The 57,671-nt window shown below is 46.1% G+C and carries 47 protein-coding genes (1 of these 47 running past the window's edge); 15 read left to right on the top strand and 32 right to left on the bottom strand.

All coding sequences use genetic code 11. From position 1 onward, the window contains the following. Positions 1–703, bottom strand: partial view of an EamA family transporter gene (locus Q1A08_RS15790; protein ID WP_299774644.1) — the 5' portion only. 218 nt of this gene lie to the left of the window's left edge; the window shows 703 of its 921 coding nt (coding positions 1–703); it begins with the start codon at positions 701–703; the stop codon falls past the left edge of the window. A gap of 239 nt (positions 704–942) precedes the next feature. Between Q1A08_RS15790 and Q1A08_RS15785 the strand changes: the two genes are divergently transcribed. After that, positions 943–2,346: a PLP-dependent aminotransferase family protein gene (locus Q1A08_RS15785; protein ID WP_299774642.1), complete on the top strand. Its 1,404-nt coding sequence runs from the start codon at positions 943–945 to the stop codon at positions 2,344–2,346. Positions 2,347–2,410: 64 nt separating this feature from the next. Here the strand turns inward: Q1A08_RS15785 and Q1A08_RS15780 are convergent, their stop codons facing one another. Next, complete coding sequence (locus Q1A08_RS15780) at positions 2,411–2,986, bottom strand: carboxymuconolactone decarboxylase family protein (RefSeq protein ID WP_299774640.1); 576 nt, start codon at positions 2,984–2,986, stop codon at positions 2,411–2,413. 178 nt (positions 2,987–3,164) lie between these two features. Here Q1A08_RS15780 and Q1A08_RS15775 point away from each other — a divergent pair, with 178 nt between their 5' ends. Beyond that, the gene (locus Q1A08_RS15775) at positions 3,165–4,064 is read left to right on the top strand and encodes a LysR family transcriptional regulator (protein WP_299774638.1); all 900 of its coding nucleotides are present in this window, start codon (positions 3,165–3,167) and stop codon (positions 4,062–4,064) included. A gap of 176 nt (positions 4,065–4,240) precedes the next feature. Here the strand turns inward: Q1A08_RS15775 and Q1A08_RS15770 are convergent, their stop codons facing one another. Next, positions 4,241–5,542 (bottom strand): amidohydrolase, encoded by a 1,302-nt coding sequence (locus Q1A08_RS15770; protein WP_299774636.1) that lies wholly within the window; start codon positions 5,540–5,542, stop codon positions 4,241–4,243. Between the two features lie 170 nt (positions 5,543–5,712). Here Q1A08_RS15770 and Q1A08_RS15765 point away from each other — a divergent pair, with 170 nt between their 5' ends. The 4 genes from Q1A08_RS15765 (at position 5,713) to Q1A08_RS15750 (ending at position 8,202) form a co-directional block, all read left to right on the top strand. After that, positions 5,713–6,165: an energy transducer TonB gene (locus Q1A08_RS15765; RefSeq protein ID WP_299774634.1), complete on the top strand. Its 453-nt coding sequence runs from the start codon at positions 5,713–5,715 to the stop codon at positions 6,163–6,165. 67 nt (positions 6,166–6,232) lie between these two features. Then, the gene (locus Q1A08_RS15760) at positions 6,233–6,631 is read left to right on the top strand and encodes a DUF4019 domain-containing protein (RefSeq protein ID WP_299774632.1); all 399 of its coding nucleotides are present in this window, start codon (positions 6,233–6,235) and stop codon (positions 6,629–6,631) included. Between the two features lie 336 nt (positions 6,632–6,967). Beyond that, a complete protein-coding gene (locus tag Q1A08_RS15755) occupies positions 6,968–7,177 on the top strand; it encodes a cold-shock protein (RefSeq protein ID WP_299774630.1) in 210 nt (69 codons plus the stop codon). 119 nt (positions 7,178–7,296) lie between these two features. Beyond that, the gene (locus Q1A08_RS15750) at positions 7,297–8,202 is read left to right on the top strand and encodes a DUF4350 domain-containing protein (protein ID WP_299774628.1); all 906 of its coding nucleotides are present in this window, start codon (positions 7,297–7,299) and stop codon (positions 8,200–8,202) included. 25 nt (positions 8,203–8,227) lie between these two features. Here the strand turns inward: Q1A08_RS15750 and Q1A08_RS15745 are convergent, their stop codons facing one another. The 4 genes from Q1A08_RS15745 to Q1A08_RS15730 all read right to left on the bottom strand — a co-directional run bounded on the left by Q1A08_RS15745 (position 8,228) and on the right by Q1A08_RS15730 (position 11,681). Then, complete coding sequence (locus Q1A08_RS15745) at positions 8,228–8,698, bottom strand: hypothetical protein (protein WP_299774626.1); 471 nt, start codon at positions 8,696–8,698, stop codon at positions 8,228–8,230. A 163-nt stretch (positions 8,699–8,861) separates the two neighbouring features. Then, positions 8,862–10,328 (bottom strand): NADH:flavin oxidoreductase, encoded by a 1,467-nt coding sequence (locus Q1A08_RS15740; RefSeq protein WP_299774624.1) that lies wholly within the window; start codon positions 10,326–10,328, stop codon positions 8,862–8,864. A gap of 169 nt (positions 10,329–10,497) precedes the next feature. Then, entirely contained in the window at positions 10,498–10,986 is a 489-nt protein-coding gene (locus tag Q1A08_RS15735; RefSeq protein WP_299774623.1) for an Lrp/AsnC family transcriptional regulator, read from the bottom strand. Positions 10,987–11,132: 146 nt separating this feature from the next. Then, the gene (locus tag Q1A08_RS15730) at positions 11,133–11,681 is read right to left on the bottom strand and encodes a flavodoxin (protein WP_299774621.1); all 549 of its coding nucleotides are present in this window, start codon (positions 11,679–11,681) and stop codon (positions 11,133–11,135) included. A 202-nt stretch (positions 11,682–11,883) separates the two neighbouring features. Here Q1A08_RS15730 and paaX point away from each other — a divergent pair, with 202 nt between their 5' ends. Together paaX and Q1A08_RS15720 are read left to right on the top strand one after the other, a co-directional pair. Further along, positions 11,884–12,849, top strand: a complete 966-nt coding sequence (paaX, locus tag Q1A08_RS15725; RefSeq protein WP_299774619.1) for a phenylacetic acid degradation operon negative regulatory protein PaaX — start codon at positions 11,884–11,886, stop codon at positions 12,847–12,849. 162 nt (positions 12,850–13,011) lie between these two features. Then, positions 13,012–13,809, top strand: coding sequence for a retropepsin-like aspartic protease (locus Q1A08_RS15720; protein WP_299774617.1), 798 nt, complete (start codon positions 13,012–13,014; stop codon positions 13,807–13,809). A 44-nt stretch (positions 13,810–13,853) separates the two neighbouring features. On the opposite strand, the gene Q1A08_RS15715 is transcribed toward Q1A08_RS15720, so the two are convergent. After that, entirely contained in the window at positions 13,854–14,090 is a 237-nt protein-coding gene (locus Q1A08_RS15715) for a hypothetical protein (RefSeq protein WP_299774615.1), read from the bottom strand. A 136-nt stretch (positions 14,091–14,226) separates the two neighbouring features. Between Q1A08_RS15715 and Q1A08_RS15710 the strand changes: the two genes are divergently transcribed. After that, positions 14,227–15,075, top strand: a complete 849-nt coding sequence (locus Q1A08_RS15710) for a fumarylacetoacetate hydrolase family protein (RefSeq protein ID WP_299774613.1) — start codon at positions 14,227–14,229, stop codon at positions 15,073–15,075. Positions 15,076–15,334: 259 nt separating this feature from the next. Then, positions 15,335–16,051, top strand: a complete 717-nt coding sequence (locus Q1A08_RS15705) for a hypothetical protein (protein WP_299774611.1) — start codon at positions 15,335–15,337, stop codon at positions 16,049–16,051. A gap of 101 nt (positions 16,052–16,152) precedes the next feature. Here Q1A08_RS15705 and hppD read toward each other — a convergent pair whose 3' ends face one another. Then, on the bottom strand, positions 16,153–17,229 hold the full coding sequence (hppD, locus tag Q1A08_RS15700) for a 4-hydroxyphenylpyruvate dioxygenase (RefSeq protein ID WP_299774609.1): 1,077 nt from the start codon (positions 17,227–17,229) through the stop codon (positions 16,153–16,155). A 152-nt stretch (positions 17,230–17,381) separates the two neighbouring features. On the opposite strand from hppD, the gene Q1A08_RS15695 reads away from it, so the two are divergent. Then, the gene (locus Q1A08_RS15695; protein WP_299774607.1) at positions 17,382–17,858 is read left to right on the top strand and encodes an Lrp/AsnC family transcriptional regulator; all 477 of its coding nucleotides are present in this window, start codon (positions 17,382–17,384) and stop codon (positions 17,856–17,858) included. A gap of 36 nt (positions 17,859–17,894) precedes the next feature. Next, positions 17,895–18,284 carry a thioesterase family protein gene (locus Q1A08_RS15690; protein WP_299774605.1) on the top strand — a complete coding sequence of 130 codons (390 nt, stop codon included), beginning with the start codon at positions 17,895–17,897 and terminating at the stop codon, positions 18,282–18,284. A 5-nt stretch (positions 18,285–18,289) separates the two neighbouring features. On the opposite strand, the gene Q1A08_RS15685 is transcribed toward Q1A08_RS15690, so the two are convergent. The 12 genes from Q1A08_RS15685 to Q1A08_RS15630 all read right to left on the bottom strand — a co-directional run bounded on the left by Q1A08_RS15685 (position 18,290) and on the right by Q1A08_RS15630 (position 32,645). Next, complete coding sequence (locus Q1A08_RS15685) at positions 18,290–19,306, bottom strand: alpha/beta hydrolase (RefSeq protein ID WP_299774604.1); 1,017 nt, start codon at positions 19,304–19,306, stop codon at positions 18,290–18,292. 63 nt (positions 19,307–19,369) lie between these two features. After that, a complete protein-coding gene (locus Q1A08_RS15680; protein WP_299774602.1) occupies positions 19,370–19,810 on the bottom strand; it encodes an RbsD/FucU domain-containing protein in 441 nt (146 codons plus the stop codon). A 43-nt stretch (positions 19,811–19,853) separates the two neighbouring features. Beyond that, complete coding sequence (locus Q1A08_RS15675; protein WP_299774600.1) at positions 19,854–21,050, bottom strand: fumarylacetoacetate hydrolase family protein; 1,197 nt, start codon at positions 21,048–21,050, stop codon at positions 19,854–19,856. Continuing rightward, positions 21,047–22,588, bottom strand: coding sequence for an altronate dehydratase family protein (locus tag Q1A08_RS15670; protein ID WP_299774598.1), 1,542 nt, complete (start codon positions 22,586–22,588; stop codon positions 21,047–21,049). The genes Q1A08_RS15675 and Q1A08_RS15670 overlap by 4 nt, the downstream gene beginning before the upstream one ends. Further along, the gene (locus Q1A08_RS15665) at positions 22,585–23,490 is read right to left on the bottom strand and encodes an amidohydrolase family protein (RefSeq protein ID WP_299774596.1); all 906 of its coding nucleotides are present in this window, start codon (positions 23,488–23,490) and stop codon (positions 22,585–22,587) included. The genes Q1A08_RS15670 and Q1A08_RS15665 overlap by 4 nt, the downstream gene beginning before the upstream one ends. Then, the gene (locus Q1A08_RS15660) at positions 23,487–24,515 is read right to left on the bottom strand and encodes an aldo/keto reductase (protein WP_299774594.1); all 1,029 of its coding nucleotides are present in this window, start codon (positions 24,513–24,515) and stop codon (positions 23,487–23,489) included. The genes Q1A08_RS15665 and Q1A08_RS15660 overlap by 4 nt, the downstream gene beginning before the upstream one ends. Positions 24,516–24,533: 18 nt before the next feature. Beyond that, positions 24,534–25,472 (bottom strand): substrate-binding domain-containing protein, encoded by a 939-nt coding sequence (locus Q1A08_RS15655; RefSeq protein ID WP_299774592.1) that lies wholly within the window; start codon positions 25,470–25,472, stop codon positions 24,534–24,536. A gap of 32 nt (positions 25,473–25,504) precedes the next feature. Then, positions 25,505–26,698 (bottom strand): ABC transporter permease, encoded by a 1,194-nt coding sequence (locus Q1A08_RS15650; RefSeq protein WP_299774590.1) that lies wholly within the window; start codon positions 26,696–26,698, stop codon positions 25,505–25,507. Then, on the bottom strand, positions 26,695–28,242 hold the full coding sequence (locus Q1A08_RS15645) for a sugar ABC transporter ATP-binding protein (RefSeq protein ID WP_299774588.1): 1,548 nt from the start codon (positions 28,240–28,242) through the stop codon (positions 26,695–26,697). Before Q1A08_RS15645 ends, Q1A08_RS15650 begins: the two co-directional genes overlap by 4 nt. A gap of 36 nt (positions 28,243–28,278) precedes the next feature. Beyond that, positions 28,279–29,475: a glycoside hydrolase family 172 protein gene (locus Q1A08_RS15640; protein ID WP_299774586.1), complete on the bottom strand. Its 1,197-nt coding sequence runs from the start codon at positions 29,473–29,475 to the stop codon at positions 28,279–28,281. A 10-nt stretch (positions 29,476–29,485) separates the two neighbouring features. Next, positions 29,486–30,265, bottom strand: coding sequence for an IclR family transcriptional regulator (locus tag Q1A08_RS15635; RefSeq protein WP_299774584.1), 780 nt, complete (start codon positions 30,263–30,265; stop codon positions 29,486–29,488). 145 nt (positions 30,266–30,410) lie between these two features. Further along, a complete protein-coding gene (locus Q1A08_RS15630; RefSeq protein ID WP_299774582.1) occupies positions 30,411–32,645 on the bottom strand; it encodes a TonB-dependent receptor in 2,235 nt (744 codons plus the stop codon). Positions 32,646–32,941: 296 nt separating this feature from the next. Here Q1A08_RS15630 and can point away from each other — a divergent pair, with 296 nt between their 5' ends. Then, entirely contained in the window at positions 32,942–33,559 is a 618-nt protein-coding gene (can, locus tag Q1A08_RS15625) for a carbonate dehydratase (RefSeq protein ID WP_299774580.1), read from the top strand. A gap of 24 nt (positions 33,560–33,583) precedes the next feature. On the opposite strand, the gene Q1A08_RS15620 is transcribed toward can, so the two are convergent. Together Q1A08_RS15620 and Q1A08_RS15615 are read right to left on the bottom strand one after the other, a co-directional pair. After that, on the bottom strand, positions 33,584–34,222 hold the full coding sequence (locus Q1A08_RS15620) for a response regulator transcription factor (protein WP_299774578.1): 639 nt from the start codon (positions 34,220–34,222) through the stop codon (positions 33,584–33,586). Positions 34,223–34,492: 270 nt separating this feature from the next. Then, positions 34,493–37,135: an ATP-binding protein gene (locus Q1A08_RS15615; RefSeq protein WP_299774576.1), complete on the bottom strand. Its 2,643-nt coding sequence runs from the start codon at positions 37,133–37,135 to the stop codon at positions 34,493–34,495. A gap of 213 nt (positions 37,136–37,348) precedes the next feature. Here Q1A08_RS15615 and Q1A08_RS15610 point away from each other — a divergent pair, with 213 nt between their 5' ends. Further along, positions 37,349–42,238, top strand: coding sequence for a pentapeptide repeat-containing protein (locus tag Q1A08_RS15610; RefSeq protein WP_299774574.1), 4,890 nt, complete (start codon positions 37,349–37,351; stop codon positions 42,236–42,238). A gap of 427 nt (positions 42,239–42,665) precedes the next feature. On the opposite strand, the gene actP is transcribed toward Q1A08_RS15610, so the two are convergent. The 9 genes from actP to paaK form a co-directional block, all read right to left on the bottom strand. Further along, the gene (actP, locus tag Q1A08_RS15605) at positions 42,666–44,306 is read right to left on the bottom strand and encodes a cation/acetate symporter ActP (RefSeq protein WP_299774572.1); all 1,641 of its coding nucleotides are present in this window, start codon (positions 44,304–44,306) and stop codon (positions 42,666–42,668) included. Then, positions 44,296–44,574, bottom strand: a complete 279-nt coding sequence (locus Q1A08_RS15600; protein WP_299774570.1) for a DUF485 domain-containing protein — start codon at positions 44,572–44,574, stop codon at positions 44,296–44,298. The genes actP and Q1A08_RS15600 overlap by 11 nt, the downstream gene beginning before the upstream one ends. A 211-nt stretch (positions 44,575–44,785) precedes the next feature. After that, entirely contained in the window at positions 44,786–45,892 is a 1,107-nt protein-coding gene (locus Q1A08_RS15595; RefSeq protein ID WP_299774568.1) for a hypothetical protein, read from the bottom strand. Further along, positions 45,893–47,239 carry a glycosyltransferase gene (locus tag Q1A08_RS15590; RefSeq protein ID WP_299774543.1) on the bottom strand — a complete coding sequence of 449 codons (1,347 nt, stop codon included), beginning with the start codon at positions 47,237–47,239 and terminating at the stop codon, positions 45,893–45,895. It lies immediately after the preceding gene. Further along, positions 47,229–48,629 carry a diguanylate cyclase gene (locus Q1A08_RS15585; protein ID WP_299774541.1) on the bottom strand — a complete coding sequence of 467 codons (1,401 nt, stop codon included), beginning with the start codon at positions 48,627–48,629 and terminating at the stop codon, positions 47,229–47,231. The genes Q1A08_RS15590 and Q1A08_RS15585 overlap by 11 nt, the downstream gene beginning before the upstream one ends. Positions 48,630–48,866: 237 nt before the next feature. Continuing rightward, on the bottom strand, positions 48,867–51,398 hold the full coding sequence (locus Q1A08_RS15580) for a TonB-dependent receptor (protein WP_299774539.1): 2,532 nt from the start codon (positions 51,396–51,398) through the stop codon (positions 48,867–48,869). Positions 51,399–51,506: 108 nt separating this feature from the next. Beyond that, positions 51,507–52,601: a FecR domain-containing protein gene (locus tag Q1A08_RS15575; protein ID WP_299774537.1), complete on the bottom strand. Its 1,095-nt coding sequence runs from the start codon at positions 52,599–52,601 to the stop codon at positions 51,507–51,509. Positions 52,602–52,725: 124 nt separating this feature from the next. Beyond that, positions 52,726–53,232: an RNA polymerase sigma factor gene (locus tag Q1A08_RS15570; RefSeq protein ID WP_299774535.1), complete on the bottom strand. Its 507-nt coding sequence runs from the start codon at positions 53,230–53,232 to the stop codon at positions 52,726–52,728. 160 nt (positions 53,233–53,392) lie between these two features. Beyond that, entirely contained in the window at positions 53,393–54,694 is a 1,302-nt protein-coding gene (gene paaK / locus Q1A08_RS15565) for a phenylacetate--CoA ligase PaaK (RefSeq protein ID WP_299774533.1), read from the bottom strand. Positions 54,695–55,189: 495 nt separating this feature from the next. Between paaK and paaZ the strand changes: the two genes are divergently transcribed. After that, complete coding sequence (paaZ, locus tag Q1A08_RS15560) at positions 55,190–57,244, top strand: phenylacetic acid degradation bifunctional protein PaaZ (RefSeq protein ID WP_299774531.1); 2,055 nt, start codon at positions 55,190–55,192, stop codon at positions 57,242–57,244. Positions 57,245–57,671 lie beyond the last annotated feature (427 nt).

Genomic DNA, 57,671 nt, shown 5'->3' with positions numbered 1-57,671 from the left:
TTAGATAGCAGCTAAAGGCAATAATTGAGCCGAATACAGAAAGATAGAGCAAGGAGGCTATATATTCCGGGCGGCTATCAAAATTGAATTCTAGGCCCATAACTGCAGCTATCACCATCATACTCAGCGCTCCGTAACTCATGCCAAAAGCATTGGCTTGCAGCACGGGTATTTTTCGCTCCTGATTGTGTGAAGACAAAATATTACCTAGCGAGGCACAGTAGGTGGCGGCAAAGCCTAATCCCAGCGCCAGCCATATATCGCCACCTGCACTTTCAACAGCAGCAAGCTCAGGCCAGAACACCATGGAAATACCAACAATACCAATCATGGCGGCCAGCAAAACATGGCTTTGTATTGGGCGGCCTAAAATGATTCGCCCATTGAGAATATTCAAAAATACAATGCCGGCGAAAATCACAGCCACTAGACCTGAGCTGATTCTTTCGGTGGTCAAATACATAAGCCAGTAATTTAGGCCAAATAAAAAATTGCCCTGCAAAAACATCAGCAAATGTTCACGCCATGCAAAGCGCAAGCGTTTGCCGAATAGGGCACAGAAGAGCATTAATAGAACACCTGCGAGGGCAAAGCGATAGGCGACAGAAACCAGCGATGCAACTTCACCAAGCTGAAAGGTGATTGCAAACCAGGTGGAGCCCCAAATCAGGACGGTGGTGAGGTAAAGACTCAAATTATTCACGGTAACTCTCGGTTTAGGGGCTCTTGGTTCTCGCTATATATTGCCGTTTTAAATGGCGCCTAAGCAGCAAATTCGAGCCCATTGCTATGACATAAGCTTTATGGAAAGATAAGCCATTACTAGCTGACAATACATGTACAGTTGGGTAAACGGTACATGCCACTGTCATGGTGCTTTTACCAATACACTTTTCTATATTGAATTCTACGCTGCCGTATAGCATTGGCGAGGAGAGCAGTTTGGCATTACTAGCGATTAACCGCCACGACGAACAACCTCTGGTTGAGCAAATTGTGCAAGGCTTTAGCCAAAGAATCGAGCAACGCTCTATGCGATCAGGCAGCAAAGTCCCTTCAATTCGTCGTTTTGCTGAGGAACATGGGGTAAGCCGTTTTACTGTGGTGCAGGCTTATGACCGTTTAGTTGCCTCCGGGCATTTGCAGTCTCGTAAAGGCTCTGGCTTTTATGTTGGCAAGCTGGCGGCAACAGACAATGTACAGACGGCTTGTAGGCTAGATAGAGCGGGCGATATCTTATGGTCACTGCGCCAAGCCTTAAAAGATGGTCAGCATCGCCTCCAGCCAGGCTGTGGTTGGCTGCCTGCTACATGGATGGAAAGCACCAATGTGCAACGCAGTTTACGCCAGCTTTCTCGCCAAAACGGCGGGCACTTAGTTGAGTACAGTCAAGCGGGTGGCTATGTACCATTGCGTCAGCAACTTTCAAGACGCATGGAAGAAGCTGGGATTCGCGCTGAAGTGCCACAAATTATTACTTGTCATGGTGCATCTCATGGGGTGGATTTGGTTTGTCGATTAATGCTTCGCCCTGGAGACAAAGTACTCATTGATGACCCAGCTTATTTTAATCTTTTCGGCATGCTTAAACTTTTTGGTGCCGAAGCATTACCGGTGCCGCGAAATGAAGACGGGCCCGATATTGCTGCCTTAAAAGCCCTGTTGAAAGAGCATAAACCTAAATTAATGATGACTACGGCTATTCTTCATAATCCTACCAGTAGTTGCATTAGCCCAGGCGTAGCCTTTGAGTTATTAAAGCTCGCTGAGCAGCATGATTTTTATCTGCTAGAAGATGATATCTATGGTGATTTACACCCCAACCCTGGGCCGCGCCTAGCATCTTTGGATCAATTAAATCGGGTAATCTATGTCAGTAGTTTTTCCAAAACCATATCGGCCGCTCTACGAGTAGGTTATATAACTTGCAGGCAAGACTTGGCCAATGAGCTGATGGATTTAAAGCTGCTAACGCAGTTAACTTGCAGCGAAATAACTGAACGTACCGTGTACGCCACCTTAGTAGATGGTTTTTATCGTAAGCATTTAAGTCGATTGCATAACCGCTTAGAAGAAGCTCGCGAGCAAGCCAGTAATGGCTTGGAACAGCTTGGTTTTAAAATTTTCGGGCAAGCAGAACACGGCGTCTTTTTATGGACCCAAGTGCCGAACGGCTCATTGAATTCTATCGAGCTGGCTCAAAAGGCAATGGAAAATGACATGGTTCTCGCTCCCGGTTACGTATTTAGGGCCGAGGGGCAGGGCGCCAACACCATGCGTTTTAATGTGGCGAATACTGGGCAGGAAGCATTGAGTTTATTAGCTAAAATACTTGATGCAAATTAGCCCCGCTTTCGCCAGGTGATGGTGTATAGGGTTGGCTTATAGGCCTTGTCTCGTAAAGGTTGGTTTAGCCAAGAGAATAGTCCATAAAAGCATCATCTAATTTGTTGGCAAATAAATGGTTGCTGTAATTACTAAGAGTCTTGGCAGAAATAGCGACGAGAATTGCTAAGACCACTTCTTCTTCATAGCCTTCAGCAAACGCTTTGGCGACTACCGCTTCACTAGGGCGGCCTCGACTTTGATTCAGTTCTATAGTGAGCTCTCGCAGGGCTGATAACTTGCTATCATCGATCGCTCCACCGCTGCGCAAGGCGCTTAGCAAGGTTGCGGGCATCTGAGCCACTTTATCGGCGATCATGCTGTGTGCAGCTAAGCAGTACTGGCAGCCGTTATCCTTACTGATCGTTAGAAAAACCACTTCTTGCTCAATTGGGCTGAGCTTGCTGTTTTCACGAAACTCGGAGTAGCTCTTTAAGTAACTGCGCAGCAGTGCCGGTGAGTTGGCCATGCTGCGATACATATTAGGGACCAGGCCTAAATTGGCCTTGGCGGTGCCGAAAAGCTCAGCTTGCTCTGGTCCAGCCACCTCATCACTGATGGCTTCAAGGTTTTGAAATACAAAGTGCTGTTGTACTGACATAGTGTTCTCCAATGCTTAAATTTGCTAAATGTCTGTTTGTTCAGACAGTGGAGTTAGTCTATTTTTGTATTTAAAATGGGACAATAACCTTGCAGTAAACACATTGTTTAATAAAATGAACAATGGATCGAGGGGAGATGTCCAAACAAAGCTAAAACATTTAACTAAGGCTAAATAGATGCAAAGAAGTAAGTTGCTACCAGCATTGATCAGCTTCGCAGAAGTCGCAAAGCAACAGTCTTTTACAGCGGCGGCGAAGCAATTAGGTTTAAGTAAGTCGGCCGTAAGCCAACAGATAAAGCGCCTTGAAGCGCAGCTTGGTCAGCAGCTGCTGTCCCGGCACACTCGTGGCATGAACTTGACGGCACAGGGGCAGCGCCTACTGGCACGCTGTGAGTTTCTGCAGCAGCAAGTGGATCATATAATCAACGAAGTAGAGCAGCAGAAAGAGCGTCCATCTGGGCGTTTTGCCGTTACGTTGCCGCATTCATGTGAGTTGGATATTGTGATTCCTGCTATTCAGCAATTGTGTGTGGAATTTCCTGAGATTGAGCCTCATGTCGACGTCAGTGATCAGCCTAAGGATTTAATTCAAGATAAATACGATGTGGCCATTTACGCTGGTGACCTGGCTGATAGCCAGTATCGCGCGCTGAACATTGGCAAAAGCCAAGAGCTGCTCTGCGCGGGTGCAGCTTATTTGCAAACGGCGAGTAAATTATCTTCCCCAGAGCAATTGTTGGAGCAAGCGATGGTTGCGGCACCATGGCAAGATAAAAGCATTGAATTGCACCATGAGCTGCATGGGGTGATGTCATTAGAGCCACAATTTATTTGTCGCTGTAATAGCCTCAGCAGCAGCTTGAGTTTTATTGAGAAAGGCTTGGGGATTGGGCTAATTCCCGAGTTTGCTCTTGCTCAGGCTTTACGTGCAGGGCGTGTGATAAAAATCCTTGAAGATTATCGCGGAAAAACTTGGCCATTTTATTTTCTGCACCGTTTTCATGGGGACAAGCCAGTTCATGTTGAGCGTTTATATCAATTAGTGAAATACTATTTTGAGCAAGCGAATCGTTAATTGCTCGATTCTGAACTTTTCTGCTTTTTGCTAAAAGGCCGTTTTTTAGCTGCGGTCTGCTCAAGTAGTCTAGGGCCTGTTAACACTAATTAATATATAAACCTGCAAAATAAAAAACGGGCAATAGCAGTCCAACCACTATTGCCCGTTAGCTCCTCGAACTCGCTTGGCTCAGATTACTTTTTTTGAGCCATATAATCCATAGTTAAATTCACCAATAGTTTAACACCTAGCTTCATGCCATCATCTTCAACACGAAACTCAGGAGTATGGTGCGCAGGCGCCTCGTTAAGTGGACGGTCTTTTGCTTTGCCGCCAACAAATAAGTACACACCAGGAACTTTTTCTTGGAAGAAAGAGAAATCTTCAGCACCGGTCACTGGGTTTACTTCTTGGACATTGGCTTCACCGGCGGTGCGAGACAGTGTTGGTAGCATCTGACGCATTAGCTCTGGAGTGTTGTAAGTTACCGGATAGCTATAGTTCAGCGGCAGTGTAACTTCAGCGCTAGCGTTCATACTCTTAGCGATATGCTCAGCCTTGCGACGTACGCCTTCGTGTACCTTCTCACGAACGCCTTCATCCAAGGTGCGAATCGTACCGATAATTTCAACTTCATTAGGAATAATGTTTGAGCGAATACCGCCTTGAATCTTGCCCACAGTCACTACAGCGGCTGATTGTGTAAGGTTGGCTTCACGGCTTACTACGGTTTGTAATCCCATGATGATTTGTGCCGCGGTAACGATTGGGTCGGTACTTAACCATGGGTAAGCGCCGTGGGCTTGTTTGCCTTTTACGACAATCTTGTATGGGTCAACGGCTGCCATAATGCCGCCGCTACGATATTTCACTACGCCAACATCGGTTTGAGAATTAATATGCAAGCCAAAAATAGCATCGACATCCGGGTTTTTCAGAACGCCTTCTTTAACCATCAGCTCAGCACCGCCTTCTTCACCATCAGGGGCACCTTCTTCGGCAGGCTGGAAAATAAACTTCACCTTGCCCTTAAGCTGATCTTTATGCTCGACAAGAATTTTAGCCGCACCCATCAGCATGGCCATATGGGTATCGTGTCCGCAGGCGTGCATAACGCCGGTTTCTTGACCGCGATAGGTCGACTTAGCTTTGGAAGCGTAGGGTAGGTCAACGGTTTCTGTTACCGGCAGGCCATCCATATCGGCACGCAGTGCCACGACTGGGCCTGGTTTACCGCTATCTAATACAGCCACAACACCGGTATGAGCAACACCCGTTTGTACTTTCAAGCCTAAACCCTTGAGGTATTTGGTGACATACTTTGCGGTTTCAAATTCGCGATTGGATAGCTCAGGATTCGCATGAAAATGGTGGCGCCATTCAATGACTTGAGGCTCGATTTTATCGGCCATTTTGCTGACGCTATCGCTGGCGAAAGCCGGACTTGCTACGGCAACAGCTAAGCTGGCCAAAGCAAAGGAGAGGGGCTTCATCATAGTACTTCCTTTAGTTTTTGTTTTGCTATTAAGAATATAACGATTGAGCGTGGGGAGACCAGAAAATTAGGAGCAACAGAACCAGTATTTGTTGTATTCTAGTGAGTTACATCCATCGGTAGGTTCGCCATCCTAGTTAAAGCTAGAGTACAAACACAAGGAGTAGTTAGGTGCCTAGAAATCCAATTTCTTTTATTGTTAGAGTCTTTGCCCTCATCATTATTTTGCAAGCTTGCAGTAGCCCTCAAATGGTATTTGAAGAGGAAGATATACTGGCTGTCCCTGCGGATTCTAATGAGTACTGGGAAACCGTTATTTCGCACAAACCACGCTACCCTTGGAGGGCCTTTAATATTGGTCTAGATGGCTGTGTAAACGTCTCTTATGTTATCAATAAAGAGGGTAAGCCTAGATCCTTTAAGATTTTGAAGTCTAGTGTAGAAAGGGTATTCGATAGTGCAGCATTGACAGCTGTTCAAAAGTTCCGATTCAAGCCTAGCGACGACAACCCCGAGCGGCGAATCGTCAGAACTAACATCGTGGTATATTTCTTAATAGGTGGCTCAAACAAATTTGAAGATTCCGACCCCGATGAAGTAAAAAGACGTTGCTCCCTAGATTAAATGAGACTTCCCAATAAGATAAGCGCTATTAACAACTCGGTTGTAAGCGTATAAAAAGGACCACACTATGAAGCTATTTATTAAGGCCGTAATAATCTTCGGCTTGTATTCTGGTTTATCGATTGCCCAAGGGCTCCAATCCAAAGAGGTCATATCTTGGCTTGAGATGGTTGATAGCGGTCAATACGCCCAAAGCTGGGATGCAGCCGCGCCATATTTTAAATCTCAGGTCGCAAAGGATGATTGGCAAAAAGGCTTAACGCAGGTGCGCAAGCCGCTGGGTAAGGTGCTAAATCGCCAGATCAGTAATAGCGATATTCGCTCGTCTTTGCCCGGGGCGCCTGTGGGGGAGTATATTGTGGTTACTTTAAGCGCCAGTTTTGAAAAAATGAGTAGGGCTACCGAGACGGTGACCCTTAAAAAAGAGGGCGATAATTGGCAAGTTGTAGGCTATTACATTAAGTAGATCTGATATAGCGGCAGCTGGGTGAAAAGTGACCGTTAGTTATCTCTGCTTTCAATGCAGGTTTACTGGCTGGCTGTATTTTGACCTTAAGTTATTGAATTTGAGCTAAATTTAGGGATTGAAGCACATTTGTCTGAATAGTTTATGTTAAAGACCTTGACTTTATATGGCTTGCCCTATAGCCTGCCTTCAGCTGAAAACGAGTAGCTTTTTACAGTTCCATTACGACGTAATTTATATTTCATCGTCCTGTAGTTGTTAAAGAATTTATCTGTTTCTTCATGCTAAACACGCCTCATGAAGGCACTATTATTTTTACCTACGGGATTTTATCTAATGTCTGACACTGTTACTGGTACCGTTAAGTGGTTCAACGAAACTAAAGGTTTTGGTTTTATCGAGCAAGAGAACGGTCCTGATGTATTCGCACACTTCAGTGCTATTTCTGGCAATGGCTTCAAAACTTTGAATGAAGGCCAAAAAGTTGAGTTCACTGTAACTCAAGGTCAGAAAGGCCCTCAGGCTGAGAATATCGTTGCGCTATAAGCAAAAACGGTAAATATCTCTTTCAAAAAGCAAGCTTCGGCTTGCTTTTTGCGTTTCTGGGGGGGTATTTTGATGATTTTCCGCAATACTGATAAGCAAACATAATTCAGCATACGATTATGCCCCTAATACTGACATTCATATTTTGCCTGCTCTCCTTTAGCCTCAATGCTCAGCAGTTAGTGGATAGCGGCTATCAAGTTAAAAATACACAAGACTATTTCCTAAGCACACATCGACCGCGTGTCCTTATCGATGCCGCTCATGCCAATTTCCACACCTTAGAGGGCAAGTATCAGCCCTTTGCCAAGGTCTTGAGGCGTGTAGGCTTTGCGGTGTCCAGTAATCAGAAAAGCATCGATGCAGAGCTGCTCAAGAGCACTGATATATTTGTGATTGCTAATGCCTTACACCCGAAGAATCGTAAAAACTGGGATTTGCCGAATTACCCTGCATTTAGCCGTAGTGAAATAGAAGCTCTTTTTAATTGGGTGAAAGAGGGCGGCTCATTAATGTTGATTGCCGATCATATGCCCTTCCCCAAAGCAGCAGAAGAGCTGGCCGAAATTTTTGGTTTTCACTTCTCAAACTCTTATGTCGAAATTCTCGGTAGCCGTGAGCAGTATTTTGAGATCAGTGATAACAGCCTCCAAAGCCATGCAATACTAACAGGGCTTCCGGACTCACAAGCGATTACTAAAGTTCGTGGCTTTATGGGGCAGGCCTTTCTAGCGCCTCCGCAAGCTAAGCCTATTATGAGCTTTAGCAAAGCGGCTGTAGCCTATATGCCGAAGAAATCTTGGGGTATAGATGACGACACAGCAACTATTTCAGTGCAGGGCTGGCAGCAAGGGGCGAGTTTGGAGTTGGGTGAAGGCAGGCTTTTGGTATTCGGCGAGGCGGGTATGTTTACTGCTCAAGTTTCCGGCAAAGAAAGATGGAAAATGGGTTTGGCTGCAAAAGGTGCTGAGCAGAATGAGCAGTTTTTGATTAACAGCTTATTGTGGTTGGCGAGAAAGATATAAATTCCCGCCCACCGGCTGCGAAGATCTACGGCTTGCTAAATAAAAGCGCCGCTTTGCTGGGGTCTATAAACTCAATGTCTTGAATCATGTTATTTTCCAAGCGAAAAATAAGCAGCTGATCTTCTGACTGACTAAATTTCTCGGCAAGCGCTTCGTCTTTAATCAGTAACAGTGTGTATGCGTAATCTCGCATTTTAGGCAGTGCGAACATCTTGGTAATAAGGCTGGGCATGCCGCTGATATCTGCGATATAGCGTGCATTGTGCTTGCTCAGAAAATCCTTTTCTTGCTTACTCAAAAATTCATGAACTTGCTCGGATACCTTTTTATCAAAGGATATTAAGAGCAATCTATCTTGATTGTTGATTTTGTGTTTTTTGTCGAATTGATCAGTGAATTCAATGTCGGGAAACTGATCACCAGCTTTAAGTTCGGCAAAAGTGGGTAGTGATAATAATAAGCAAAACGCTATCGCGAGGCTCTTGAATAGAGACATAGACGGAACTCCAATAAATGGCTAGTAAAGTGGCTGATCAGGGTTCGTAGCTTAGAACAAATAGTGGGCAGGAATGAATATAGCCCCTATGATTTTTATAGGGGCTATATTAACACAAGTCAGAGTCAGTCATTGAATCAAGGCGTAGAATAGATTTTCTTTTTTATTCGCTGTTTTCCCATTGCGGAGCAATTAATCGGCGTCGACCATCTTGGCTTAGGATGGCTGAGTCTTCGTCACGACCGACTTTATCCCAAAGGTTGCAGGTGACTTCCTGGTGATTTTGATCAAGCCGTTCGCAATAGTTACTGTACTCGCACAACCTAACTTCTGCACCGCAGCCACTTTTTACTTTGCGAAACCAATCTGGGTCTGCAATGGCTTGGCGGGCGATTCCAATAATATCGGCCTGCTCTTGCTGCAAGATATTTTCAGCCTGCTGATAGCTGTGAATACCACCAGCGACCACCACGGGTGTTTGAAAACCGGCGTCACGTATTGCCTGTCGGATACTGGCGGTGGGCTCGATGTTGCGGCCAAATGGACCTTGCTCATCGGACTGGAAGGAGGGCATACACTCATAACCGGACTGTCCAGTGTAAGGGTAGGCGGCTTGCCCAACCTTGGGGCGCTTAGCATCGTCAAATTTTCCACCACGTGATAGTGAAATAAAGTCCATACCGGCGCGTGCAAACTCGGTGGCGAAATACTGTGCGTCGGCTAAATGGCTACCGCCTTCAATAATTTCGTCACTTAAAAAACGGCAGCCCAATGGATAATCCATTCCTACGCGTTCGCGAACTTTGGCAAAAACCTCCAATGGTAGGCGAACTCTGTTTTCACGCGGGCCGCCATAGCCATCGCTGCGAATATTTCGGGCAGAGAGAAAAGAGGCCATGGTATAGGCGTGGGCGTAGTGCAGCTCAATACCATCAAAGCCTGCAGTCTTGGCGCGCTCTGCGGCATCTGCAAACAAATCAGGTAGAACTTGGGGCAACTCTTGTAGATGTGGCTCTGGGTCAAAAACTCGTTCGCGAAAGCCCTGATATAAAGACTCCAGCTGACGCTCGTCGAGCACTCGAGCTAGAGCCTCCTCATCCATATCCGCCAAAGCAGATCGAATTTCGCTTTCTGTTTTATCTGTCTCTGACGTTTGCTGTTCAAATCTTTTTCGTAAATCATCGTCGATATGTAAAAAGCGTTGAAAGAACTTTTCGGGCTCTGGACGACGTCGTATCGACAAGAAGTCGATCAACTGAATATAAATTTTAGTCTGGCCCTGACTCGCTTCATGAACGGTTTGGGTGAGCTTTTTTAGACCTTCTATATAGCGATCGTGGCCGATGCGTAGTAGGGGGCCACTGGGTACATCGCGGATGCCCGTGGCCTCAATAACGATTGCGCCCGGCTGGCCTTCAGCAAAGCGGCGATACCAGTCCAGTACATTGTCAGACACATAGCCGTCTTCAGTGGCACGCCAAGGAACCATGGCCGGAATCCAGCTACGTTGGCTGAGTTCTAGCGGACCATATTTAAAGCCTTGGAACAATAAAGCTCTAGCCGCTTCCTCTTGGCTCGGCCAAGGCTCATCCAATGGAGTGAATTTTATTCTCTGGGGCGGCTTCCACATAAGACTACAACCATTTATCGGTAAAAAATTTACATGTAATGTTAATTTTTATAGCTCAAATAAGCAAGCGCACCCCAAAATGAGCTTAGGGGCACTGTAATTTGTAGGGTTAGATGAGTCTACGAGGGGATTTGTACAGCAACAATATCCGGCGTATTAAAGCTGGCGCCTATAGGGCGCGCTCTAGGTCAATAACGGCTCGATCGAGCACCTGGTTTAGAATGATAGTCGACTCAATATGGGCAACCTTGTCGACATGGGCCAGATCATGCTTGATAAAGCGCTCGTAGGACTCTAGGTCCTTGGTGACAATCCGAAGGCTGTAATCATGCCGGCCGGCGAGCACGCAGCACTCCATTACCTGGGGAAGCTCGGCAACAGCCTGTTCAAACTCTTTGCCATTTTGAGCGGTGTTACGCTCGAGTTTTACAAACACAAAAGCCGATATCTGCAGGCCCAGTTGCTTACGATCGAGCTGGGTGCGGTATTGCTTGATCAGGCCCTGGGATTCAAGTTTGCGCAGGCGTCTCAAGCAGGGTGTTTGAGATAGGTTAACACTCTCGGCTAGGTCGGCATTACTAATACGGGCATTGGCCTGTAGGGCCTTTAATATTTTTATATCGATCTTATCCAACTTGATCGCTTCTTCTATATTCATTGGCAAAAATCACTCGAAATATTCACTTCTAGGGGATTTTATGCTCAAAAGGGTAAAAAACATAGCCCGCTGCGCCAAAGGATGCCGATTGGCAAGCTCCTTTGTTTTAGCGGGCCGAAAAAGAAATAATCGCTTAAATTGCGCGCTTAAGCAGCTGCCGCGGCATCATATTCTTGGGCAAGCTGCTCTACCCAAGCCTGAACTCGAGCGTCGGTTTGCTCAAACTGCTGGTCTTCATCAACCGCTAGGCCAAAGAAGTAGGACTTGTCTTCGCTGCAGCCTAATGAGGCTTCAAAGTCATAACCCTCTGTTGGCCAATAGCCAATCATTTTGGCACCGACTTTGAGCACACGTTCATGCAGCCAACCCATGGCGTCGAGGAAGTAATCACCGTAGCCTAGCTGGTCTCCGAGGCCATACAAGGCGATTTGCTTACCCTGCAAGTTGGCATCTAGGATAATGTCTTCACGCTCTTCCCAGTCTTCTTGGATGCCACCAAAATCCCAGGTAGGAATACCCATTAGGATTAAGTCGTAATTGGTAAAGTACTGGCTATCAATATCAACGATATTAACCATCTCGACTGCTACGCCTAAGCCGGCAAACTGTTCGCATATTTTTTCACCAACTTCTTCGGTATTGCCGGTATCAGTGCCAAATACCAAGGCTACTCGAGCATCGCTAATTGCGCTCATGGGGAAGGCCTCCAGATTTCAAATTTCGCTAATGATAATGACAATGATTATTATTAACAAGTTTCAATTGGAGTAAAATAAAACTTTATTGCACATAAGTAGGTTTGAACCCCATTGCGAGGCTTTGTACACTTAGGGCTATTCGTCGATTGGGCTTTAAGGCATTGGGGTCGGCAGCTAAGCATTTGATTTGGAAATAATTTTGACTGATAGTTCTGAACTAGAGAATACCGAGCCGGCTAGCGGCAATTTACCTGGTTTAAGCCAGCTACTTGAGGCCTTTCAGAAACAGCGCCCGCTAAGAGGGGGCTCCCTCATTATCACGGTTTTCGGTGATTCAATTTCCCAGCACGGAGGCTCAGTATGGTTGGGCAGCTTGATTGAGGCACTTGAACCCTTTGGTTTAAACCAGCGCCTAGTGCGGACATCGGTTTACCGCTTGATTCAAGAGGGCTGGTTGGATTCAACTCAGGTTGGGCGACGTAGCTATTATCGCTTTACCGAGTTTGGTTTACGCCAGTATCAAAAGGCCGCTCGCCGAATCTATGCGCAATCGCGCCAAGACTGGGATGGTAAATGGACTCTGGTGATGCCAGCCTATGTCGTCGATGACGCCCGTGAGCAAATGCGTAAAGAGCTTACCTGGGCCGGTTTTGGGCAGCTTACCGCTGGAGTGATGGCACGCCCCGGCGCTGAGCGACAAAGCCTAGACGAAACCCTACAAGAGCTAGAGATTCACGATAAAGTTGTGGTGATGACAGCTTCAACCGAAGATCTCTTATCCCAGTCAGCCCTTAAGCAGCTTTCGGCAAACTGTTGGGATTTAGATCAGCTGGAAGCGCGCTACCTTGAATTTTTGGATAAATTCCGTCCCTTGCAAGCGGCAATCCCCAAAACTGGCCCGCTTGACCCAAAAAGCTGTTTTCAATTGCGCAGTTTATTGGTGCATGAATATCGCCGAATCCTATTGAAAGATTCCGATCTTCCGCAAGAGCTACTACCTAACGATTGGGCAGGCAACGCAGCGCAACTACTGACAGCCAATATTTATAAGCGGGTACATCGCTATGCTAAACAGTATTTATGTCAGATGATGGAAACCGCTGATGGGCCATTGCCTGAAGCATCAGCCAGTTACTATAAGCGCTTTGGTGAGTTGAGCGAGTAACGCTTTAACAACTCAATAAGCGAATTAAAAGGATGTCTTGTAAAAAGGGAAGTTTAAGCTATGCCTCGCTATTTCTTACTAATTTCTTGTTTTGTACTTTTTTTAGCTTATTGCCAAGAAAGTTTTGCTGCGCGTAAATCTCAGCCATTTGATTCACAGACTGTGAAATTTGAATTTGAGGATAATTGGCTAGTCTTTCAAGCTCTGGTAAATGGTAAATCTCGGCGAGTGATACTTGATTCAGGTGCTAGCGTCTTTTGGATGAGAGAGGGTATATATAAAGATCAAAAACTCAGGGCTTGTCGCTCCCAGTTAATTAGCGACTTTGCGAAACACTCGAAGAAGTATAAAGTTTGCCCGGGCTTAATGATTGGCTTATTCGGGCGCCGCTACATTATGAACGCCACAGTTTTATCGAGTGACGATCATTGGCTTAAAGCTAAGTACAACTTTGATGGCTTGTTGGGCGTTGAAGTCTTTAATGATGCAGTTTTTGAAGTCGATAGCCGCCGTAAGATTGTAACCGTGCATGAAACCACGCAGTATTCGCCGAAACAGGCTGATAGCAGCGTAAGTATTAAATACCGGCGCCAAAGGCCATTTGTTGATATTGAAATTAATGGGCGAGAATATACGGCTTTGCTAGATACCGGCTTTGGTGGCAGTATTCACTTGCCGCGTAAGTTTTCCGATCTTTCCGATGGAGAATTTACCCCCAAATTAAGTAAGGGTGTGAATCGCGCTGGCATGGTTGAAGACAAAAAGGCTGCGATAAAAAGTATTTCGATCGCTGGCTTAGAACTAAAAGACGTTCCGGCTATTATTAGGAACAAGAGAACCGCCCCTAGCGCTGCTGATGCTGTGGTGGGGATGGGCTTGTTAAGGAACTTTATTGTTACCTTCGATTTTCCTCACAGGCGCCTACATTTAAGACCCTATCCTGAGGGAAGGGCAGAGTAATTTTTTGTCTTCTTTATTTAGGTCCTATGCAAGGCATTACTTAATTAGTTGGCGAGTAAAGCCTCTATATCCAAGAGCACACCCTCATATTCCCAATACATTACCCGCCCGTGGCTACCGCTCACCAATAGAAAGTTTTCACTAACGGAAAGAAGGCGATCTATTGCAAGCAGTTTGGTGGTGAAGTTCTCTTCTTTAACTTCCTCGCTGATTTCTTGATTGTGGCTGTCGTAACCGTGCACGATTATGGCAGTTTTAACACTAACTTTGATAAATGACATGACAGGCTCCGTGATTGGAGTTAGATTCTTTGCCCTACTGTATTATAAATTCCCACAAGGTGGATTTAGTTTTATCGATAAATGTAAAGCTTTTCACTGTAGTGCTTGAAGACAAAAATAATAAGGAAATCTCAAGATGCGCACGATCCCATTTCCGAGCTCTATCGGTGAAGTATTTGCTTTGGGCTTAACCTATAAGGCTCATATCGAAGAAGTTGGGGCGAAAGAAACTGAGCCCATGATATTTGCCAAACACTGCTCAGCAACTGTTGGTGATTGTGATTTAAGTTTGCCCAATGAAGACTCTTTGTGGCAAGCACTTGAATCCTTAAACCCGGATATTGCCCAAAAGGTGAAAGCCACTGTTCCTACAATGCCACTGATGCTTGATTATGAAGTTGAGTTGGGTATGTATTTGGATGAAGATGTCACTTCGGAGCAATTAAATCAGCCTGGCTGGATGCCTCGCTTAGGACTTTTCTTGGCCAATGATATCAGTGCCCGCAGTTTGCAGCTTTGTGGGGAGCTCGCGGCCAGCGAAAAAGAACGCATGGAGTATTGGACCTTATCCAAGAGCTTGCCAGGGTTCTTACCGGTGGCTGAAACCATTTTCTTTCCTGAAACACTATCTCCAGATACATTCCCTGATATTGAGCTGAGTTTATCGGTGAATGGCGAGCAGAGGCAAAAAGACAATTGTCGTAATATGATTTACCCACCCAAGCTCATGTTGGAATACGCCCTTAAAGCTGCCGGCGATAGGGGTTTAAAAGCAGGGGATTGTATTCTAACGGGAACCCCAGCGGGGGTGGCTCTGCGCCTAACCGCATTTAAAAAGTTTATGGCTAAGATATTGCCTGCGAAGCTAAGGGTTAAGTTAGCACTTAAAGGCGCTGCGAAGGAGCCAAACTATTTAAAGGTGGGTGATGTCGTACAGATTTCGGCCAACGATTTAGGGGCACATTGCTTGCGAATATGTGAGTAAATATCGAGCTATTTTGCTCTAAGACGACAGCTCATTTGTCCGTTTAACCACAAATAGCGATTGTCAGATTTGTCACACTAAAAGTGTGCGCTGGTTCACAAGGGGCGCTCCCCATTTTTGCTACTTTGCAACTGCGGTACTAGATTGTATCGAGTGACTTGGCCTTTTTGATGGTATTTAAAGCCTGATTGATCAGGAATTATTACTACCGTGAAAAACGTGGCCAAGCCGAAACAGTTTTGGAAAAGGATGCCTTTCCATGAGAGCTTTAGTAGCCAGTATCTGTTGCTTGTTCAGTTCTTCACTTTTGGCCCTGGAAGCCCCAGAAGCCATGGTCCCGAAGGGCGTAAAGCCAGGTGAAACCTTCTATATTGTCTTTGTCACAGCCGCCAATGATATTGGTACCTTTAGCAGTGTCGAAAAACTCAATGAGATCGCCAATTTTGAGGCTGATTCGAGTAATTTCAAAGGCACTGACGACCCCAATATTGAATGGAAGGCGATGTTTGGTCATGCCGATGGTACCGTGCAAACGACTAATCTGTTTGAACAGGCTGACGCTGCCATTTATAACCTAAACGGCGATAAAATCGCTGACGATGTCGCCGATATGTTTGATGGCAATTTAGATGCTCCCATTGCCTACGAGCAATCAGGTTTTCAAGTGAGCAGCTTGGTATTGACCAGTTTTAGTGCTGAAGGCGAAACGGTTGCCGGTGGTTTGGCGACAGCCGATGGTAGCTGTCCGGTTGGCCTGGCAGGGCATAAGGGCGCTGCTTGGGCAATGAGTGGCCCGAGTTACTGTGGTAGCGGCAAAGGGGACGAGCGCATGGGAGCCTTATATGTTGTCTCTCCCTTGCTTACCGCACCGGGTGAGCCTGAAGTGTCCCAGCAAATGGCGGTATTAAACTTCCTTAGCAATTTACTTCCTACGGCCGCTGGCGGTAAAAAGGAAGATCAAGAGCAGAAAGAATGAGCTTGCTCGCATAGCGTTGCACAAAATAGCGTTGAACAAACAAAAAAGGCCAAGCGAATTGCTTGGCCTTTTGCTTTTTAGCGGGATAAAAAATAGAGCATTTACTCTACGTCTAAAGCACCGCGGCGAATTTGGTCGCGTTCCATCGATTCAAATAGCGCTTTAAAGTTACCTTCACCAAAGCCATCGTCTTCTTTACGCTGAATAAATTCGAAGAAGATTGGGCCCACTTGGGTTTCTGAGAAGATCTGCAGTAATAGGCGTGGCTCGCCACCTTCGGTGGTACCATCTAGCAAAATACCGCGTTTTTGCAGCTCATCTACTGGCTCACCATGGCTAGGTAAACGCTCTTCCAGCATTTCGTAGTAGGTGTTTGGCGGCGCCGTCATAAAGGGGATGTTCTTTTCTTTTAGCTTATCCCAGCATTCAAGAAGGTTGTCGCAAGAAAAGGCAATGTGCTGGATGCCTTCGCCGTTGTATGCCATTAGATATTCTTCAATCTGGCCTTTACCACCGGCGGCCTCTTCATTCAGAGGAATTCGGATTAGCCCGTCGGGTGCGGTCATGGCGCGAGATTGCAAGCCTGTGTACTCACCTTTGATGTCGAAGTAACGAATCTCTTTAAAGTTAAATAGGCTCTCGTAATAATTCGCCCAATAATTCATACGACCGCGATAAACATTGTGAGTCAGGTGGTCAATAACCTTAAAGCCGCAGCCCTCTGGGTGCTTATCAACGCCTTCTAGATAAACGAAGTCGATATCGTAAATACTTGAATTGGGTTCAAAACGATCCACTAAGTACAGCGCGGCTCCACCAATACCTTTCACGGCAGGAAGGTTGAGTTCCATCGGGCCAGTCTGAACATCCATTGGCTGCGCGCCGCGCTTAACAACTTCATCATAGGCATGGCGAGAATCTTTTACGCGAAAAGCCAAGCCGCAAGCACAAGGGCCGTGTTCTTCAGCAAAGTAATAAGCCGGGCTGTTCTTCTCATAGTTAGTGATAAAGTTGATATCACCTTGGCGCCATAACTGGCAGTCTTTACTGCGATGGTTGGCGATATGGGTGAAGCCTAGTGATTCAAATACAGGTTCTAAAACACCTTTTTCAGCGGCAGCAAATTCTACAAATTCAAAGCCACAAAGGCCTATTGGGTTCTCAAATAAATCGGCCATTAATGGCTCCTTATCATCAATAAATATCATCGGCTTAGTAAGGATCAAAGGATAAGGGCAGCGGAGAGGAATTATCTGTCTATTTTCCCCTGTTTTAATGCAATTAAAGGTGGTATCTTCCTGTTTAATATAAATTTAGGGTGATTTTATTCATGTCTATAGAAAAGGCGAGCTTTTCCACCTCCGAAAAGGCCATTTTGGGGGCATTGCAGCGCGAAGGGCGAATGTCCAATGTTGAACTGGCCCAGCAGGTGGGTCTATCGGAATCGCCTTGTTTCCGCCGGGTGAAGCAATTAGAGGACGATAAAGTCATCACCGGTTACTGCGCTGTAGTCGATCAGCGCCGCTTGGGCTTGGAAGTGACAGCCTTTGTGCAAGTGGATTTGGAACAGGGCTCTGAGGCCGATACCGAGCTCTTTATGGATGCCGTTAGGGCCGAAGAGTACATTACCGAGTGCTATGCCATGAGTGGTGAATATGATTATCTGTTAAAGGTGGTGGCTAGGAGTATTGACCATTTTGGTGAGATTAGTATGAAGCGTATTCTCAAGTTCCCCGGCGTTAAAAATATTGTGTCGAGTTTTAACTTGCTAGAGGTTAAAAATACCCGCCAACTACCACTTTCTTGAAACGAGAAAGTTTTATTTTCTATTGAGGAGTAACAATTGTTGGAAAGCTCTATCCAAGTAAATCAAAGCGATATGAACTTAGCAGGCCATGTCGATAATGTGAATTTGTATCGCTGGTTTAATGACCAACGCTTAGAATTGTTTGACATTATTAGCAGTCGAGTAGGGCAGCCCTTTGTTCCACCTTATGTCAAAACCGAATTGCAGTTTATGCGGGAAGTGTTCGATCATGAGGCGGTCTTATTAAGGCTTAACATTTGCCATATTGGTGGGAAGTCTTTTCGTATCGAGCAGCAGCTTATGCAAGATCAAACCTTATGTGCGATCTGCGAAACCACCGCGGTAAATTTCTCAGTGGAATCGCAAAGCGCTTGTGTTATCGAAGGTAGCGTAAAAGCCGCCCTGGAATCGTTTAGCCGTAAATAATGTATTTACAGTGATTCAATAAAGCGCTTCATTTTTTGCCGAGCTTTTACGGCTTCCTCTATATGAAAAAAGAAGCCTTGGAACACATGGGGCATGCCTTCATAGATATCGAGTTTGAGCTTTCTATGACCGTCATCCAGTTTCTGATACAAGCGTATGCATTGACTCAATAGGGCTTCGCGGCTACCGCACTGGATGAGTGTCGCCGGGAATTTGGATAAATCCCCATAAATAGGCGATACCAAGGGGTTTTGCCACTCGGCTTTATTGGGCGCAAAGGCCAATGCTGCCGCTTTCATATCTGCGCGCTCCAAAATTGGATCGGCATCCATAAGAGTAATCATGCTGTCGTCTTTCGCTGCTATATCCATCCACGGTGACCAAAGTAATAGGGCGGCGGGTTGGGGCAGTTTTTCTTGAGCTATGCGTATACTTAGGGTGCTGACCAAGCCTCCACCAGCCGAATCACCAAAGAGGATGATGTCTTTCGCCTGATGGCCGCTTTCCAATAAAGATTGATATACGGCGAGAGCTTCGTCATTGATCTGTTGATAGTTAGCTTTAGGCGCTAAACTGTAATCAACAGCTAAGGTCTTTATGTTGAGATCATTTGCCACAGGAACAGAGGACGATAGCGTGCTCATCGGACTAAAGCGCGTGTAAGCGCCACCATGAAAATAGAGCATCCGCTTCTTATTCTCTTGCCAGTTCTTGGGAGTGATTTCTAAGACCGGAATGTCGGCAACTTTTCGGCTTTTAAGTGTGGGCTGGTAGGCGCCGAGAACCGCATCTTTAAATAGGGTTTGAAATTGCACTTCAAGCCGACTTTGTAGTTGCAGCCATTGGGCGTCGCTTTGTGGTGCAGGGCGTGGAGCTTTATCTTGATAGACGATGCTGATGGCCTGTTTGCTGGCCTCGCTAATTGAATTGGGTAGCTCAAGGTTTTTAACTAAGCCCTGTTCGGCCAGGGCTATTGAAGATAAACCCAGCAGGAGCAAAGAGTTTTTTATTGCTTTTAGCATTGCTTTATTCTCGTATTGTTGCTTTCGTTTTGCTGATTCCGTTCTCGATTAATTAGTGTCCGCTTAACTGTGGGTTGATCCCGGTGGTACAACCCCTTTACGTATTAAACAGTTTGCGTATAAGCGGCGCTCTGATGTGGCGACGATACAAAACGCATTTTTTGCTTGCTGGTAGAAATCTTGTCGGCTGAGCCCGTGGGGTAGTACCTCTCTATCTTCAGCAAAATGGCAAATTCTAGAAAAGTCTTGGGCAATTGTCGGGAGCTCACCATTGGCCATGGCCATCACTCGCAAGGAGTCGCTTGAAAAATCATCGATGGGCATCAGTTGCAAAATGGCGGAAAGCAGTTGATCACTGTTGCTAGCATCAGCACGAATGAGTTTTTGAGCGTGGCTCGTCGCTGGAAAGTTTGCATCGACAATCGCTATATCATCACCGTGCCCCATCTGGGCCAATGTATATAAAAGATCTGGACTGATAATGTCAGGGATTTTTTTGAGCATGAGAACTCCTGGTAGCTAGTTTGAAGCTCTGGATTTGAACATCTTATAAAAAGCCCCGAGCCGATAAATTATCGATCAAAGAGCCAATGCCAAATGTCCAAGGACGTACTTGATTGCTTTTACCCACCACGTTTGCCAGCAGCCCTAATTGCTCGTTATAGATCTCTACTATATCTCCATCGAGATGAGAGAAGCCTTGCCCATCCTCGAAGCGATCATCTACAGGGGCATACATGGTGCCAGTAAAGAGCATGATGCCATCAGGATACTGATGATTTTCACCGATAACTTGCTGCACAAGTTGCTCGACATCGCGACTGATCCGGCTCATATCGCTGCTGCCTTGTAAAAGATAACCATCCTGCCCGAGGATTCGTAAGTCGACTCTCGCTCGGCGAATATTGTCGAGACTAAAGCGTTCATCGAATAGGCGTATAAACGGGCCGATAACGCAAGAGCCGTTGTTATCTTTAGCGCGTCCAAGTAATAGTGCGCTACGTCCTTCAACATCACGTAGATTGACATCGTTTCCTAAACTGGCACCTACGATTTTCCCACGATTATTAACACACATTACCAGCTCAGGTTCTGGATTATTCCAAGTGGAATCTGGATGAAGACCGATCGCGTCACCCAATCCAATTGCCGACATGGGTTGAGACTTAGTAAAGACTTCAGCGTCCGGCCCTAGCCCGACTTCAAGATACTGCGACCACATACCTTTGCCCTGAAGAAGCTCCTTCAGTTTTAATGCTTCCGGGCTGGCGGGTTTAATATTGTGAATATCGGCACCGATGCTGCTTAGAATTGATTGGCGAATCGCTGCCGCTTCTTGACGGTCGCCCATGGCTTTTTCTTCAACTACACGCTCAAGTAGGCTATCGATAAAGGTTACTCCGCAGGCCTTAATACTCTGCAGGTCGCAGGGCGCTAATAAGTGGTTGCCGCTTTGTTGCTCGGTACCACTGAGTAGCTCTTGAATGCTGCATAAAGGATTAGCAAGCGTCAATTCCTGCAAGCATCTTAAGGGGTTTTCCGTGTTTATCAGAGCAGAGGAAGTAGGGAAGTGTTCGGTAATATCATATACCTGCTCATTCTGAATAAGGATCACACAGGGCCCACCTTGCTGTTGGCTCCACATACGACCGATTAGGGTAGCGTGCTTAGCATCACGAGGCAGGCAATTGTGGGTGGTAAAGGTTTTTGCGTTTTGCATGCTTAACTTATCCTTAGTATTCACAGCACGGCTCCTAGACTCCAAGGGTGAAAACCATCATCAAATAAAGCGATCTGCTCACCTTTGCTAGGTTCACCTGAAGCGGTACGAATAATTTTTTCTACAATCTCTTGGGCAAGGGAATCCAAATCGGCTTCGCCATCGATTAAACGACCACAGTTGATATCGAGATCATCTTTCATGTGATTAAAAATGCTCTGATTGCTGGCTAATTTAAGGCTGGGAACGCTTGGGCAATTGAAGTTCGAGCCACGCCCGGTGGTAAAGCAAATCATGTTAGCGCCACTTGCCACTTGGCCGGTAATCGACACCGGGTCGTAGCCCGGGCTATCCATAAATACCAAGCCTTGGCTTTGCATGGGCTCGCCATAATCATAGACATTATTGATGGTGCTCTTACCGGCTTTGGCAACTGCACCAAGAGATTTTTCGATAATGGTAGTGATGCCGCCGGCTTTATTGCCATGGCTTGGGTTGCTGTCTAGAGTCTCGCCTTGTTGCTTGGCATACTGTTGCCACCAATGCACTTTTTGCTCTAGTTTTAGTGCAGTTAATGTGTCTCTACAGCGCCGGTAGAGTTGCTGTTCGGCACCAAAGATTTCCGGTGTCTCCGCCAATATTGCTCTGGCGCCCTTGCTGCAAAGTATATCTACGGCACGCCCTAGGGCAGGGTTGGCACTGAGCCCAGAAAAGGCATCACTGCCGCCACACTGCAAGGCAACACTTAATTTTTCGAGACCCTGTTCGCTGCGCTTTGCTTGGTTGGCCTCTGCCACTAAGGACTTAATTTTATCTAAGCCTTCCCGGATGGCTTGATGGCTGCCACCGCAGGCTTGAATTCCCAAACTTTGAATACGATCTTGTGGCTGAGAGCAGGCTTCGCTGCCAAGCAATTGGTCAACTTGATTAGTTTCGCAGCCAAGTGATACCAGCAGTACAGCGGCAATATTCGGGTGGTAGATCCAGCCTCTAAGTGTTCTTTGTAGGAGCTCCAGTGACTGGCCATTTTGATTTACGGCACAACCGCCACTGTGACAAATCGGAATCAGTGCATCGACATTATTGTATTGTGGCATAAATTGCTGCGCGCTTTGGCAAATCCCGCGTACCACGCTATTCGCACAGCTAACCATGGCCACTACGGCCACTATATTTCTGGTGCCAATTTTTTTTGTGTATTCACGCTTGTAACCAAGAAATTGTGCCGCTATGGTTTTGCTTGCTGCGAGCCTTGCCTGGGCGATAGTACTGTCTGAGCTTTCGAATGTGTGCGGAGTTATACTACTTGGCCCTTCAGGCATGCTGCAATTATGGCTATGTATATGTTCACCCGCCTTGATGTCCAGTGTTGCGGTGGCGATACATTGACCGTACTTTATGATGCTTTGCCCTTTGGGAATATCATGTGATGCGAGCTTATGCCCAGTAGAAATATTTTCCTTACTAGTGATTTCAAAGCTTGCAATATAGCTATTAGCAGCAATGTCCTCCAATGCGACGACGCAGTTATCTGTTGCGGACAGTTGTATACATTGAGTCATGAGGTCATTCCCTCATGGGGCTCTGTTGAGTTCGATTTTGTTGAGTTCGATTCTGTTGAGTTTGATGGAGGCGCTGCTAGCGTGATGCCATAAAAATTGAGTGCATTTTCGAAGAGTATCTTTTGGTAATCTTTTGTACTTAGTGATTTGCATAAAGTCGCGGTAATAATTAACCAGTCCTTATAGCTCGCAGCTAACTTAAGTACCGGCCAGTCACTGCCCCACACTAGATGATCAACTCCAAATTGGTCGATCAAAAAGTCAGTACAAGGCTGTAGATCGCTAGCAGTTGCGGACGCTTTTGCCTCGGTAAGTAAGCCAGATAATTTACAGTAGATATTTGGCATGCCCGCTAAAATTGATATATACCTTCGCCATTCTTCCAGTTGTTGTTCACGCAAATTGGGCTTAGCAGCGTGATCAATAATAATCCTGAGCTCAGGAAGTTGTACGGCTGCTTCGCAGAAATAGGGGAGTTGCGCTGGGGTTATTAGTGCATCTAAGCTTAGATTGAGCTCAGCGCAGTAATGTAGATTGTCGATAACTTGCTCTTGCAAAATCCAGCGTGGGTTTGCAATGTCTTGCAGCATGGGGCGCACGCCAACAAATTTATTGTGCTTAGAGAGTGCTTTGAGCTCTTGTCTAGCTTTGTCTGTGTTCAAATCAACCCAGCCAACGACGGCCAAAATATCAGTGTGTTTGTCGGCGATATCTAAAAGAAACTCAGTTTCCGCCAGGGTGGGGGCGCACTGAACCAAAATGCCAGCCCTAACATCATTACCTCTCTCTTCTAGCCAATCGCTGTATTGATAATCCTGATACAAAGAAGTCAGCTCTGGAGTAATCCATCCATAATCTCCACGCTGTAGCTTCCAGAGGTGAAAGTGCGCATCGATAATCATGCGAGAGTCTCCCGGTATTGAGTGGGTGCGTCTCTATGGAGTAGCCCCTTGTCTTTCAGCGTATCCCAAAACTCTGGAGGTATATCAGCTTGTATAAGCGATAAATTACTCTCTACTTCTTTGGCGCTACGTGCTCCCGGTATAACTGAAGCAACGGCAGGGTGCAGTAAAGGAAAGCGAAGAGCAGCAGCGGCCAAGGAAACTGAAAAGTCATTGCATATGGCTTCCATGGCTCTGACTTTAGCGAGAATTTCTTCCGTTGCTGGACTGTAATTGTAGTAAGCGCCAGCAATGGCGCCGGTGGCGAGTATGCCAGTGTTATATGGCCCGCCAATGATAATATCAACGGCACGTTGTTCGCAGGCGGGTAAAAAGCTTTCGAGTGCCTCCTGCTCGAGTAAGGTGTATCGGCCAGCTAGGAGAAAGCAATCGGGATCACTGTCCGCTAAAAATTGCTCGCAAACTTGCCACTCGTTGACGCCTAACCCGAAGGCTTTTATTAGCCCTTGCTCGCGCATTTCCAGCAAGGCTTTATTGGTTCCGTTCAACGCCGCTGAATAAACTCTGGCCTGTTCCGTACCATGGGTCCAATAATCAATATCATGGATATAAACTATGTCTAGATAATTACACCCTAGGCGTTGTAGGCTTTGTTCTACGCTGCGCCAAGCACCGTCATAGCTATAGTCATAATTGGCGTTAAATGGTGGTGCTTGTTGATATAAACCCGCGTCCGCCGAATCCCCTATAGCACAGGGTTTTAACAAACGCCCTACTTTGCTTGAGATACACCAGCTTTCTCGTTCGGACTCGTTGAGGGCCAGGCCTATACGGCGCTCACTCAGACCATGGCCGTAAAGTGGTGCGGTATCGAAATAATTAATGCCGTTTGCAAGCGCTGTAGAAATGCAGTGCAAAGCATTAGTGTTATCAAGGCTCTGGTATAGATTCCCAATAGGCGCGCCACCAAAACCGATCTCGCTAAGAGCAATCTGACTGCGCTTTAATTTGTTTATCGCTAACACAATGATTCTACCTTGGCCTTAACGATTAGCATTTAAATAAGCATCAACTGTGCTTTTATCGATAGTCTGAGTAGGTAAATCGATGTGTTTTTCCAGTTTCTCACCTTTTAGTAGACGTAGTGCTTCCTGAAGAGCCTTAACGCCAGGGGCAGGGTAAACAAAAGTCGCCGTCAAAAATCCACGCTTAACCCAAAGTGCGCCTTCTTTTGGGATCGCATCAACACCTAGAAAGAAAATATCTTTTTCACGTTGCGCATCGCGCGCGGCTAAAAAGGCACCAAAGGCCATCGGGTCATTGTGGGCGTAAACCAAGTCGATCTTAGGGTGCGCCCGCAGAGCATTGCTCATAATGTTATAGGCTTTATCTTGTTTCCAGTCGCCATCTTGTCGGTCTACTAGCCAATTTAAATTTTTTTCCTTTTGTAGCGCATCTACAAAACCCTGGTGACGTTCATGGGCAGGAGTCGAGCCCATTCCACCCCAGATTTCTACGATATTTCCTTGCGCCATTCCTTCGCCGCCTAGCAAAGCAAGAGCCTTACGGCCAGCTTGACGACCTATCTCTAGGTTGTTTCCTCCGATAAACTGGGTAAAGTCATCACCGTTAATCTTTCGATCAAGTACGATTACGGGTATGCCAGCTTCCATAGCTTCTTTTACAACGGCCGTTAATCCCGCGCTCTCTTTCGGGGCTAATAGAATAATATCTACTTTTTGCTGAATAAAAGACTGAACATCGGCGACCTGTTTTTCGGTTCGATCTTGGCCATCGGCTATAAACAATTGAATATCAGGGTGCTTCATGGCTTCGGCCCGCAATTGCTTATTAAAAAGAACACGCCAAGGCTCGGTGGTGGTTACCTGAGAGAAACCAATCCGATAAGCCCAGCTGGATGAGGCACTTGTTAACAACAGTAGGGTAGTGAGTAGCGTAGCTAGAATTCTAACATTCAACATGGTGATTCTCTTTGGTCGCATATTGTTATTATTTAGCTCGACATAAATCGAGTTTTGAGCTTGTTCCAGTCAAACTGCTGCAGCAGTACGGCGAGCACTATGATGATGCCCTTGAGTAAGAGCTGAGTATTGCTGTCGACATTATTGAGCTGTAAAACATTGCTGAGGACGCCAAAAATCAGAACCCCCAACAGCGTTCCGGGGATAGTTCCACGGCCGCCCATTAGATTTGCTCCGCCAATGACCACAGCAGCAATAGCATCAAGTTCCATACCGGTTCCGGCATCAGGCTTGCCTTGTAAGTATTGAGCGCAGTACAAAACACCCGCTATTCCGGCGAGTGCACCGCTTAAGGTGTACACCCAAACTTTTACCCTGGCGACGGGTATACCCGATAGATAGGCTGCTCGCTCATTACCACCAATGGCATAAAGGTAACGGCCAAACCTAAAGTGGCGAAGCAATAAGGTAAAGCTCACTACAATGAGCAGAAAAACAAAGCCAGGAACAGGAATACCGAAAATTGATTTACGCAGCCATTCAAAGTTTTCATTGCTATTGATGCCGCTATAGATAGGGAAAACGGACATATCTTGCCCAGCCATTAGGCGCGCAATACCAAGTGCAGCCACCATCATGGCCAATGTGGCAATAAAGGGTTGAAGTTTGCCACGTGCGATCAGTTGTCCACTGATACTCCCGAGCAAAGCTGTCGCTGTAATACTTGCTAAAATAATGGCCAGTAGGGAGGCTTGGTTGTGCAAGTTGTTGAAATATTGCCAGCCTAAATAAGCAGCTACTATTAATCCTGATACTCTTAAGCACTGGCAATAAACCTCGGCCAAAACCCTTCTGAGAAAAGCCATAATAGGAATCGTGATTAAGTAGGCTGCAACAAATCCTAGGCTCATACCTCCTATCCAGCCTCCATTATGGGTTTCTTCTAAGGTGAGTAGCATGGCGCAGAGTGTTGCGGCGAAGGCCATTAAAGAGCCTACTGCCAGATCGATACCGCCGGTTAATATCACCAAAGTCATACCAACCGCCAAGATGCCGGTAATGCTCACTTGCCGAAGAATATTTAATAGGTTTCCTGGGGCTAAAAATATAATGTCGCCGGCACTGTCTTGGGGTGAGAAGAATATTCCGCCCGCAAAAAGTAAGGCAAGGCCAAGCAACAGTTTACTGCGCCAAAACCAATAGCTAATTGAGTGATTCTCTGTCACTTAAATGTTTCCTCTAAATGGTGGTTACCACTATGATGGTTTTGCCTGTCATAGTGGCCCTGTGCGGCGCTGAGAATTTTGTTTTGACTAAATGGGCGCTGCTTGAAGTGTTGAGCGATCGAGCCTTCATGCAAGACAAGTACGCGATCGCATAAACGACAGAGCTCGGGTAGGTCTGTACTTGCAACAATAAAGCTCATGCCCGATTGCTTTAGCGCTTCTAAAAGCCGGTAAATTTCAGCTTTGGCTGCAACATCTACCCCTCGTGTCGGCTCGTTCATTAAAACTAGTTTGGGTTTGAGCGCCAGCCATCTTGCTATGACTAATTTTTGTTGGTTTCCGCCCGATAGGCTTCCAGCACTTTGCTCGGTGCTTTGATACTTTACGGTCCACTGTTGCAGTAACTCACTTTGTTTTTCCGTATCGTCAGCGATCAGCAAGGAGTTTTGTTGTGCTAGCGTTGGTAAGCCAAGATTGAATAGCAAGTTTCGATTCAAAACCAAACTATCATGTTTTCGATCATCACTGATATAAGCTAGACCTTGTGCGATGGCATCACGTGGTGAGCTTGTGGTGATGGTTTGTCCGTCAAATACAAGACCTTCGCTATTAAAGTCACGAAGGCCAAAAAGGCACTCCAGTAGCTCGCCGCACCCGCTTCCCAGCAGTCCGGTTAGACCAAGGATTTCACCTTCTTTCACATCAAAATTAATGCCCTTTAGCGTGCGCTTTCCCCAATGACCGTTTAGATCTTTTATTTCTAATAGCTTTAAGCTGGGGTTGTCCGCGCACTTTTTAGAGCGCCGTGGTACATCAGCTAATTCCTCGCCAATCATCAGTTTGATTACTTCATTAGCCGAATAACCCTGCATTGGTCCTTTAGCGACCAAACTTCCATTGCGTAATACCGCTAATTGATCGGCTATCTGACTCAGTTCGTCCAGTCGATGTGAAATGTAGATGATACTGACGCCTTCTTTGGTCAGGCGACGTAAGATGGTAAAAAGGTGCTGGGTTTCTTGATCGCTTAAGGCTGCGCTGGGTTCATCCAAAACCAAGATTTTGGCATCACGCAGAAGTGCTCGAGCGATCTCCACGAGCTGTTGTTGGCCTATGTTGAGTTCTTTTACTGCCGTGCTAGCGGGTAGGTTTAAGCCCAACTGATCAAGGACAGATTGGGCCTTATTCGCCATGGAGGCATGCTGAATCAAACCCAGTTTATTCTTTTCTTCATTGCCCAGAAATATATTCTCGGCCACACTCAGCTCGGGTAGAAGATTTAGCTCTTGGTGAACCATGATCACCCCGGCTGTCTCGGCGGATTTTGGTGAGTCAAATGTATGCGGGCTGTCGTCGATATAGATTTGTCCTTGATACTCTTGGTACACACCGCAGCTAATATTCATTAAGGTGCTTTTTCCTGCGCCGTTTTCTCCCATAAGCGCCAATACTTGGCCTGCTTCTAGTTGAAGACTAACGCCCTCTAGCACCTTTTGTTTGGCAAAAGACTTCTCAATGTTTTCCAATCTCAAACGCGCAGACATAAGCAGCTCTTAGAACGTCTCATTGTAAGTCATGGTCTAATGTGCCGCTTCTTCAGCTGCTGGCAAGTCAGCGATGCGAGATTTCAGCGCGGGTAATTGAGGCAAAGTAGCGCTTGGAATGGCTTCATACCAAAAACTAGCGGCCGACCAGTCATCTTCACGCTCATAAAGATCAGACAAATATTCTTCCAGGGTAGTGGGGGTATCACCATTGTGACCAATTTGCTGAATAGTAATATGTGCTTCTTCTTGCCAATAAATTGGGTCACGCAAATGCCAGCGGTACATGGAAATACGTCCGGTATCGCCATCGTCACCTTTCTCGCGATAGCTAGCACCGTTATATAAAAAGGCAGAATCTTGTAAACCCCAAGATAGCCCTACATAATCTTCGGCGCCGCTACCGTTCAGGGTAGGAAATTTATCATCGCCATCTATATAGGCTTTCATTTCGCCTTCGCCCCACCAGTTAGTGTCGCTAGGGCGAACGCCTATCACCGTGCCAATAAAGCGGCCTTTGCCTGTTCGTTTTGGTAGTAGGCTAAAATCTTTGGTTTTGGTGGTCGGGTTTTGGCGCTGAAAGTTTACATGCAGCCTGCCTACCTTTTCGCTGTGACGATCACCCAAGGTGTAATCAATCTGATAGAAAAATGGCATGGGCTGTGGAAGCTCATTGGTGATGGTAAAGCGAGCAGCTTTATTAAAGGGCATGGGAAGCCAAATATTCATCCCAGCTTTTGGCCCCACTGAATGAACAGCACTTTGAAATGATGTTGCTTTGCCATGTGCAAAGCCAAAAAAATCACCCAGTGGCGCTTCGATGCTTGGATGTTCTTGGCCATCCCAATAGCCACGAATAACGGCTCCACGCAAAAAAGCAGGTACAGGGAATGTGGTGGCCCAAATGTGTCGAATTGTGCCACTGCCTTGAATATTGGCTAGTTCTACCGTTTCCCCGGGCGCTAATAAGCGAGCTGGGGAACCTTTACGGCCTTGGCCCAGTGGGCTAGAGGCTTTACCACCTTCACCTTTGGCTCCGGTAGGGTTTTCAAAACTAATGGTTCTAGATTGTAAGGGCGAATCTAAATGATAGGGTTCGCTAAGCAATTTATGGCTATCATCGGCAATGCTCATTGGGCTGAAAAAGCAGGCACTTAACAATGTTGACCGCCATAAAAACTTAGCGCCGAGAGTAACAAGGAATTTTGGAAACACGCTGTTGTTTTTAGTCATGTGCATTTCTCTAGAATATAGGTTTAGGGCGATAGCCCAGTTCGCGACTTAAAGCCAAGCAAGCTTGTGCTAATTCTTGGCCGTTACTTTGGGCATCTTCCATGCTGGCCTGGGAAGTGGTGCCTGAAATACTAATGCCGGCAAGTGGGCGTCCATTGTGGTCCAAAATAGCGGAGGCTACACAGCGAATCTCTACTTCGTTTTCACGGTCATCAATGGCATAGCCTTGCTTTTTAATTTCCTGCCACGCGGCTCGTAAATCTTCAGCGCTAGTAATGCTGTGTTCGGTTTTGGCTTCCATTGGCTCCTGTAAGGAGAGCCTTTGATTGTCTCGCTCGGCGAACGCCATCATGGCTTTGCCAAGTGCAGTGCAGTGCATCTTGCCGCGCCAGCCAATGCCCGACGCTAATACAATGGGATGGCGGCTTTCAATCTTGTCAATGTAGACAACTTCATTGCCATCAAGGATTGCGAGATGAATAGTTAAACCTGTTAGCTCTGAGAATTGCATCATAATAGGCTTGGCTAACCGGCGAATATCCATGGTGTTATAGGCTTGAGCGGCTAAAGACAATACCTTACCGCCGAGTTGGAAGCCTTGTTCATCTTGGGTGACCAAACCATGACTTTTTAAAGTGCTCATAAGACGATGCACCGTAGGGCGTTGAAAGCCCGAGCTATTAACAAGATCGACAATACGCACTCGCCCTTGTTGACTCAGTTGCGCAACTAAATCTAAGAGAATAAGGGCTTTATCAACCGCCGTGGGTTTATTATCAGCTTCACTCATAGTTGGCCTTGAGAATTTTTGAAATTATTGTTATTGATCTCATATACGTTCTATCTATTGTTACTGTGCAAAAGAAAGATCGCAAGCTAGCATCCTTGTAGCTTGCGACCAATTGTCGCCACTGTACCACTACTTTTTTTAGCTATTAAAACTGGTATTTGAAATTCATACCAATGGTTCGCGGGCGAATTGTAAACACTCGCTCATCAACAACATTTATTGCTGTCGTACGCGCTCTTTCATCGGTTAGATTTTTACCAAAAAGGCCTACTTCAATATTGTCGCCTAACAAAAGGTTAATGTTGGCACTGAGTACGGCATAGTCGCCGATACGATGCTGCGGGCCAGCTACAAACTCATACTCCATAAATGATTCATCGACGTATTGATATGCAAGCAAACCTCGTAATGCCATATCATCGGCGATATCTTTGTCAAAATTGATAGCAAAGTTATAACTGAACTCTGGAACACCTTGTAGGCGATCGCCATCGGCACCTTGTTGGGTTCCGGCGCTGATATAGTCTTCTTCCAGCTGAGCTTCTTTTATGTCGAAGCCAAAATCTACTGACCAGATATCATCGATTTGCCAGGCACCTTCAAGCTCAAAGCCGGTAATCGATGCAGAGCCAGCATTATCAATGTAACCAAAGCCATTACTGAGTAGAGATTTGGTTTGAATATCGCTCCAATCCAGATAGTAGATGGCGCCGTTTAAGCGCAGTTGATTGTCCATCCATTGGGTTTTGAATCCGAGTTCATAGTTCCACAAACTGTCCGATTTGTACTGTGCTGGGGCGCCACTGGCGACAGCGATATCTGAGTTGGCGCCACCAATACGATAGCCTTTAGAGGCGAGCGCGTAGATCATGCGATCATCATCAGGTCGAAAGCTCACTTCAAATTTTGGATTTACTGAGTCTTCACTTGACGATACTGAGCCGGTACTGATTCCTGGTGGTGTTCCCACTCGACCGGTTAAAAGATTCTGAATACCACGGCTACTACCCACATCACTGATTTCAGTTTCAAAAACACGAAGCCCTATGGTTGCAGACCATTGATCATTGAAGGCGTAGCTGGCTTCACCAAAAATGGCTTTCTGTTCTATCTGGAAATCGTTTTGATTGCGGTAGACCACCTCATCGCCAACATAGAATGGGCCACCAGGTGCTACTAAGGCACCACTAATGCCTGGCTGTAGTACCCCAAGAACATCAAGCAACCCGCCTAAGTTATCCACCACAACGACTTGCTCATGATCAACTTTATCTTTTTGATAAAACAAGCCCGCTGTCCATTGAAAAGCGCCGTCGTCAACGGATTGCAGGCGAATTTCCTGAGCAAAAATATCAAACTCTTCATTAAAATGATGTGGGCTAATGGCTTCGATACCAGAGAAATCATATATCGGCTTAAGAGCAAGGTAAGCGTTTTCAGAATATTCGAATACCCAATCGTTATCCCCATTAAAGTAGCTAGATGAGGCGTATAGCGCGATGTCACCGAAATCATAATCAATGGTGAAGTTGTAGATTTTAGTGGTATCTAATTGTTCATCTTTTACAGGAGCGTCAATACTCAGGTCGCTGCCTGGGTTAAACCACGCCTTACCGTTAACGTCTGATTCTTGATAAATATAACTGGCGTTTATTTTCAGCTGATCATTAGGCTCATAAGCCAAGGCTAGGCGGCCACCCTTGGTGCTGATGTCATTGGCATCTTCTTCATTTACTCGTGCGTGGGTGTAATCGATAAAACCGCCATCGTCTTTCTTATAAGCGACCGCACGCAAAGCTAAGCTATCGCTAAGCGGTATGTTCATCATCATATTGACAACGGTAGCTGGATCGCCAGACTTGGTCGCGCCGTAACTGCCATCAATCTTGCCCTGGAACTCGCCCTGTACAGGCTCATTGGTAATAATGCGCAGTGTTCCGCCTAGAGAGCCGGCACCATAGAGGGTGCCTTGTGGGCCCCTAAGTAGCTCAACACGAGCGATATCGGTCATGTGAAGGTCGGGCGCACTTACACCACTGGTGAGAGGAATATCATTAAAATAGATTGAAGTGGTAGCCTGCAGCTGTGCATCAAACTCAGTGCCGTCTGAAAGGCCGCGTACGGTTAGCTTTTTCTTGCCTGAACCTGCATCCACATAGGAAAGCCCGGGCAAAAGGCGAGCATAGCTTTCGAAGTCGGTAGCACCTTTGTTTTCCAGTGATTCCCCTGAAAGAGCCGATATAGCGATGGCCACATCCTGCATACCGAGTTCACGCTTGGTTGCGGTTACCACTATCTCTTCCAATGCCGCGCTGTGGGCAATACTGATTTGGCTGGCGATAATGCTCGCCAAGAGGGTTTTAGGGAACAGGTTTTTCATAGCAGGCCACTCCTTATAGTCTGTTATGTGGGCGTCGAGCTGATTGCCGCTGGGTCGCTTATTGATTGCTTATTAGTTGTTTATTCGTTATTTATTATTCTGGAGTCCATAATATGGACTGTTTGTTTTTAATTTGGACGAAAGGATGGTAATGAGGCGAATCTTTTAATGCAAGTGTCCATAATACGACCACTTTATATGTGTATTTTTTATTTGAGGCGGGTTTAGTAGAATGTTCGCCTAGGCAGCCGTGACTCAATTCATTGAGTGAACCTAGACATAAGAGAATTAATCCATTGAAAAAGCTCAGTTACTTATTCGAGGCCAACAAAAAATGGTCTGAATCCATCAAAGATAAAGACCCCGAGTTCTTTAGCCGACTCTCCAAGCAGCAAGCGCCAGATTACCTTTGGATAGGATGCTCAGATAGCCGAGTGCCGGCTAATACCTTGGTAGACCTGCCGCCTGGTGAAGTCTTCGTGCATAGAAATATCGCCAATGTTGTGGTTCACACCGACCTTAATATGCTGTCGGTATTGCATTACGCAGTAGCAGTATTGAAGGTAAAACATGTGATCATTTGTGGCCATTATGGCTGCGGCGGTGTGATGGCCGCGATGGAAGATAAGAGCCACGGCCTTATCGATAACTGGTTACGACACATTAAAGACGTAGCCCGCTTCCATAAAGATGAACTGGATAAACTGTCTGAGGCCGAGCGTATTGATCGTATGTGTGAACTCAACGTGATGGAGCAGGTGCGCAACGTGGCAAATACCAGTGTAGTCAAAAATGCCTGGAGTGAAGGGCAGGTGCTTTCAGTGCATGGTTGGATTTACAATATCAATAATGGTGTGCTGAACGACCTGGATATGTGCGTCTCTGATTCTTCAGAGCTGTCTCCCGAAAGTTAGTTTCAAAAGGCGCCGAGCTTGGTTTTACTCAATACCAAGCTCGATGGCTAAGCGTGTCGCTTCTGCTCGAGAAGAGATACCCAGCTTGCGATAGATCGATTTAATGTGGTCCGCAATGGTGTAGTGCGATAGTGCTAGTAATTCAGCAATATCTGTACGGTTCAGGCCTTTAGAGATCAGCGAGAGAATCTCAGACTCTCGAGGCGTTAAATCGTGACTTTTCTGCTTTTTATCAATTTGTCTGAAGTGCTGCAGTATCTTTTTGGATATATCGCCAGAAAGCGGAGGTGCGCCATTGACGATATCTTGCAGCTTATCGATTAACACACTGCCGGGCTCGTTTTTAAGCAGGTAGCCATCGGCTCCCATTTGTAAGCACTCAAAAACTGTTTCTTCGTCGTCGGCTATGGTGACGATGACACAAAGAATTTCTTCGTTGGCTTCTTTTAGTTTTGGGATTAGTTCGCAGCCTCGACCATCAGGTAAGCTAATGTCGATTATTGCCAGTTGAAGTGGGTGTTTTTGAAGCAATCGTGTTGCTTCGGCCATGTTATTGGCATAAAAAGCTTGTTTAGTGTTGGGGAGTGCCTGTTGAAGATAACTTTTCATCAAATCTTGAAAAAGCAGTTCGTCTTCTACAATCAAGCATTGTTCAATGTTCATCGATACATCCGTACATCAAAAAATACCCAGCACATAGATGGGCGTTCGTTAAATCTTCCGGTCCAGAGTACAAAGGCCGTAAAAGATAAACGACTACAAGAGATTACGAAGACATTATGATGGGATTAGAGTGGAAAAAAAAGCGCTTGTTACAAGCTTGTGTCACTAGCACTTTAGTTTTTGTATGGATTCCTATGGTTTCAATATAGCGCGCAGTACTTATTCTGTGCAGCAAAGGGAGGCTGCACAGCATTGAGGCATTTTCTTGCACTAATTCGCGTAGGCTTTTTGCTCAACTTGTTGGCTCAGCCAGCTAAGTCCGTTTTTCAGTCGATGTTGAAACTGTTTAATGGCAATATCAATTGCCCTCCACTGAACAGCCTCTCCATCAGCTTCCCCCTCACTTAGCTGCTGTAACTGTTTGGCCTTTTTGGCGCAATCTAAGATACCGAGCGCAGCGCATAGGCCGGCCAAACGGTGGCTGCAAGCGGCCAGCTCGATAGTGTTTTTAGCGATAGCAAGTTGTTCCAAGTCATTGGACAGCTCAAGACAGCTTTTTTGATAGCGCTTAAAGAAGTCATTGAGCTCGATGGCTGTTTTGTACTGCGCGATATCGTTAATGAATTGGATATCGTATCGTTGCTCGGAGATATCAGAGCTAAACCCTGTTTGGTGTTTTTGAATCAAACTGTAAAATATTGGCAAGGAAAAAGGTTTTTCCATTAATAATTCCATGCCTTTTTGTTGAAGCTGCACGCTAAGCTCTGGAGTGAGGCCTGCGCTAATTCCTACTATTGCGCAGTTTGCGCCAGCACCACGAAGTTTTGACATTAGATCTTGCCCAGAAATAAGGGGCATATGAATATCCAACAAAATTGCATCGAATTCATGCTTTTCTGCAGCCGCAAGCGCATCGTTGGGATCGGTAGTGCTATAAACGATATGTCCCGCGCCTTTTAGTAAGCTGGAAATAATTTCATTGTTTAGCTCGATATCATCGACTAACAGTACAGAAAGGCTTTTATCAATACCATTTCCATGCGCTGCGATTCGAACCTTTAAATGAAATTCGAAAGTACTGCCTTTTCCAGGAGTCGAGGTGAACTCAATGTGCCCGCCTAGGCGCTCACTGATGTTATTCACGATAGCAAGGCCCATGCCGGTACCCACAAGGTGATTATGATCGTTATTACTCGCCTTGGTGAAGCTATGAAAGATTCGATCTTGATCTTCATAAGGAATGCCGATTCCAGTATCACTTACCGCAAAAGATAGAGCCATATCGCCTTGTTCTAGGTACTTGCCACTGCAGACAACTTTAATTTCTCCGCTATCAGTATACTTGGCTGCATTGTTTAAAAGGTTATTGATTAGCTGCTGTAGAAGGTCAGGGTCTGTTTCAATAACTGTGGGGACATTGGGTTCAATCAGATATTCCACCAAGATATCCTTTTCATCACAAAGACCCTGAATAAGAGAAACTGAAGAGTCCAAGATATCTAACAAGGAGGTGGCCTGTGTTTTGGTTTGTTGTTGCCGACCCGATTCCAGTAGCAAAACACTGTTAAGTTGTTGTAAAAGCTGATGTCCGCTGCGATTAATTTGCTCGACGTATTTGTTTTGAAGGGGTTCCAGTGGTGTTTGTTTTAGCAGTTTGATTAGCCCTAGTATACCGTTAATGGGTGTTTTTACTTCGTGGCTAAAATAAGAGATGAATGCTGATCGAGATTTGTCGGTTTCTTTTGCCGCAATATTGTCTAACTGGATAGATCTAAATTTTTGAGAAATAGCCAGCGACAGCATGTACATTTCAAAGACGTGACAAGACAGGCCCACCATCAAAATGCTTTCAAAGCCGGGTGCCAGACCAATGGTGACTAGAGCCGGAAACGTCGATCCAGCGATGAGTGCAATCCACCCAATGCAAACATAAAGAGCGGGTTTTAAACCTCGAATATAAGCCCAGGCAGCAGAAACTATCATAAGTGTGCCGAAAATTGGGTGCGGGGCTGCTGAGGCGATGCTAAATGCATCGCGGCTCATAAATGGATAGGCCACTAGCAGTAAAACGTAGAATATGATGAGCGCTTTGAAAGCCCAGTCGAGTTCGCGCAAGCGCCTTGGGACTTGGAAAAAGACATAACAAAACCAGGTTCCAAATAATTGCACACCTACGCTGGCGGGTTTATAAAAATAGAGCTCATAATCATAAAAACCGAACACTGTCTTGAATAAACCGTAAGCGCTGATGATAAACAAAACCCCGAATAGGGAATGAATAGCATAGAGGATATGGCTGACATCTCGCACACTTGCACCAAAGAATAGATTATGAAGTGCTAGAGACAGAGATATCCCAATTAAGAAGAACAGAAAGCTGGTGCGGGCCGTTGAATAAATGAGGGCTTGATCGTAACTCTCTAAATGAACATTGAGAGACGATACAATGGGGGAGGCTATTCGAATAATAAGCTGGTAGGTTTGACCATGTTCAATAGGCAGTTCGCTGAGCCAGTCCACCGATAAAGTATGTAGTCCTTCGGTACTTGCTTGATAACCGCTCTGAACCTGGTGAATAAGTTGACCTTTACTGTATAGGAATGCTTCAATTTCTTTAAAATGGGCATTGGCCAAGCGAACAGCCCAACGTCGTTTTGTACTTGGCTTCAGTTCCAGTGCGAACCAGTATTGGTTTTCATGCTTGGGAAAACCGGTAGCTCCGCTGAGTTCGTTATCGTTTGCCTGCAGTAATCGCTTAAGGACCTGAGTGGCGTTCAGCTGTTTCTTCTCATCCAGAATCAATATCCCCTGTCCACTGACATTGTCTCCCTGTGCAAGGCTGAAACAAAAACTCAGGGCTAGCCCTATAAAAAATCGAGCTGTCGAAACTTTAATCGAATGTAGTAGGGGCATAGGGTTAACTTATCTCGGCGGCCAGATAATTTTCATTATTCCATTTTTAGATATCTCATACTAAGGTGGGTTTCCATACCTTAAGCACATCATAATCTTTGGCCGATTCCGATGCACCCCCCTATGTGAGGGAGTTACATTTGATTTTAAGTAACCATAATGCGATCCATTATCGATGTGCTATGCACACTGGGTTCTTAGAGGTATCGCTGTATGAAAAAGTGGCTGGGCTTAGCTTTAACATTATTGACTGTCGAAAACTCGATGGCAGCAACGTGTAATTGGGATTCTACAAGGAATAACTGGGATAATTGTGAGTTTTTCAGCGAATATATTTCGTTGAATCCGAGCCTTTCATACAGCTTTAACAATGTTACAGTGCTGGGAGGAACCCTAGAAGGCGATTTTTCAAAAGTTGATTTGAGCACAGTGAAGTTCCAACGTGCTGGCAATAACCTCGGGGATGAGGTTGATATAGGGCAGGCTGATTTTTCACCTTTTCAGTGGATTAAGGTGGAAAATAATGGCTTGAACATTTTCTATCTGCTTAGCGGTATCGTCGATGATCCCGGTGAGCGGCGACATGAAGCCAGCGGTAATTTGCTCTTTGCCGGTGAGCCCGATATTCTGCCAGCTGCGCAAGCAGGAGTAGGTGATCTTGGCGCTTATATTGTTGGTCAGTTTGAACTGAGAGATGAATACCCAATGGGCGCCGCTCCGGTAACGGAAAATCCTCTGTCGAGTTCTTCTGGTTCGGCTGAAGCGGCAATCTCAGGCAGCGGCTTTCGAAGCAGCGCAGGCGAAGGGCATTTTTGGCAATTGGACTTTAAAAACAGCTACGAGATTAGCCGATTAGAACTACTACCAAATTCTGGCCAAGAACAAGAGTTGGCTGGTGCAAGCATTTTATTGTCAGATTACCCTTTTAGCGTTGATCCATCTATTGCAAAAGATTTTGATTACATCGCTAGATTTACCTTGCCTACACTAGAAGCTGGGCAGAACAGTTATCATATCCCTGTCGAGCGTACGACGCGATTTATTCGGGTGATCAAGCAAGATGGAGAGCGTTTAGGGTTTAATAAAATCCGCGTGATTGGTGAGGTGGGTATTAAAACTCCTGACACGCCTTTGCCTGCAAACGCCGTTCGCCCTAGTTGTGGTGGTTTTAATATTGCTCTAGTCGATAAAGCGAAGCGTTGTGATGTTACGCGATTGCCCGATAGTGGGAGCAGTAATGTTAATATCGATTTCAGTTTCTGTAATTTTAGTGGGCGAGATTTAAGTGGCTTGAATTTCTCTGGGGTTCAGCTCAGCAATGCTGATTTCTCTCAGGCTGATTTAACTGGTGCTAGCTTTGATAGCTCGCAAGCGGAAAATACTAACTTTTCTGGGGCAAATCTGAGCGATGTTGATTTTTCCAGGGCGAATCTTCGTGAAGCTGATATGCGCGGAGCTATTTGGTCGGCCACCTTCTTTGATCAAACCGAGCCGGAAAATGCCTGTATTGATCGCTCTGTATGGGAATCACGCGCTGGTACTACAGGCGAGGATGGACGCCTAGTTGGTGATACCAGTGATATTAGTAGCGGTGTGGACAGCCCGCCGCAGTTGGTAGACGAACGATTCAATAATAGCTTTCAATATGCTCGCCAGCCCAGTGTGGATAATAATGGAGCGGCCGTAAATGCCATCGATGGCAATGCGACGACACAGTCTCAAACCCGAGCTGATCAAAGCAATCCTTGGTGGGTACTCGACCTTGGTGCCACATTCTTTATCAACGATGTTGAGTTAGATCTAGGCAGCCAGTGTACTGCGGCCGTTTGTTCTGATTTACAATTGTTGATCAGCGACTGGGATCCGATGAGCTACCCTGTAAGAGATTTGCCTGCAGAAAATCAAAATGATGAGCTGTTCACATGGCAAGCGGTAAATGGGGGTGATAAATATAGCTTTAATCGCACCGGTCGATATATCGTGGTGCAAACAGCCAGCGATATGACAGGCGCTCTTGCGATTGCTGGACTAAAAGTAAACTCCTCAAGTGAACCTGTTTTCCCAAGTACTCGACAGCCTATTAGCCCAACTATCTCAAACAACTTTGGCTCTGCGGTGCAACTGGGTACGGAATTAGAGAAGCTGAGCTCAAACTTAGAATACTTGGATAGTGATCTAGGTCAGTTGCGCGTACACGCTAGTCAAGCTTATGACGCAACTTTAAAAGTGAAGCGTTTGCACGACCGTCTAAAGCGTATTAAGCGTGACTTGGATCGTGCCGATACCATGTTAAAGGCGGCCAGCTTCTTGGGGCCTATCAAGGCGCAAAGCGCGCGTATTCGACAGATTATTTCCACCGTTAAACCTGGCGTTGATAGCGTAGAAAACTTCGTTGGCCGAGTTGAAAACGAAGGCGTTAAACCCCTGCGCGAAAAAATCGCCAAGTTACGAGACAAAGCTCAACAAGGGCAGCGCGCTAGTGACAACCTCTATCAGTATGTCGATAAGGGCTATGGTCTATACAGCGATGCATTTTTCTGTGCGGCGAATACCGAAGGCAATAAGGGAATGGATGCCCTAGAGATCATCGCTACGGGTAATGGTTCAGCTGGGACTACTGTCGATAGCTTTGTCTATACAGAAAATGGCATTGTTGGCGGTGTAACCCAGTATCAGGTGAGCAGTACGCCAGTAACTTTTAATATTGATGCCCCTCTGGGATTTAATCCAGTCTTGAACACGGCCAGCAAAATGGTTACTGGTCAAAATGATCGTTACGACCGCAGCTCAGTGGCTGCAGGTGTGGATTTGTCCAGTTTCCCTTCCGGCCGACAGGCTCTTGAAGATCGTATTAAGAACTTTGCTGCTGATCAAAACGTTGGCTTAGATACTATTGTTTACAGTACTGATCAATCAGTATTGTTAGTTCGCGATGCCTTCACGGCACCAACGGATCTTGCTGAATTGATGGCGGTATTGGATCAAATTGAAGAGCAGCTAAAGCGTTTAGAAGAGGCCTTTTATGCGTTTTTTGATCCCTTGTCTCAACTTATCGCCTTATTTGAGATACGTATTGATGCCGGTTTTACAAGTTTTTCCGTACTTTCTATTTTAGAAGGTCTTAGCAATATCCCAGGTTTAGATAAGCTAGAGGAATTGGCCAATAAAATTATTGAGGCCATCCTAAGCCAATTAAAATCATTGTTACCAGATGTAAGTTTACCTGGATTTAATATCAGCTTACCTTCAATTCCTGATTTCCCGGATCTATTTAATTTTGATTTCTTGGCTTTTCCAAGTTTGAATTTGGTTAAATTTGATTTGCTTGTAGCTGAGCCTTTCCCATTCTGTTTCGATCGACCTGAAATACCCAGCTACCCAGAGTTCTATGCTGATCTTGATGGCGATAAGCTAATAAATGGTCAAGAGGCAGAAGCCTGTACACCACCGTCGAGCACATTGCCTTATCGCAGTGGTGATCGCCAAGATCCAAACCCTGGCTGCGCTAGCCATCCATTCTTTGGCAGTAATGCTGATACTGTGGATAGCGATGGCGATGGTTTTGATGACTACTTTGAGGCGACCTATCATCAAGCCTTTACCGGTTTGGATTTAAATCCGATCGACTCCAATATGCCTAATGCCGCAGCCTTAGCGGGTGATAGTGATGGTGATGGTTTAACACTGGCCGAAGAGTATGCGGCAGGAACCAATCCCGCAGATTCCGATACTGATGGCGATGGTTTAAGTGATCAGTATGAGCTGCAGTATCTAAACCTTCCAGATCGCTTAAACGCTTTCGTACAGGCTAAGCTTCAGCTAGGAAATTTTAACGATTTTCTAAACCCTGTGTCCGGTGAAGCTATTAGCACAGCGGGATTACATTATGAGGCCGCGGCTGACTATGATAATGATGGACTCAATAACTTAGCCGAAGCACAAAATGGCGCAAACCCATACCACCACGATAGTGATGATGACGGCATGGACGATGCCTTTGAATTGGCCAGCGTCAGTCAGGCAAGCTGTGCCAGCTTGGCTTATCGATTACGCCTAGATGATGCTAGTGATGCGAACGCTGATCCGGATGGCGATAAGCTTAGCAATCAACTTGAGTCCGAGTTAGGCAGTGATATTTGTAACCCAGACAGCGATGGAGACGGTATCAATGATGGCTTCGAGCATAAATCAAATACCAGCTTGATTTCGGCGGCAGAAAAGCCGGTAGACAGCGATGGCAACGGTGTACCCGACGATATCGAAAACCTTGTTGATAGTGATGGCGATGGTTTTAGTGACGGCGACGAAAAGGCCAACGGTACTGATCCTGACGATGCTTCAAGCAAGCCGGCCAACGATGTTGATGGCGACAATATTTCGGATCTAAGCGATACCGATAACGATAACGACGGCTTCAGCGATCAAGATGAGCAAGATAACGGCACCAACCCAAGAGACGCTGGCGATACACCTGCTGATTTTGATGGCGACAAAATATCCGATCGCAACGACGACGACGATGATAACGATGGTTATAGTGATGCCGACGAAGCCGCCAATAAAACCAATAGCAAAGATGCTGCTGATAAACCCGCGGATTTAGACGGCGACTTTGTATCTGACTTGTTGGACGCTGATGCCGATGGCAATGGCAACAATGAGCCTCGTATTGAAAACCTACGAATTAGCGGCAGCCCCGAAGTTGGAGGCGAGCTGATAGCAAGCTTTGATTATGTAGATGATGAAGGCGATGCAGAGCAGGGCACAGAGGTACGTTGGTTTAGAGTCGTAAACGGCATGAAGGAGTTTATAACGGCTAGCCCGCTGAAAAAGTCTTCGGCACTTAAAGTGCATACAAAGCACGCGATGTCTGTACCCAAAGCCGCCAGCTATCGACCGACCCTGCAAGATCAAGGGCGCCCACTGGGTGTCCAGATTACGCCAAGAGACGGTACTGCAAATACCGTAGCCGGTAAGGTGGCCAGCTTCCAGTTGGCATTGAGCAGCGGTGCTAATGGCATTCCAACCATGCCGGTCGGATTGTTGTTTGTGATGGGTTTGCTGATCAGTGTTTTCGCCAGACGCAAACTTTCCGTTCAATGATCTTCATGTTTGGCATTTAATAATAGAGTACAAAAAAGCCGCCCAATTGGGCGGCGCAATCTAAAATCAAATTATGAGTCCAACGCTTTGCCAACATTACTATCGAAGAAATAGGACTTAATCAGTCCGTCAACGAAGTAAAAACCTCTTCACCCATGTTATGAAGTGTGTAATTTGATATCAAAACAAAAGCACAGGGTTAAGACTCTAGCTTGGGGTAGTGATTTGGAGCGACTAGGCTCCTGGACGGAACGGGTGGCTGCATGGACGCAGCGTCGGAGCGGAAAAGCACTGCCCCAAGCTAGATTCTGGTCGCAAATCACCTAATAAAAAAGCCCGATATTGAATCTCAATATCGGGCTTTTTTATTGTCAGCTGTGAGAGCCGCCACTTAGAGCGGCTCTTTTATACCAGCATGAATACTCAATTAAGCTATTCGCCCAGTCTCAGAACTTTGCACAAGACGATCAAAACACTCGCGATCTTGCTTGGCACGCTCAGAGTTATCCATAATAGATACAAGCCAAATAGCCAAGAAAGCCGCAGGCATAGTAAACAAAGCTGGATAATCATAAGGGAAGAGGGCAGTTTCAAAGCCCAAAATATCTACCCAAACCTTTGGCCCGATAATAATAAGACCAATCGCCGACACAAAACCCACAATGGCACCGGCTACAGCGCCGCGTGTTGTAAGCTTCGACCAATACAAAGACAGCAACAAAATAGGAAGGTTAACACTGGCCGCGACCACCATTGGAAGCGTCGCAATAACCGCAACGTTTTGCTCCTGGAAAACGATACCAAGCGCAACCGCCAAAAGCCCCAAGACCAAGGTAACGATACGAGTTAAGCGAATCTCTTTATCAGGGTCGGGTTTACCCTTGCATAAGACTTGCGCGTATAAATCGTGAGAGATTGCAGCTGAACCAGCCACCGTTAAACCGGCAACTACCGCCAAGATAGTGGCAAAAGCTACAGCAGACATAAAGCCCATTAATAGATCACCACCAACCGCATTTGCTAAGTGAATGGCCGCCATATTACCGCCACCTAACAACTTACCGGCGGAGTCGGTGTACTCAGGGTTGCCCATCACATAGACAATGGTGCCAAAGCCCGCAACGATTAGCAAAATAAAGAAATAACCAATGAAGACCGAAGCGTAGAACGCTGACTTACGTGACTCTTCCATATTCGGCACAGTAAACAGTCGCATCAGAATATGGGGCAAACCTAAGGTACCAAACATCATGGAAACCAAAAGCGTAAGAATCTGAATGGGGTCGCTGATCCAAACACCATTGGTTAAAATGTCACCACCGCGAGGGTGTTTATCAACCGCTTGCTGAAGCAGTTCATTAAAATCGTAATCCACACTGTGCAACACCAGTACACCGATAATGGTGATACCGCTTAACAGCAGCAATGCCTTAACAATTTGAACCCAGGTGGTTGCCAGCATGCCACCAAAGGCAACATAAGCCATAACCAAAGCGGCCACGATGATAACAGCCACTTCATAAGGCAAACCAAATAACAGCTCGATCAACTTACCAGCACCGACCATTTGAGCGATCAAGTACATAATTACAACAGATACCGAGCCCAAAACGGCAATCACACGAGTTTTGGTTTGCTCTAATCTAAGCGCCACCACATCGGTAAAAGTTACCTTACCGAGGTTGCGCACTCGTTCAGACAGCAAGATCAGCATCATTGGCCAGCCGGCAAAGGCCGCGAGTGCCAAGGTCATACCGTCTACGCCGGTTGCGTAAATCAGTGCGGTAATACCTAGGAAGGAGGCTGCCGACATAAAGTCGCCAGCAATGGCGGCGCCGTTTTGCAAACCGCTGATACCACCACCAGCGGTGTAGAACTCGGCACTGGTATTGGTACGTTTAGAAGCCCAATAGCTGATAAACAGAGTAATACAGACGAAGACCAAGAACATGGCAATCGCGGTGGGGTTAACGCTTTGGCGCTCTACTTCACCATCGATACTGCCCGCAGCCAAAGCTAGACTTGGTGCTAGCAGTAATAGGCCGGCCAATAGGCTCTTATTTCGCATAGTGGCTTACCTCATCTTCTTTCGGATCGAGCTGTTTGGCTATTTTCAGATAGATCATCTCAATGATCACAAAGCTAAAAATCAGCCCTACAAAGTAAACCAAGCCAAAGGGTATGAGGCTGCCCGCCATTTTCTCGGCAAAGAGTTCATTCAGTGGGCCATAACCAAGGGCGAAGCCAAAGTACAGGGCCATAATGAACAGCGCCATGATTAGGCGAAGGCGATTTTTTTTACGGATAAGCGTCTGCACATCCTGGGGAGTGGACATAGTCATCATCTCTTTTTATTGCTGTTATGTGAGCCTTATGCGACGGTTCGACGGGTTGATCAATCCTTGCACAATTCAAAGCTAAAGGCTAGACAGGGCTCAAGCCATATAACACCACAACTAGAGAGAACCTCCATACTTTGATGCAAATAGGTAGTCTGAAAAAGACGAGTAGCTGTGTCTATTACTTTAAAGGGGGTGGAGTCGAAGGCTAGTTGAACCAGTTCTTGAAGTAAGCCGCTTGATATTGTGGGTTATCAATCACCACATTACCGTGTTTTACTTCAACAGGTAAGCCTTCCACTCTCAGTCGTTCTGGTAGTGATTCACTGAACGACAGTGTTACCTTTAATACTGGACGATTGTTCTCAAAGGGATCCGCAAGGCGGCTCGGTAGTGTTCTAATTAAGGTAACGGGCTGGCTGATAAAAGCTTCGGTACTATAGCCATTGGGGAAAACAATACTGACTTTACTATCAAGCTGGGTAAAGTCTACGAACTTGGGTTCTAAATAAGCGATGACTTTGGCTTCGGAGCGTGCCGATAGATACATAAGCTCTTTTCCGCCGCCCACAATATCACCCTCGGCAGCGGTTATGTCATTTACTGTTGCCGTATCAGTTGAGCGAATAACAAACATCTCCCGGCGCGCTTTTAGGGTGACTAATTGCTGGCGTAATTGACGTACCTGGTTGGCTTGGCTGCCGCTGATATTATCACGTTGCTGGGCAGCAAGTTCTCGCAAGCGTTCGCTTTTGGCTTCCTTGTACCAAAGCTCAGCCTGAAAGTTTAGCTGTTCAATTTGATTGAGCTGTTCCTTCTGAATGATTTGAGCTTGGTAAAGCTGTTGGTATTCTTCAAGCTGCTCGGCCATTTTTATTTGGTTCTCTTTGGCCGCTGTAATCTTGTTTTCCAAAACTCGTTCGAGTTCCGGGTTATTAAGTTTTGTCGCTCCAAGCAGAATATCTAACTCTCGCTCAATCTCGGCAATTTCGGCATCTAACACCGGTGCTTTGATTCGAATGAGCGGTGAGCCACTGTGTACCGTCTCGCCAACGTCAACAAAAATTTCGTCAACAATTCCTTCTCCAGGGCTGACTAATTTTTGTGGGGTCATAGATACCACCCCATCTGAAGTAACAGTTACCCAGCTGAAGTACAACCATAAGGCAAATAGAAACACTGGGCTTAAGGCCAAGGCTAAAATGAGATACCAGCGGGCCTTATAGGCGGTGCGTTTTGCCGGGGCATATTGCAGCTGCACGCCATTTTCGCGAGTTGGCTCGGTTTGTTTTAAGGGGCTAAATCTAACGTCCATTTAAAACTTGTTCCCGCGCTTGAGTACCCACCAAGGTGCCATTGAGCTTTCTTCATGGCCCCGACGAAGTACCTCGTTCAGTAAACAAAATACACACCAAAAGCGCATCAACATGGTGTATAGCGGGAATAGGGGTAGATAGATTAAAAAGCGTATATCTTCTTTGGGGCGTTCTGAAATCAGTGCCATATGTACAATAAATAGCAGCCCGGCACTGAATACATAAAGTGTGTACAAGAAGGCCATTAAGGCGATAAAGAATACCATAGGGTAGGTAACTAGCAGCCAAATGGTGTATAACAATACCACTATCGGTAAGACGACATTCTGGCCAACACCGTATATCAAAGTATAGATAAAGGATTTGGTGCCCATTAAATCTGGGGATAGACTCTTATAGTGTTTTCGCAGATACAAAAATAACAAATCGCCATCCCAGCGTAATCTCTGCATTAGAAGATCTTTCAAGCTGGCTGGAACATCGGTGTGACCAACGGCTAATGGAGCGAAGCCTAAGCGGAGATTTTTGTGACGTTGAAAATAAGTTTTTATTCTTACGGTCAAATCCAAGTCTTCGGCCGTGTGGGTATCCCAGCCCCCGATATGTCGTAAGAAATCTCTGCGAAACGCCCCAAAAGCACCAGAAATATTATTAAGCAAGTTCCATTCGGATAAGCCGTTTTTAATGGTTTGCATGGACAATAAGTATTCAATGCCCTGCATTTTGCACAGTAGGTTGTCGCTGTGATTTCGGGCCCGTAGAGCGCCCCCGGCGGCAGGTACATTAGGGTCATCAAACAAGCGCACCATTTCTCTAACCATGGTGTTGTCGAAGGAAGTGTCGCCATCGACATTGATGACTATTTCACCACTGCTATTCGCCAGGCCGGCATTTAAGGTAGAGACTCGGCCACCACGTTGCCACTTAGGTAAAATCACAAACTCACGATTTTGATACTGGGAAAATTGATCGCGGCAGGATAGGGCGGCGGCATAGGTGTCTTTGTTTACACTGGCGCCATCAACTACCGCAATAATCTCAATGCTGCCGTCGTAAACTTGCTCGGCAAGAGTATCGATGGTTTTAATAATGGCATCGCCTTCGGCGTAACAGGTAATAATGCAGGACACTTTTGGGTTGCGCCTTGGTTGCACGCTGGCCGAGTTAAAAGCCTCGGCCTGATCATCTAGGTAGCGCCTTTGATACCATCGTAGGCAACCGACAATGCCCATGATCATAAGGGGTAATTCCAGCAATACCAACATAGGAATAAAGACCATATTGGGCAGCTGGTAAAAGAAATTCCAAAATGTATTCAGCGTCCAAAACTCAATGCTAGATAACATGATCGAGTTCCAGTTTGTTGGCATGGGCTAGAAGCCACTGCTGAGTGTTTTCTGGTAAGTCTTGGCTTGGCAGAGGAAAGTTTCGTACCTGGAGTTTTAATATCGAATCGTCATTGGCGGCTTCAATACTGGCTAACTTAGCAGCGATTTGATCTAGCCATTTTATCGAGGTGTGGCAAAGTAAAATAACAGCTTTATCGGAGTCTATCTGAGCAAATACATCAGTTTGCCGGATAACACTGTGCAAGCGCTCTTGTAGTTCTGCTATTTGAGCCATGGCGCGTTCTTCACCCCATTGGGTGATCGCTTCAGCAACACCTTCCCAGTTTAGAAACAGTAGCAAATGTTGGTGTTGGTGGCGCTGTGCACTGGCATTACTCCAACGCAGTAGCCAGCTAAAGTTCTCAATGGAGGTATCTTCACCCCACTGTAAGGCGCGATTATCAAAGATGCGTCCGACGCTGGCAATTTGCTCGGCGGCTGGCCCTAACACATATTGATAGAGCCGGCGCTCTTTCAGCTCGTCAGGTCGTTGCTTGTGGCCGTTGTGACAACTAGCTATTACTTGGCCTTCGATAAAACGATGGTCACAAGATGCACAGTGAAAGCGCTCTAGTGGACGATCATAGTCTACTCCGATATGACGAAGTTGGGTAAGGCAGGTTGGGCAGCGCAGGGCCGTATCTAATTGAAACTCGCCTTGCTCACCGACATGGCCACAGGTAAAGCAATGCAGTGAAACGCTGCTGTTGATATCAATGCTTTTACAGCGTGGGCAAATGTCCACATAATTCAAATGCTCACTGTCGCAGCGCGGACATTGGCGGACGCGATCGACAAGATCGCCAGCGCTGAGGATGTCTGTATGCTGCCATTGAGCGAGAATTTTCTGTTCTTCTAGAATTCCCAGGCAGGCCAGGAGAGGATATTGATAGCTGGAGTTTTCCTGTAGTTGCCACCTGGGTGTCAACTGAAAGTTCTCCCTAGGCCAAGCAAAGGCCAAAAAGCGATCAATAGCGCTGTTGCCTTTGTGTTTTAACAATTGAGACTGACGCTCATAAAAACGTTCAACTTGGCTGTATAAATTTCTGCCTGCATGGATTAAGCCATCTGCCAGATGACTAGATAGAGGGCTCTCGTTGAGGCAGAAAATCAGGATTTCGGCTGGAATGTCCAGTGCTGAGCTTCTTACCTGCCAGAGTATTTTATCTTGTTCAGCAAGCGATGAATCCGATAGATTCAGCAGTAGTAAGTCAAATGTGTTTGTGGTGTGAGCTAAGAATGCAGCGCTATCATAGTCGACGATAGTGAAACATTCTTTGTTGTCTATGCCTTCAATGGCGTCAAGCTGAGCAGTGGCATCGTCCTTCGCCACAATTGCTTGATACACATTCATCTACCACAAAAACCTAAGTCTAATTTAATCGACGCATCCTATCACAGGCTGAGAGCAAATAATGTTTACTCATGCTTTATAATCGACCGTTTGGGGCTATAGTTGGCCTTACCTTGAGTTAGTTTCAGGAAATCTAAGTAAGTTACATTTAATGTAATAATATTTAGGGATTAGTGCTGATAGTAAAGACTGGCTTTGAGTAGATGTTTACCGGCTTATAGGGACTTCAATTTACAGTGTGGCTTCTAAGCTCAATCCAAATGTCCTGGGGGTACCGTAAAGGGCATAATCATTGCCGCCCAAAACATAAAGGTGGGTGATATAGGCTCGATCGCTCAAGTTTTTACCCCAGATGCTCAGTTTCCAAGGCTTATCCATAGGTTGCCAGCTGAGTTTGCTATCCAATAAAGTAATGGCCGGTTGTATGGTAATTTGATTGTTTGGCTCACGATAACTTTCGCCTTGATATTGAACGCCTAAATGCCAATTCAGCTTTCCGCTAAATAGGCCGTCATCTATGTTACTTTGATAGTTAGCACTTAAATTGGCCGTATGTTCTGGAGATTGTCTGAGAATACTGCCTTTGTAATCACGCCCGTCCGCCGCCAAAAAACGATCATAGCGTGCGTGTAAATAAGCATAGCTTCCGTTAAATGACCAATGTGAGTTTGGTGAAAAAACGGCCTCTAGTTCAATACCTGATAGGCGGGCAGAGGTGGCATTAGTCGTCTCGAACACTCCAAAATTATCAATGGTACGAAACTGCACGACCTGCAAATCTTGATAACGGGTGACAAAGGTTGCTAAGTTTAAGCGCCAACGATTTTGCCATTGTGCTTTTAGCCCCATTTCATATTGCCAGGCTGACTCTGGCTGAATAATCCTTTGGGCAGCTTCAATATTTCCTGGCACTCCCTGAAAGCCGCCGCTCTTTATTCCCTCGGCAATTGAGCTATAGACCATTAACTCATCTTGTAGTTGGTGTCGCCAGGTTAGGCGAGGTGAAAAGTCCTGCCAGCTATTGCTTTGCCGATGCTCAAAGTCTTCCAATATGATGGCCGGAGCGTTTCCGTTAAGTGCGCTTTGATTTAGGGTCTTTTTGTCATAGTTGTATCGCGCCCCGATACTGATATGATTTCTGTCATCAATATCCCACTCTATCTCACCAAACAAGGCGAGATTTTGGGTGACGTTAAATTGCTGTGAAACCGCTTCGGCTCCGGTAAAGAAAAAGGTTTCTTTACGTCGCGTAAGCTCCCTTAAATAATAAATACCCGCGATCAAACGCCAATCTTCTCGAGCTTGCCACTGAAAGCGAAATTCTTGGGAGTATTCACGGTAGCTCTCGGTAACATTCAGGTCGACGGTTTGGGCGGTTGCGCTGGCCGGTAAGCCTGATGAATCTTCTAGCCAATCAAATTGGCTTTGACGGTAGGCGCTAATGCTGCTTAGCTGCCACTGCTCCCGCTGCCATCTAAGGCGTTGGGAGCCGCCCCATATTGTACGATCTGTATAGCCGGCTAAATCATTGGTCGCGTTTTCATAATTACCGCCTAACTCAGCAAATAACTGAGTGGGTAGTGCGCTGCCATTGTGATCTTGACGATTCAGGGGGACCCGTGCCGAAACCGGAATACGCCCTGTGGAGTTGAGATCGTCTCGGCTGAAATCCAAATTCCAATCAGCATCAATCTGTTCATCAAATTGGTGGCGTAATTGGCCTCGCAGGCGGGTCTTTATTTTTCCCATCTGCTTATCGCCGCTGCGAACAAGATTATTTTGCCAACCGTCACGGTATTGATGATCGGCCGTAAGTCTGGCTTGCCATTGTTCTAGCTCGTCGACTGCTCCACTTGCAGTGAACTGCAGTTGACGGGAATTGTAATTGCCAAAGCCCAATTTGAATCGAAGTTGCTTATCGGAGCTGGCTTGTTGAGTACGGATATTGATGGCACCGCCAATGGAGTTTTTGCCATATAGAGTACCTTGAGGTCCTCGCAGAACTTCTACCTGTTGTACATCCAATATGTCTAGGTCGATATTGGATATCCGGCCGATATAGACATCATCCACAAACAAAACCACAGAGGAATCCATGGCCGCTCCATCATCGTTAGAGCCAATGCCCCTGAGGTGAATTGAAGGTTGCCCAAGGCTGTATGAGCTGATCGATAGGCCGGGTGTGCGATAAGCAATTTCTTGTAAATCGTTAATTTCGGCGCTGGCAATTTGAATGTCATCAATCACACTCAGTGCGATAGGTACTTGTTGCAGGTTTTGGCGATAGCGTTGGGCGGTAACTATCACCTCTTCAATAGGGCGATAGTGATCTTCGCCGGGAGGTGGCAAGGCTGGTGTTGCCGTTATTTTTTCAGCAGCAATGTGATCTTTTTCGCTTAGTAACAATTGTTCGTTTTGCCAGCTGAGCTGCAGATTACTGTTCGACAGCAGTGCTTGCAAAGCAAGCTCGATGGTCATCTCGCCCTGTACTGCGGGGCTTTGTTGAGCTGAGATTAAGTGGCTTGGGATCGCAATATTAATTTTGCTGGCTCTTGCCAGCTCCAAAATAGCGGCAGCTAAGGGGCCAGCTGGGATATTAAACTGAAATGATTCTTCGCGTTGCGCTTGGCTAATGCTACTAATGAGTTGTTCTGAATTTTGAGCGGCGAGCGGGCAGGGCATTATCGCCGCTAACGCAGTGATCGTAGCGACAGCAATTCGCGGCTGCAATCGCCAATTGATTAGGGCCTTATGATCACGCAAGGCATTTCCTGAGTATTATCATTATTGTTGCGCAGATCCACTCTGCGTGGGTCTATTTGACCCTTTTATTTTGAGTTTCCTATGCCGGGGCGGCTAGGAATTATTATTTTACTTTCGTTGTGCTTTTAACAGAATTTCGTCGTTGGACAGTTTTACAATATCTAAAGACATACTGCTTGCCAAAGTATTCAACGCCGCTTCTTTGTCATCAAGGCGTAGGGCGGCGACTAGGGTTTGTTGGCCTAGTACGTCATCTTGTAAACGAATGCCACCTGGGTAATAGCGATTCAAATCATCTATTACTTCACTCAATTGGTTGCCATTGTAAATGGCTTCGCCACGCTGCCATGCCATTACATCGCTACTGTTAACGCTGCTAACTTCGCTGCGCTTACTGGCAGGGACTTTACCAATCAGCTCTTCCACCCAATTATTACTGCTGAGGTATTTTAGTTCGACTTGTTGATTTGCGATTAGTGCTTGTTTGCTGCGATAGCTGAGCTGACTCAGTTCGCTAAATGTTTTGTCGGTGCTGACATCGACACTGCCTTCAACAACGGTAACCTCACTGCGATGTTGATCAGTAAAGACATTAAAGCGAGTACCTAAAACTCTCACATAGGCACCATTGATTTTTACAATTAGGGGCCTATCCGGATCGTGGGCGACATCAAAATATACTTCACCATGTTCTAGTTCTAACAGGCGATAATCATCATGCATTTCGATGTTTAATGAAGACTGGGTATTCAGTTGCACGCGGCTGCCATCGGTCAGGCTAATCTGCAGCTGTTCACCGGTGCCGGTTTCTACCTGTTGACCGCTTAAAGGCCCCCAGCTTGGCAAAAGAGCAACAGCGGCTAAGGTGGCAGCTGTCGCTAAGCTCCCCCAAAGTGCCCAATTTTTGTTGTGAGCCTTAGGGTTATTGAGGCGCTTATCTAATTCTGGTGAATGCCCCAAGCTGTGCCAAAGGGCTTCCGCACGCAGATAGGCGGCTTGGTTTGCAGGGCTAGATTCCAGCCACTGGAAGAACTCATGCTCTTCAGATTGCGAGAAACTGGGGGATTGTATACGGATTAGCCAAGTTTCGGCCGCTTCATCCACAGCTGGATCGGCTGGCCAGGAAAGGTCCTCAGGGCTCGGCGCACGCCGGGGCTTTCCCAGCTCATCGTTTGCTGCATTAGCAAAATTGTTTTCGGCCATTCCTGCGTTATCTCGTGTATCTACTTACATCTATAGACACACAAGTATGCCATAGCCTCCGGCATTAGTTGCAGAAAATTTGGATTTCAGCGGCTGAGATAATCAGATCCTAGCGTTTGAGCTATTAAAGGGCTTGTCGCATCTCTTTTAAGGCACGAATCAGGTACTTTTCCACGGTGCTAACGGCGACATCCAGCTCTTCGCTGATTTGTCGGTAGCTGTAGTGGTGTACTCGGCTCAGAATAAAGGCTTGGCGGCACTTTTCCGGTAAGCTCTCAAGTACATGTTCGATGCGCTCAAGGTCTTGCTGGGCCAATACTGATTGCTCTGGCGCTGGGGCCTCTTGGGATTCTCTATCAGCTTCAGTCAGTTGCTGATAGTTGGTGTGGCGGCGCAGTTTTCTAATTCGATTTAGCGCTAGGTTGGCCGCTGTTTGGAATAGGTAGGCCCTAGGGTTTTCAAGGGTTTCGGTATTCTCACTGCGAATCAAATTATGATAAGCATCTTGAGCGATATCTTCAGCTTCGCTGCTATTACCAAGACGAAAACGTAAAAAGCGCAGCAAAGCAGATTGATTCTGCTGATAGAGCGCCTGCACCGCTTGGCGATTGGGGTCTGGCTTGACGGACATCTCGGCTACCTCGCATCGGTTTTACCGATTAGGGCTAGAGCTTATTATTTTTGTTTCAGCGCCGTTTTCAGGCAGCTGATTGCTATATAAACACTTAATTACATGTAAAGCAATACCGAATCGCCTCATATGAGACGATCCGTGTATCACATGCTTCGGGTTACAGTTTACGGTGATCAATTACGCGCTTGGCCTTGCCTTCAGAGCGAGGTACTGAGCCGGGTGGCACAATTTCAATGCGGGTAGATACGCCTACAATCGATTTAATATGGTGTTGCAGTTCTTTCGAGGTACGCTGCTTTTGAGCATCGTCCATATTGTCTTGGCTCTCTACTTGTACACTCATGGTGTCCAAGTTGCCATCACGATTTACTTCGATCATATAGTGAGGAGCTAACCCAGTAGTACCGATAATCTGCTCTTCAATCTGGGTAGGGAACACGTTAACACCACGAATAATAAGCATATCGTCGCTGCGACCAGTAATACGATCCATACGGCGCATGGTACGAGCTGTGCCCGGTAGTAAACGAGTAAGGTCGCGGGTGCGGTAACGAATAATCGGCAATGCTTCTTTGCTTAAACTGGTAAATACCAGTTCACCTTCTTCACCATCAGGTACCACTTCGCCAGTTTCTGGATTGATGATTTCTGGGTAGAAGTGATCTTCCCAAATCGTCGGGCCGTCTTTGGTTTCCGCGCATTCCATCGCCACACCTGGCCCCATAACTTCTGAAAGGCCATAAATATCAATAGCATCAATGCCTAAGCGCTGCTCTAGCTCTTCTCGCATTGAGCCGGTCCAAGGCTCGGCACCAAAAATGCCTAAGCGTAGGTTTAATTTGTGTGGATCAATACCCTGGCGCTCCATCTCATCGGCAATGTTTAGCATATAAGAAGGGGTAACCATGATGATGTTTGGATTAAAGTCTTGAATCAGCTGAACCTGCTTTTCCGTTTGTCCGCCAGACATTGGAATAACCGTACAACCTAAGCGCTCGGCACCATAGTGAGCACCTAGGCCACCAGTGAACAAGCCGTAACCGTAGGCTACATGCACAAGATCTTTACGACGGCCACCAGCGGCGCGAATGGAGCGCGCGACGACATTGGCCCATGTGTCGATATCATTTTGGGTGTAACCCACTACCGTAGGTTTGCCGGTTGTGCCACTTGAAGCATGCACTCGAACGATATCGTCCATGGGGGTGGCAAACATTCCAAAAGGGTAGTTCTCACGCAAATCTTGTTTGGTGGTAAATGGGAATTTGGCGAGATCGGAAAGCTCTTTCAGCTCGCTTGGGTGAACACCGTGGGCATCGAATGCCTTGCGATAATGGGGGGAATTCTCATAAGCGTGATGCAGGCTTTTCTGCATTCTCTCCAATTGCAAAGCCCGCAGTTCATCAATACTGGCTTTCTCGATGGATTCAAGTTCATCGCTTATCACTTCTCTGGTCACTGTCTGCCTCCAGGTGCTAGATCCGGAATAATTTTATGGGGAAACTCGTACATATCGCCTTGAGTTTCGATTTATCGTTGTGACGTCTGGGCGTTTATAATTTTATGTTTATCTTGTTAATCTTATAAGTTATTGATTTACATGCAATATTTTATACTTAACAACATAATCGCGGGGTGCTCGCCCTGATTTCAATCAAATATAACACGAAAAATCCGTTGTAAGCACTATTTTTGTATCATATACTTTTTTCAACTTTAGTCGATGTGCAAGAGTCGACGTGTAAAGGTCGATGTGTAGAGATTTATCCAAAGTCTTTGCAAAGCAACCTAAAGCACTGCCAAAATTTTTGGTGGTGCTTTTTAGTAACGGTGTTACAACAGTGTTACCAATATGTATCGTGATCGCAGCTAATGCTTGTGATTGCAAAATCGACCCCGCCCAATGTTAATCGCAAGTGGCTTGTGATGACTAAACAATAAAAGTGAGGCCTAGATGAGCAAAAAACTGCAGAGTTACGTCAACGGACAATGGCTGGAAGGTCAAGATGACGGAGTGATGGTGTACAACGCCATTAACGGTGATGCCATTGCCAGTGTGAGCAGTAAAGGCGTCGATTTTCAGGCGGCTATTGATTATGGCCGTACTGTGGGTGGCCGCGCACTTCGCGCTATGACATCCCATGAGCGCGCTAATCGTTTAAAGGCTTTGGCCCAGCACTTGATGTCCATTAAAGATAAATTTTACGCCGTATCGGCTTGGACTGGCGCAACTAAAGCCGACAGTTGGGTAGATATCGAAGGTGGTTTAGGCACTTTGTTTACCTATTCCTCATTAGTGCGTCGCGAGATGCCCAATGAAACCTTTTGGTTGGAAGAGGGCGTAGAGCGACTTTCTGCCAATGGTACTTTTTTAGGGCGTCACGTATTGGTGCCCAAAGAAGGTGTGGCTGTTCACATCAATGCCTTTAACTTTCCATGCTGGGGCTTTTTGGAAAAAATGGCGCCAAGTATTGCTGCCGGTATGCCAGTAATTATTAAACCGGCAACGGCATCTTCTTATTTAACCGAAGTTATGGTTAAAGAAATTGTTGATTCAGGTATTTTGCCAGACGGCGCCATTCAGTTAATTTGTGGTAGCGTTGGTGATACTTTAAATCGCCTAAACGAGCAAGATGTAGTGACCTTTACCGGTTCTGCTTCTACCGGTCAAATGCTGCGCTCGCATCCAAATATTGTGGCCAAATCGATTCCATTTACCATGGAAGCTGACTCATTAAACTGTTCAATTCTAGGTGCGGGTGTTGAGCCAGGCAGCCCAGAATTTGATTTGTTTATTAAAGAAGTGGCCAAAGAAATGACCACCAAAGCGGGTCAAAAATGTACCGCAATTCGCCGTACTATCGTGCCGCGTGATCGTGTTGAAGCCGTACAAGAAGCCTTAGCTAAGCGTTTGGATGGTATTAAGATTGGTGACCCGGCGGCGGAAGGCGTGCGCATGGGTGCATTGGTAGGTCGTGATCAAATGGCCGACGTTCGCTCTGCCGTTAATAGCTTATGTGAAGCTGCGGAAGTGGTTTACGGTGGCAATGACGATTTTGATGTTGTTGGTGCCGATAAAGATAAAGGCGCCTTTTACCCAAGTACGGTTCTGTACTGTGATAAGCCTTTAAGCACGGAAGTGCCTCATTCGATTGAGGCTTTCGGCCCTGTAACTACCATGATGCCTTATGATTCGACCGAAGATGCTATCGAGCTGGCGAAGATGGGTAAAGGTAGTTTGGCCGGTTCATTGGTAACGGCGGATGATCAAGAAGCTGCAAAAGTTATTCTAAGTACAGCGGCTTATCATGGTCGTATGTTGGTGTTAAACCAAGAGTGTGCCAAAGAATCAACTGGCCACGGTTCTCCAATGCCTACTTTGGTACATGGTGGCCCAGGTCGCGCTGGTGGTGGTGAGGAGCTCGGTGGTTTGCGCTCGGTAAAACACTATATGCAGCGTACCGCAATTCAGGCATCGCCAACTACTATGACGGCGATTACTAAAGAATTTAACCCAGGATCTGAGCAATTAATTGATAAGGTTCACCCATTCCGTAAGAACTTCAATGAAGTTCGTATTGGTGACACTTTGATTACCCATAAGCGTACAGTTACCGAAGCCGATATTGTTAACTTTGGCTGTATCTCTGGTGATCATTTCTATGCGCACTTTGATGAAACGGCCGTTGCCGATTCGCTATTTGGTAAACGAGTAGCACACGGTTACTTTATTATCAGTGCCGCCGCAGGCATGTTTGTTGATCCAGCGCCAGGCCCAGTATTGGCCAACTACGGTTTGGAAAATCTACGCTTCGTAGAGCCTGTTGGTATTGGTGACACCATTCAAACGCGTTTGACTTGTAAGAAGAAAATCAAGAAAGACAAACGCCCAGATGAAGATAAAGCCAATGGCGTGGTTGTATGGGATGTGGAAGTTCGCAACCAACATGACGAGCCTGTAGCGCTTTATAATATTATGACCTTGGTTGAGCGCGAGGAAGACGAGTAAGTCTTTCTTGCAGCTGACTGAAAGCTCATTGTGAATTGACTCAGTCGATCATACTGTTCCCGCAGTAACTTCAAGCCGCGCCTAGCGCGGCTTTTTTTGTGGTTTTTTTAAACCACCGGGGTCAGAACCAATAGGTTCTGACCCCGCTCGAAGCCAATAGAGTAAAATTAATAATTGAATATTCAAAAGCCACGAAACTCGGACTTTGATGAGTAATATGCAGTGATTTAGATAAACCGGCTTCGAGGAGGGTCAGAACCCAAGGGGTTCCGACCCTGGTCATGTAAGTTGTAACTAGCGCGGATTTTGCATGCAATTCCGGGGTCGGAACCAATTGGTTCTGACCCCAATCGAAGCCGTTAAAGGAAAATTAGTAAGCAAGTATTTAAATGCCCCGAAGCTCGGGCTTTGATAAATAATAAGTTGA

This window comes from uncultured Pseudoteredinibacter sp. (genome assembly GCF_947500695.1).
GTDB lineage: Bacteria > Pseudomonadota > Gammaproteobacteria > Pseudomonadales > Cellvibrionaceae > Pseudoteredinibacter.
Note: the sequence above shows the minus strand (reverse complement) of the source record. Positions and strands in the feature narration are given on the sequence as shown.

Bases quoted from the DNA above. Each gene is read 5' to 3' on its own strand.
- Q1A08_RS15780 (WP_299774640.1), bottom strand. From the start codon at position 2,986: ATGTCAGTACAACAGCACTTTGTATTTCAAAACCTTGAAGCCATCAGT.
- Q1A08_RS15775 (WP_299774638.1), top strand. From the start codon at position 3,165: ATGCAAAGAAGTAAGTTGCTACCAGCATTGATCAGCTTCGCAGAAGTC.
- Q1A08_RS15770 (WP_299774636.1), bottom strand. From the start codon at position 5,542: ATGATGAAGCCCCTCTCCTTTGCTTTGGCCAGCTTAGCTGTTGCCGTA.
- Q1A08_RS15760 (WP_299774632.1), top strand. From the start codon at position 6,233: ATGAAGCTATTTATTAAGGCCGTAATAATCTTCGGCTTGTATTCTGGT.
- Q1A08_RS15755 (WP_299774630.1), top strand. From the start codon at position 6,968: ATGTCTGACACTGTTACTGGTACCGTTAAGTGGTTCAACGAAACTAAA.
- Q1A08_RS15750 (WP_299774628.1), top strand. From the start codon at position 7,297: ATGCCCCTAATACTGACATTCATATTTTGCCTGCTCTCCTTTAGCCTC.
- Q1A08_RS15745 (WP_299774626.1), bottom strand. From the start codon at position 8,698: ATGTCTCTATTCAAGAGCCTCGCGATAGCGTTTTGCTTATTATTATCA.
- Q1A08_RS15740 (WP_299774624.1), bottom strand. From the start codon at position 10,328: ATGTGGAAGCCGCCCCAGAGAATAAAATTCACTCCATTGGATGAGCCT.
- Q1A08_RS15735 (WP_299774623.1), bottom strand. From the start codon at position 10,986: ATGAATATAGAAGAAGCGATCAAGTTGGATAAGATCGATATAAAAATA.
- Q1A08_RS15730 (WP_299774621.1), bottom strand. From the start codon at position 11,681: ATGAGCGCAATTAGCGATGCTCGAGTAGCCTTGGTATTTGGCACTGAT.
- Q1A08_RS15715 (WP_299774615.1), bottom strand. From the start codon at position 14,090: ATGTCATTTATCAAAGTTAGTGTTAAAACTGCCATAATCGTGCACGGT.
- Q1A08_RS15710 (WP_299774613.1), top strand. From the start codon at position 14,227: ATGCGCACGATCCCATTTCCGAGCTCTATCGGTGAAGTATTTGCTTTG.
- Q1A08_RS15705 (WP_299774611.1), top strand. From the start codon at position 15,335: ATGAGAGCTTTAGTAGCCAGTATCTGTTGCTTGTTCAGTTCTTCACTT.
- hppD (WP_299774609.1), bottom strand. From the start codon at position 17,229: ATGGCCGATTTATTTGAGAACCCAATAGGCCTTTGTGGCTTTGAATTT.
- Q1A08_RS15695 (WP_299774607.1), top strand. From the start codon at position 17,382: ATGTCTATAGAAAAGGCGAGCTTTTCCACCTCCGAAAAGGCCATTTTG.
- Q1A08_RS15685 (WP_299774604.1), bottom strand. From the start codon at position 19,306: ATGCTAAAAGCAATAAAAAACTCTTTGCTCCTGCTGGGTTTATCTTCA.
- Q1A08_RS15680 (WP_299774602.1), bottom strand. From the start codon at position 19,810: ATGCTCAAAAAAATCCCTGACATTATCAGTCCAGATCTTTTATATACA.
- Q1A08_RS15670 (WP_299774598.1), bottom strand. From the start codon at position 22,588: ATGACTCAATGTATACAACTGTCCGCAACAGATAACTGCGTCGTCGCA.
- Q1A08_RS15665 (WP_299774596.1), bottom strand. From the start codon at position 23,490: ATGATTATCGATGCGCACTTTCACCTCTGGAAGCTACAGCGTGGAGAT.
- Q1A08_RS15655 (WP_299774592.1), bottom strand. From the start codon at position 25,472: ATGTTGAATGTTAGAATTCTAGCTACGCTACTCACTACCCTACTGTTG.
- Q1A08_RS15645 (WP_299774588.1), bottom strand. From the start codon at position 28,242: ATGTCTGCGCGTTTGAGATTGGAAAACATTGAGAAGTCTTTTGCCAAA.
- Q1A08_RS15640 (WP_299774586.1), bottom strand. From the start codon at position 29,475: ATGACTAAAAACAACAGCGTGTTTCCAAAATTCCTTGTTACTCTCGGC.
- Q1A08_RS15635 (WP_299774584.1), bottom strand. From the start codon at position 30,265: ATGAGTGAAGCTGATAATAAACCCACGGCGGTTGATAAAGCCCTTATT.
- Q1A08_RS15630 (WP_299774582.1), bottom strand. From the start codon at position 32,645: ATGAAAAACCTGTTCCCTAAAACCCTCTTGGCGAGCATTATCGCCAGC.
- Q1A08_RS15620 (WP_299774578.1), bottom strand. From the start codon at position 34,222: ATGAACATTGAACAATGCTTGATTGTAGAAGACGAACTGCTTTTTCAA.
- Q1A08_RS15615 (WP_299774576.1), bottom strand. From the start codon at position 37,135: ATGCCCCTACTACATTCGATTAAAGTTTCGACAGCTCGATTTTTTATA.
- Q1A08_RS15610 (WP_299774574.1), top strand. From the start codon at position 37,349: ATGAAAAAGTGGCTGGGCTTAGCTTTAACATTATTGACTGTCGAAAAC.
- actP (WP_299774572.1), bottom strand. From the start codon at position 44,306: ATGCGAAATAAGAGCCTATTGGCCGGCCTATTACTGCTAGCACCAAGT.
- Q1A08_RS15600 (WP_299774570.1), bottom strand. From the start codon at position 44,574: ATGTCCACTCCCCAGGATGTGCAGACGCTTATCCGTAAAAAAAATCGC.
- Q1A08_RS15595 (WP_299774568.1), bottom strand. From the start codon at position 45,892: ATGGACGTTAGATTTAGCCCCTTAAAACAAACCGAGCCAACTCGCGAA.
- Q1A08_RS15590 (WP_299774543.1), bottom strand. From the start codon at position 47,239: ATGTTATCTAGCATTGAGTTTTGGACGCTGAATACATTTTGGAATTTC.
- Q1A08_RS15575 (WP_299774537.1), bottom strand. From the start codon at position 52,601: ATGGCCGAAAACAATTTTGCTAATGCAGCAAACGATGAGCTGGGAAAG.
- Q1A08_RS15570 (WP_299774535.1), bottom strand. From the start codon at position 53,232: ATGTCCGTCAAGCCAGACCCCAATCGCCAAGCGGTGCAGGCGCTCTAT.
- paaZ (WP_299774531.1), top strand. From the start codon at position 55,190: ATGAGCAAAAAACTGCAGAGTTACGTCAACGGACAATGGCTGGAAGGT.